General features: G+C 40.2%; 34 protein-coding genes. 9 read left to right on the plus strand and 25 right to left on the minus strand.

Going from position 1 to position 45,698, the window contains the following annotated elements; genetic code table 11:
- Positions 1 to 1,237: 1,237 nt before the first annotated feature.
- Genes B4Z47_RS10230 through spt form a run of 5 tightly spaced genes read right to left on the minus strand, consistent with a single transcriptional unit; the run spans position 1,238 to position 5,662 of the window.
- Positions 1,238 to 1,636, minus strand: coding sequence for a GtrA family protein (locus B4Z47_RS10230; protein ID WP_112374843.1), 399 nt, complete (start codon positions 1,634 to 1,636; stop codon positions 1,238 to 1,240).
- 2 nt (positions 1,637 to 1,638) lie between these two features.
- On the minus strand, positions 1,639 to 2,331 hold the full coding sequence (locus B4Z47_RS10235) for a CDP-alcohol phosphatidyltransferase family protein (protein ID WP_112374844.1): 693 nt from the start codon (positions 2,329 to 2,331) through the stop codon (positions 1,639 to 1,641).
- A gap of 9 nt (positions 2,332 to 2,340) precedes the next feature.
- On the minus strand, positions 2,341 to 3,333 hold the full coding sequence (locus B4Z47_RS10240; protein ID WP_070561221.1) for an NAD-dependent epimerase/dehydratase family protein: 993 nt from the start codon (positions 3,331 to 3,333) through the stop codon (positions 2,341 to 2,343).
- Entirely contained in the window at positions 3,330 to 4,451 is a 1,122-nt protein-coding gene (locus B4Z47_RS10245) for a hypothetical protein (protein WP_088162962.1), read from the minus strand. The genes B4Z47_RS10240 and B4Z47_RS10245 overlap by 4 nt, the downstream gene beginning before the upstream one ends.
- Positions 4,452 to 4,462: 11 nt before the next feature.
- The gene (gene spt / locus B4Z47_RS10250) at positions 4,463 to 5,662 is read right to left on the minus strand and encodes a serine palmitoyltransferase (RefSeq protein ID WP_046672730.1); all 1,200 of its coding nucleotides are present in this window, start codon (positions 5,660 to 5,662) and stop codon (positions 4,463 to 4,465) included.
- Between the two features lie 411 nt (positions 5,663 to 6,073).
- Here spt and smpB point away from each other — a divergent pair, with 411 nt between their 5' ends.
- Positions 6,074 to 6,529: an SsrA-binding protein SmpB gene (smpB, locus tag B4Z47_RS10255; protein WP_046672731.1), complete on the plus strand. Its 456-nt coding sequence runs from the start codon at positions 6,074 to 6,076 to the stop codon at positions 6,527 to 6,529.
- A gap of 1 nt (position 6,530) precedes the next feature.
- Here smpB and B4Z47_RS10260 read toward each other — a convergent pair whose 3' ends face one another.
- Positions 6,531 to 7,433 carry an AraC family transcriptional regulator gene (locus B4Z47_RS10260; RefSeq protein ID WP_046672732.1) on the minus strand — a complete coding sequence of 301 codons (903 nt, stop codon included), beginning with the start codon at positions 7,431 to 7,433 and terminating at the stop codon, positions 6,531 to 6,533.
- Positions 7,434 to 7,608: 175 nt separating this feature from the next.
- On the opposite strand from B4Z47_RS10260, the gene B4Z47_RS10265 reads away from it, so the two are divergent.
- Positions 7,609 to 9,111 carry an aldehyde dehydrogenase family protein gene (locus tag B4Z47_RS10265; protein ID WP_286727303.1) on the plus strand — a complete coding sequence of 501 codons (1,503 nt, stop codon included), beginning with the start codon at positions 7,609 to 7,611 and terminating at the stop codon, positions 9,109 to 9,111.
- Between the two features lie 120 nt (positions 9,112 to 9,231).
- Positions 9,232 to 9,606, plus strand: coding sequence for a DUF779 domain-containing protein (locus B4Z47_RS10270; protein ID WP_112374846.1), 375 nt, complete (start codon positions 9,232 to 9,234; stop codon positions 9,604 to 9,606).
- 90 nt (positions 9,607 to 9,696) lie between these two features.
- Here B4Z47_RS10270 and B4Z47_RS10275 read toward each other — a convergent pair whose 3' ends face one another.
- The 5 genes from B4Z47_RS10275 to B4Z47_RS10295 all read right to left on the minus strand — a co-directional run bounded on the left by B4Z47_RS10275 (position 9,697) and on the right by B4Z47_RS10295 (position 16,127).
- On the minus strand, positions 9,697 to 10,098 hold the full coding sequence (locus tag B4Z47_RS10275) for an acyl-CoA thioesterase (RefSeq protein ID WP_070561224.1): 402 nt from the start codon (positions 10,096 to 10,098) through the stop codon (positions 9,697 to 9,699).
- 68 nt (positions 10,099 to 10,166) lie between these two features.
- The gene (locus B4Z47_RS10280; RefSeq protein WP_286727304.1) at positions 10,167 to 11,990 is read right to left on the minus strand and encodes a MutS-related protein; all 1,824 of its coding nucleotides are present in this window, start codon (positions 11,988 to 11,990) and stop codon (positions 10,167 to 10,169) included.
- A 131-nt stretch (positions 11,991 to 12,121) separates the two neighbouring features.
- Positions 12,122 to 12,778 carry a protein-L-isoaspartate(D-aspartate) O-methyltransferase gene (locus B4Z47_RS10285; protein WP_046672736.1) on the minus strand — a complete coding sequence of 219 codons (657 nt, stop codon included), beginning with the start codon at positions 12,776 to 12,778 and terminating at the stop codon, positions 12,122 to 12,124.
- A 235-nt stretch (positions 12,779 to 13,013) separates the two neighbouring features.
- Positions 13,014 to 15,497 (minus strand): replication restart helicase PriA, encoded by a 2,484-nt coding sequence (priA, locus tag B4Z47_RS10290; RefSeq protein WP_286727305.1) that lies wholly within the window; start codon positions 15,495 to 15,497, stop codon positions 13,014 to 13,016.
- A gap of 240 nt (positions 15,498 to 15,737) precedes the next feature.
- The gene (locus tag B4Z47_RS10295; protein WP_046672738.1) at positions 15,738 to 16,127 is read right to left on the minus strand and encodes a DUF423 domain-containing protein; all 390 of its coding nucleotides are present in this window, start codon (positions 16,125 to 16,127) and stop codon (positions 15,738 to 15,740) included.
- Positions 16,128 to 16,539: 412 nt separating this feature from the next.
- On the opposite strand from B4Z47_RS10295, the gene B4Z47_RS10300 reads away from it, so the two are divergent.
- The 3 genes from B4Z47_RS10300 to B4Z47_RS10310 all read left to right on the plus strand — a co-directional run bounded on the left by B4Z47_RS10300 (position 16,540) and on the right by B4Z47_RS10310 (position 21,354).
- Entirely contained in the window at positions 16,540 to 19,179 is a 2,640-nt protein-coding gene (locus B4Z47_RS10300) for a hypothetical protein (RefSeq protein WP_145329432.1), read from the plus strand.
- Between the two features lie 118 nt (positions 19,180 to 19,297).
- Positions 19,298 to 20,308 carry a DHH family phosphoesterase gene (locus B4Z47_RS10305; RefSeq protein ID WP_286727311.1) on the plus strand — a complete coding sequence of 337 codons (1,011 nt, stop codon included), beginning with the start codon at positions 19,298 to 19,300 and terminating at the stop codon, positions 20,306 to 20,308.
- A gap of 23 nt (positions 20,309 to 20,331) precedes the next feature.
- A complete protein-coding gene (locus tag B4Z47_RS10310) occupies positions 20,332 to 21,354 on the plus strand; it encodes an FKBP-type peptidyl-prolyl cis-trans isomerase (protein WP_046672741.1) in 1,023 nt (340 codons plus the stop codon).
- A gap of 79 nt (positions 21,355 to 21,433) precedes the next feature.
- On the opposite strand, the gene B4Z47_RS10315 is transcribed toward B4Z47_RS10310, so the two are convergent.
- The 3 genes from B4Z47_RS10315 to B4Z47_RS10325 are packed head-to-tail and all read right to left on the minus strand — an operon-like array spanning position 21,434 to position 24,970.
- Positions 21,434 to 22,606 carry an ABC transporter permease gene (locus tag B4Z47_RS10315; RefSeq protein WP_112374853.1) on the minus strand — a complete coding sequence of 391 codons (1,173 nt, stop codon included), beginning with the start codon at positions 22,604 to 22,606 and terminating at the stop codon, positions 21,434 to 21,436.
- 11 nt (positions 22,607 to 22,617) lie between these two features.
- Positions 22,618 to 23,574 (minus strand): HlyD family secretion protein, encoded by a 957-nt coding sequence (locus B4Z47_RS10320; RefSeq protein WP_112374854.1) that lies wholly within the window; start codon positions 23,572 to 23,574, stop codon positions 22,618 to 22,620.
- Between the two features lies 1 nt (position 23,575).
- Complete coding sequence (locus B4Z47_RS10325) at positions 23,576 to 24,970, minus strand: TolC family protein (protein WP_286727306.1); 1,395 nt, start codon at positions 24,968 to 24,970, stop codon at positions 23,576 to 23,578.
- 363 nt (positions 24,971 to 25,333) lie between these two features.
- On the opposite strand from B4Z47_RS10325, the gene B4Z47_RS10330 reads away from it, so the two are divergent.
- Together B4Z47_RS10330 and B4Z47_RS10335 are read left to right on the plus strand one after the other, a co-directional pair.
- Complete coding sequence (locus B4Z47_RS10330) at positions 25,334 to 26,101, plus strand: TatD family hydrolase (protein WP_286727307.1); 768 nt, start codon at positions 25,334 to 25,336, stop codon at positions 26,099 to 26,101.
- 12 nt (positions 26,102 to 26,113) lie between these two features.
- Positions 26,114 to 27,133 carry an asparaginase gene (locus B4Z47_RS10335; protein WP_046672745.1) on the plus strand — a complete coding sequence of 340 codons (1,020 nt, stop codon included), beginning with the start codon at positions 26,114 to 26,116 and terminating at the stop codon, positions 27,131 to 27,133.
- 113 nt (positions 27,134 to 27,246) lie between these two features.
- On the opposite strand, the gene B4Z47_RS10340 is transcribed toward B4Z47_RS10335, so the two are convergent.
- The 11 genes from B4Z47_RS10340 to B4Z47_RS10390 form a co-directional block, all read right to left on the minus strand.
- Complete coding sequence (locus tag B4Z47_RS10340; protein ID WP_286727308.1) at positions 27,247 to 28,551, minus strand: bifunctional folylpolyglutamate synthase/dihydrofolate synthase; 1,305 nt, start codon at positions 28,549 to 28,551, stop codon at positions 27,247 to 27,249.
- An 11-nt stretch (positions 28,552 to 28,562) separates the two neighbouring features.
- Positions 28,563 to 29,390 carry an energy transducer TonB gene (locus B4Z47_RS10345; RefSeq protein WP_286727309.1) on the minus strand — a complete coding sequence of 276 codons (828 nt, stop codon included), beginning with the start codon at positions 29,388 to 29,390 and terminating at the stop codon, positions 28,563 to 28,565.
- Positions 29,391 to 29,448: 58 nt separating this feature from the next.
- Positions 29,449 to 29,859 (minus strand): ExbD/TolR family protein, encoded by a 411-nt coding sequence (locus tag B4Z47_RS10350; protein WP_046672748.1) that lies wholly within the window; start codon positions 29,857 to 29,859, stop codon positions 29,449 to 29,451.
- Positions 29,859 to 30,566 carry a MotA/TolQ/ExbB proton channel family protein gene (locus B4Z47_RS10355; protein WP_112374858.1) on the minus strand — a complete coding sequence of 236 codons (708 nt, stop codon included), beginning with the start codon at positions 30,564 to 30,566 and terminating at the stop codon, positions 29,859 to 29,861. The genes B4Z47_RS10350 and B4Z47_RS10355 overlap by 1 nt, the downstream gene beginning before the upstream one ends.
- Before the next feature lie 31 nt (positions 30,567 to 30,597).
- Entirely contained in the window at positions 30,598 to 32,040 is a 1,443-nt protein-coding gene (locus B4Z47_RS10360) for an SPOR domain-containing protein (protein ID WP_112374859.1), read from the minus strand.
- Positions 32,041 to 32,081: 41 nt separating this feature from the next.
- On the minus strand, positions 32,082 to 33,824 hold the full coding sequence (locus B4Z47_RS10365; RefSeq protein ID WP_046672750.1) for a TonB-dependent receptor: 1,743 nt from the start codon (positions 33,822 to 33,824) through the stop codon (positions 32,082 to 32,084).
- A gap of 6 nt (positions 33,825 to 33,830) precedes the next feature.
- A complete protein-coding gene (locus B4Z47_RS10370; RefSeq protein ID WP_115046620.1) occupies positions 33,831 to 36,869 on the minus strand; it encodes a tetratricopeptide repeat protein in 3,039 nt (1,012 codons plus the stop codon).
- Between the two features lie 381 nt (positions 36,870 to 37,250).
- Positions 37,251 to 38,189, minus strand: coding sequence for an aspartate carbamoyltransferase catalytic subunit (locus B4Z47_RS10375; RefSeq protein ID WP_046672752.1), 939 nt, complete (start codon positions 38,187 to 38,189; stop codon positions 37,251 to 37,253).
- Between the two features lie 182 nt (positions 38,190 to 38,371).
- Positions 38,372 to 38,935, minus strand: a complete 564-nt coding sequence (gene pyrR, locus B4Z47_RS10380) for a bifunctional pyr operon transcriptional regulator/uracil phosphoribosyltransferase PyrR (RefSeq protein WP_112374861.1) — start codon at positions 38,933 to 38,935, stop codon at positions 38,372 to 38,374.
- A gap of 246 nt (positions 38,936 to 39,181) precedes the next feature.
- The gene (locus B4Z47_RS10385) at positions 39,182 to 40,582 is read right to left on the minus strand and encodes an APC family permease (protein ID WP_286727310.1); all 1,401 of its coding nucleotides are present in this window, start codon (positions 40,580 to 40,582) and stop codon (positions 39,182 to 39,184) included.
- Between the two features lie 148 nt (positions 40,583 to 40,730).
- Complete coding sequence (locus B4Z47_RS10390) at positions 40,731 to 43,745, minus strand: DUF2723 domain-containing protein (protein WP_112374862.1); 3,015 nt, start codon at positions 43,743 to 43,745, stop codon at positions 40,731 to 40,733.
- An 810-nt stretch (positions 43,746 to 44,555) separates the two neighbouring features.
- Here B4Z47_RS10390 and B4Z47_RS10395 point away from each other — a divergent pair.
- Entirely contained in the window at positions 44,556 to 45,512 is a 957-nt protein-coding gene (locus B4Z47_RS10395; RefSeq protein ID WP_046672755.1) for a ribose-phosphate pyrophosphokinase, read from the plus strand.
- Positions 45,513 to 45,698 lie beyond the last annotated feature (186 nt).

The following is a 45,698-nucleotide window of genomic DNA, read 5'->3' on the forward strand; positions in this document are numbered from 1 at the left end:
GATTCTTTTTGTAAAACAGGTGGGCGGAAGGCTGGGAACGCCGGACCCGGCACAGGATAGGGACGGGAACCGGGATCTAACCTGGACATTGCGGGGGAAACATGGATGATCCTGAAAATTGGATCGCACCACGGACATCCGCGGAACCGGGACTTGATACAGGCTCTGCAGCGGAAACATGGATGGACATTGTATTGTTCGATCTGCCTAAGCTCGGGATCACTATGGTAGCCCGCTCGGCTCAATGCCAGTTAAAGACGGTGCGCACAGGCGCAGCCGACAGAGGGCGAGCCAGCCATAGCCGATGGACGGGAACGGGCGGATACTGGTAGGACCGGAATACCTCCTTTTATAGCGATACTTTCTCACCCTTTTACTTAGGTTTAGTTTAGGTTTTAGTTAGGTTTTGTTTAGGTATAATATAGGTTATAGCTAAACAAAACCTAACCTATTGCTAAGCTAAATATAAACAAAAGCTAAACTAAGGAATAAAGAATACTCAACTCTTCCCTAGTTAGCGCTAACTAGGTTTCCGCTTGGGGATAGGACTCCGGCTACACCGCAGCCCCAGCGGGAACCTCCCAGCCCTCCTTCCCCCCGGCTTCGTACCATGGTCGGGGCAGATTTGCCCTGCAACCGTGTTCTGTCCGTGTTGAGTCCGTGTTGTCTCCGACTCTAAGCCCGCACTCACCCCGCTGCCAAAACGGGCAAATGACGCTCCGAACGCGGCCATGTCCCCCGGATGTCCCTAAAAAAGGGCAACGCCAATCGGAACCGCAGCCGAAAAACTCCCAGCAACGCTACAACACGAAAACAACTCGGAAAAACACGGTATAAATACAGAAACAACAACAATTCAAGGGTTCAACATCAGACTGGGGAATACCCCAATTTAACGATGGAGCGGAGCAGCATTTGCTTCGGAATACCAACTCAAATGACAAACTAGCTTAGAAACGGATAAACATATAAGGATCCATATTATCATATAGCCGACACAAAAAATGTAAGGCCAACGACCAAAGTCTCATTTGGCACAGCACCGGACAATAACATAGATTCACAGAAATACAACAGGGATGGGCTGTCAAACAACCTTCTTTTGATTTAGAGCGATAACTAAACTAATATCCTGCTAAACCGAAAAATGGTAGCAAGAGATTACGCGAAATCGAAAGAAACAGAAAAAGAAATGGAACTGAAAACAGCTAAAGCTGATTCGTAAAAAATAAGGAAATTACGATTTCTCTTCAGCTTTAAAAACCCAAAAACGCTGAAGCGTATAGTTGAAACCCAAAGAAACAAGCAACTCAACAACCAGTTTCGAAAACAAAAAGTTTACATGATATACATCGACCAGAAAATGAATTCCGGTAGACTTCAATGTGATACTACCACAAACGACGATCACAAATTTCCATAACTGACTGCCGACAGACTTTTGCGTGCTACCGAAGGACCAGTATCGATTGATCAAAAAATTAACAACAGCACCAAGGCTACCACTAATTACATTGGAAAAAGGAGCACTGATATGAAGTAGCTTATAGCAAGCAGAGTATACTCCAAAATCAAACAATCCGCCTAAAAAGGCGGAGAGTTGGGCTTTTAAAAAAGTAATAACTTTTGAAGACATCGTTAAATAGCCTCCTCCTGTTGTTTTTTCAGTTTATCCGCTTTATCTTTTTCATCGCCTAATTTAAGAAGTAGGCGTGTATCATTTGTATTAATTATAAAAAGTGCGATACAAATTAACAGTACACACCAATTAATAGACCCAGGCATTAAAACTTCAAATAACATAACCAATGAAATAATCACCCGAATTTCAGTAGGCCCCAAAATTCCGGCGTCTATCGTATACTTATCGGTAATTCTATACCTGAGCTGAGAAATAATCATTGCCCAGCCATACAATGCGACCAATGTAAATCCCAGATACTTAAAATCACCCACGGTATACAGCACATACCCCAATCCTATAAAAACCGTACTAATCCAATCCATTACAATATCCAACGCGAAACCGTACCAGCGACGGGATTTATTACGGTAGAATGCGATACGACCATCTAATGAATCACCAAACCACTGCACAAAGAAACCAGGGATCCCTAGAAGCAAATAGCGAATATCAACATATTCAGCCAAGATAAAACTCCCCAATATCATTAAGGAGCCTAAAAATCCAATTGCCGTAAGTCCATCCGAGGTAATCCAATTTGGAATTCGAGGTACGACGTACGAAATAAGTTTTTGTTCGGGTTCACTTAAGATATTTGTTCTCTTTCTATCCTGAAAAAGTTTTTTATTTATTTTTAACTCACTCATTATCTGCGATTATAGCCATTTATTTTCTTTATACCAAGCCAATGCCTCCATTAAGCCTTTCTTCAAATCATATTTAGGTTGGTATTGTAGCTGACGTTGAGCCGCCGAGATATCACAGCCCCAGTTTTCAGCTGTAAGTTCATTCAGTCGCTCCGGATATAGCACAGGTATTGCTTTAGATTTTTTATACAATCGTTCAAAAATAACCGCGATAGTCTTCACGACACCAAAAGGAATATGCATACGAATCATTTTCTTTTGGCTAAACTCTTTGAAAAATCTAGCCAACTCATAACGGCCATACACCTGCCCATCACTGAGGTTATACACCTGCTTTCCTCCTTGATCAAAACGACAGGCATGAATGATCGCCTGCACCAGGTCAGCAACATAAATAAAGCTAAGCTTTTGAGGAGAGCGGCCAACATAGGCATCCAGGCCGCCATTCATTGTTTTAAAAACAATAAAAATATCTTTTTCACGAGGGCCGTATACTGCAGTGGGGCGCAAAATCGTTAGTGGCTGATCTCTAAAATCATCCAAGGCGAGCTCCGCTTTCCGTTTACTACGACCATAGGCCGTAACAGGGCGATAGGGATTGCTCTCATCGATAAGGTTAGCATCGTAGCTAACAGGACCGATTGCCGCAAGACTACTAACGAAAACAAATCTTTTGATGGGAGTTTTTAAATAAAAACAAGCAGATGCCAAGTTTTTTGTATAACCAACGTTGACCTTTTCGAGATCTTCTTCGTGCTTGGCACGAGTCATTGCCGCAGCATGAACAACATAGGTATAGTTTTCCGCTTCCAGTAATTCGCTGATAGACTCTTCATCAGAGAAATCCGGATAAACAAATTTATCTACAACGGAGCGAATTTCTGAAACATCACTTGACTTCCTCACCGCGGCATGAACTTCCATCCCCGCCTCTTTCGCTGCTCTTGTCAAATGATAGCCTACAAAACCACTCGCTCCGGTGATTAATACTTTTTCTATCATAATGATTTTTGATACAAACGATAACGTTTGTACAATTCTCCATTCATTTGTTCTATAGCGTGGTTCATCATGTAATTATGCTCCAACATCCACGAACATTCGGCCCCTTTGATATTAGAATCTTTTGATTCTTTTATAATTCGGCCATACAGACATGCTTCAATACCAAGTTTACGGTAGTCTTCCAATACCCCTAACATGAGTACACGAAGCAAGTTGATTTTTTTCTTTCCAAATAACAATTTAAAAATACCCGTAGGAAGTAGACGTCCTCGCTTCACTTTGATAAGGATTTGATTGATATCAGGTATCCCTAGACCAAAGCCAACAAGCTCACCATCTTTCTCCGCAACGATAGCAAAACGTGGATCGAGAATCATTTTTAGATCTTTGGCCGTATAATTAAATTCGTCCTCTGTCATCGGAACAAAACCCGAATTTTTATCCCATGCTCTATTATAAATATCACGAACTTTTGCTGCCTCGTTTTTAAAATCCTTCACATTGAATTGACGCAATGTAATGCCAGATCTTTTCAAACGCTCTTCCAGTCTATCCAAAAGCATGACTGAACGTTTATCCGCCGACTTTTCCATGACCAAGTAAGCTCTCAAATCCACTTTATGTCCATAACCCGAATTGGTAATCAAGTCGATGTAATACGGTGAATTGTAGGGCATCATGGCTACTGGAGGCTTATCAAAACCGTCAACCAATAAACCAACGGTATCATTGGTTGATAAATTGATCGGCCCAACGATCGTATCCCCTCCTTTAGCTTTAACCCATTTCTCTGCAGTCTCAAATAACGCGTTTGCGACTTCTTGATCATCTATACAATCGAAAAAACCCCACTGCCCTTCATTCACATGATTGAAAGCATTATGGTTATTGTTCCAGATGGCACATATACGACCGACAATCTTATCGTTACGATAAGCTAGAAAAGGTTGTGCTTGGGAATGTTTATAAAAGGGATGCTTGTCAGGGGAAAGCAAATCGTTTTGTTCAAGAAATAAGGCAGGTACATAATTAGGATTTCCCTCATAGAGACTATGAGGGAAATCTATAAAGAGCCGTCTTTGTTTCTTTGTTTCAACGGGTATAATCTGAATCATACGATTAGATTTTATATTAATGTTTCAACTTCAGCTTGTTTGAATACTTTAACCATCTTCTCAATAGCCTCGTCGATTTGGTCATAAGTATGTGTCGCCATCAATGAAAAACGAATCAAAGACTCTTCTGCAGGAACTGCTGGAGAAACAACTGGATTAACAAATACACCATCATCTTGGAGCATTTTAGTTACCCAGAACGTTTTTTCATTGCTACGAATAAAGATTGGTAAAATAGGACTTTCCGTAGCACCTAGATCAAACCCATGATCCAGTAATTGTGCTTTGGCATAATCTGTGTTTTTCCATAATTTTTCAATATGCTCAGGCTCATTTTGAATAATTTCCAAAGCTTTCAATGTTGAAGCAACCGAAGCTGGAGTCATTGAAGCACTGAACATCACAGAGCGCGCATTGTGTTTTAAGAAATCGATCACATCTGCATCACCTGCGACAAATCCACCTAAAGATGCTAACGATTTACTAAATGTACCCATAATCAAGTCTACATCATCATTAAGCCCAAAATGAGAAGCTGTACCAGCTCCTTTGTGCCCAATAACACCTAAACTGTGTGCATCGTCGACCATTACTGCAGCATCAAACTCATTGGCAATCGACGTAAGTTCAGGCAAATTAACAATATCCCCCTCCATACTAAAGATACCATCCGTACAAATTAACTTCGCACTATCCTCAGGTAGGCGTGATAACTTAGCACGTAAGTCCTCCATATTATTGTGTCCGTATTTGATTACTTTGGAAAAAGACAAACGGCTACCATCAATAATTGATGCGTGGTCACGCTCATCCAACAAAATATAATCATTACGTCCCATTAGACATGACAAAGGCCCTAGATTTGATTGGAATCCTGTACTAAACAGAATAGCGGCTTCTTTACCTACATAAGCAGATAATTTTTCTTCCAGTTCCACGTGAATATCCAACGTACCGTTTAAGAAACGAGATCCAGCACATCCAGTACCATACTTTTCCAAAGCATCTTGCGCTGCTTTTATAATACGTGTATCAGTCGTTAACCCTAAATAAGAGTTAGAACCAAACATCAACACACGTCTACCATCGATTTTTACTTCGGTATCTTGTTTTGATTGAATAGGTCTAAAATAGGCATATAAGCCCTTAGCTTTCAACTCCTCAACAATCTTAAATTGCGATATTTTCTCGCCTAACTTTCCTTTACTCATGCGATAAAAATGTATTTCTAAAACTATTTCTAACTTTTAGATGTTATTGTAACAAACAAAATTATCGAATTGGACTTTTATATAAAAAACTCGGTCTCCGACTAAAAATCTGCTATATCCACAATGTAAGTTGAAATGCTACGTTGTATATATTCACAATAATTCCAAAAAACGTTGCAAACATACGAAAACATAATCTGACTTTCACTTAAATTTAGTCATATTTTTAACACATCGCCCAAAACAGTTAATTTTATTTTAATACTCCGCTAACATCCGCCCCACACAATTCTACTTTAAAATAAGACAATTTTAATAATTATATTTGCGAACTTTAAATTATCCTATAATTAGTTACATTTAGGTTCATTGCAATAGCAATGGTATAGACTTACTAATATACAACAATATATGGCTTTATCTTCAGATATCAATATAAAAAATAAAAAAGCTTCTTTTGAATACCACTTACTGGACAAGTACATTGCAGGAATTCGATTATTGGGTACAGAAATAAAATCCATACGCGAAGGAAAGGCAAATATTAACGATAGTTTCTGTAGTTTTTTTGAGGACGGATTATACATCCGTAACATGCACATTGCCGAATATTCCATGGGATCTTTCTATAACCATGAAGCAAAACGCGACCGTCAACTGCTATTGACAAAAAGAGAATTAAAAAAACTGAAAGAGAAAGGGGAAGAACGTGGTTTTACCATTGTACCCCTACGCATCTTTATCAGTGCCCGGGGGTTTGCCAAAGTTGAAATTGCCTTGGCACAGGGTAAAAAAGATTTTGACAAACGAGAAAACATCAAAGAAAGAGATGTTAAACGTGAGCTTGATCGCGTGATGAAATTTTAGGTTAACGCGCCAGGACAAATGCGCCTGGCGTCATGCCTACCCTGCTTTTAAAAAGCCGAACAAAGTAGTTGACATCATTAAATCCTGCCCCATAGCACGACTCCTTTACATTACGGGTGAGTAAAAGCATCTTTTTTGCCTTCTCGATACGCTGTTGGATCACATACTCCATTGGACTAAGTCCAAGTTCACGGTTAAACATCCGCGTAAGGCTCGCTTTGCTCATGTGAGCAGTCCGCTCCAATAGACCAATTGAAATTTTCTCGGTAATATGTTTCTGAATAAATTCCTGCACGTGTAACAGTACTTTGTTGGGCGACTTCCCAATTTTTAATGCCATCATCGACTGTGACTGAAGTAGCCGAATCGTAAGCTCTTTAAAGGTCAGATCTGCAAGCACATCTTTCAACGGATTTTCACTAATAATGATCTGAAACAACTTGTTCACCAGATCGGCAAGCTCAGTCGAATTGTACAGGTGAAAAAACTCCGGATCAAGCCGCCATTGATTGACATGTTCTTTTGGATAAAACTCATTTAGATAATCTAAGACTGCTGCTATCTTCTCTCTATGAATTGTTAAAGCGGTACACTGCGTGGGCTGGTCGAGGGTCGCTTCTGGAAAATCAATATGCATAGCCACCGATGCAGGTAACACCATCATCTGACCGGGCAGATAGTCAAAAGCCTTTACATTCTCCAAATGCATGATTTTTTTACCCTGGATCATATTAATCATAACCAAATCATCAAAACATAAAGGTACATGCTGCGATATCCGATATGTTTCGTAGATATTAAGCTCCAAGCTATCTAACGTAAATGCGCGTCGGTTCTCCACTAATGTGCTGAGCTCCCCCTTCCGCGAAAATGGCAATGTATGAATCAGCGTCCTATTTTCCATAGTGCAACAATTAAATATAATTGGCAGTCAATCAAATATAATAAATAAAATAAACTATGAGCGAAAGTTATGTGCCACAATTGTGCTATGTTTTGGATCAATTCTGCTACACCATTGAATAATTGCTGGCTAACTTTGATAAGAAGGGATTAAAAATAATTAATAAATAAACCATATGAGCGCAATCAAAAGACCATCGTTCAAAGAACGATATGACAACTACATTGGTGGTAAATTTGTCGCACCAATTCAAGGAAAATACTTCGATAATATTTCGCCGGTAGATGGAAAAGTGTTTACTCAAGTTGCCCATTCAACAAAAGAAGATCTGGATCTCGCTGTCGACACCGCCGCTAAAGCTTTTGAAACTTGGGGACAAACCTCGGCTACAGAACGAAGTATTATCCTCAATAAAATTGCTGACCGCATTGAAGCTAATTTAGCATATATCGCAGCCGTTGAAACGATAGACAACGGAAAAGCGGTACGTGAAACATTAAATGCCGATATCCCATTGGCAATCGACCATTTCAGGTATTTTGCTGGTGTAATCCGCGCTGAAGAGGGGGCCATAAGCGAATTGGACAGCAATACAGTGTCACTGATTGTACACGAACCAATCGGAGTTGTTGCACAGATTATTCCATGGAATTTCCCGATTCTAATGGCCGTATGGAAACTAGCTCCGGCCCTTGCCGCAGGGAACACCGTCGTATTAAAACCTGCTGAAAGTACACCCACATCCATTCTTGTCCTTATGGAGATTATCGGTGATCTGATTCCTGCCGGAGTAGTCAATATCGTTAACGGTTTCGGCGCAGAACTTGGTCGTTCTTTGGTCACAAACCCAAAGGTTTCCAAAGCAGCATTCACTGGTTCCACAGCAACTGGACGTTTGGTTATGCAATATGCGACTGAAAATATCATTCCGGTAACCCTAGAATTGGGTGGGAAATCGCCCAATATTTTCTTTAGTTCGGTTATGGATGCAGACGATGCATTTTTGGACAAAGCAGTGGAAGGAGCCGTATTATTCGCACTCAATCAGGGCGAAATTTGTACCTGTCCTTCTCGTTTACTGATCCAGGAGGACATTTATGAAAAATTTATCGCTAAAGTAGTCGATCGGGTTAATCAGATCAAAGTGGGCGATCCATTAGACCCAACAACAATGATGGGTGCTCAGGCATCGAAGATCCAAAAGGACAAAATTATGTCCTATATTAAACTTGGCAAAGAAGAAGGGGCCGAAGTATTGACCGGCGGTGATGAAAACAATGTCGGTGCTGGTTTTGAAGAAGGCTACTACATCAAACCTACCCTATTCAAAGGCGATAATAGCATGCGTATTTTCCAGGAAGAAATCTTCGGCCCCGTGTTGGCAGTCACCACGTTCAAGGATGAACAAGAAGCAATTGCTATCGCCAACGATACCATGTATGGTCTCGGAGCAGGTGTATGGACCCGAGATGCACATCAGCTTTATCAGATCCCACGTGCCATACAAGCAGGACGTGTTTGGGTAAATCAGTATCACTCCTACCCAGCGGGTGCCCCATTTGGCGGATACAAACAATCAGGAATTGGACGGGAAAACCATAAAATGATGCTTGCCCATTACAGACAGGCCAAAAATATGTTGATTTCCTACAGTAAAGAAAAACTTGGTTTCTTTTAACTGAAGCGTACCGGGTATTCTTTTCGAACAGCTAGATACCCGAGTTTAGGGGGAGCAAATGCTGCCCCTTCAGCTGAATTTCCTATTCGTCAACGCTAAAACACATAAACGAATTTCACCATGATCAATAGACTAGACATCACTGAAAAAGCCAGGGAGCTCATTCATGAACTTGAAGCGAAGCATGGTAAATTAATGTTTTATCAGGCCGGAGGTTGCTGCGAGGGTACACAGCCACAGTGTTTTGAGGAAGGAGGTTATTTTCCTAGGACAAATGACGCCATGATCGGATTAGCCGAAGGATATGAGTTTTGGGTGGATCGGGATCTCTTTGAATATTGGAAACATGCGCATTTCACACTCGATGTGCTGGATGGATTTGGTCCGGGGGGATTCTCATTGGAAACCCCACTGGGTAAAACTTTCAAAGTTCATTATCGTTTATTTACAGCCGAAGAACTTAACGACCTCCGCCCCATCAAGAGAAACGAATGACAAAAAGGGTCGCATTGCAATCTGCGACCCATTTCCATGTTATAATTTTAAAAAATCTCCCTTGAGTTTCCGCATTCGGAAGCTAAAATTTTATTCAATATCCAAGCCTTCAAGGACTGGAATTGGCTGTCTGTTTTCATCAAGGGCAACAAATGTAAAAACACCCTCAATGGCCAATTCTCTTCCTTCCTTGTACATATGTTCCAAAAATATGTCGACCTTCACCTTCAAGCTGGTCCGGCCTACATTTTGAACCCGCGCGACCGCTTCAATAATACTTCCGGAAGGAATTGCCTTATTGAAGTCAATACGGTCTGTCGATACAGTCACCAACGTTTTGCGGCAAAATCGTGTCGCAGCCATAAACGATACTTCGTCCATAATGGACATCGCCTTGCCGCCGAATAAAGTATCGTGATGATTTGTCAAAAACGGAAACACGGTCGTGCAAACATGTGTTTCTGATAAATCAATACGTTCTTGTAAAGTCATTTATTGTATTATTTAGTGGATTTAAGAGGAGACAAATGTAAACCAATCTAGCTCCAGTTCCGTCATTTTTATTCCATATTTTCGTCAATATCCACGCCTATACCTTTCAATAAAAGCGACGCATTGAATATCTTACATTCCCCTATCTTCAGCTTATAATCAAACAGCATCTGCCCCGCATCAACACGAATGTCAAAATGATAATTTTTGATATCTCCCGGGAATTCCTCTTGTAAACTGGACAGTTGTAAGTCGTGTGTAGCCACCATACCCTTACCGTCCAATCGAACCAGTTTCTTTATGATTGCACGGGAGCCAAGATATTTGTCGACTGAATTTGTTCCACGAAGCATCTCATCGATTAGAAAAAAGCTATCGCTATGTACTGAAACTGTATCCAATATAAATTTCATCCGATTCAGTTCTGCTTTAAATGTCGACGTACTTTCATTCAGGTTATCCTTGATGCGCATATAGGATATTAGTTTGTAAATCGGGAGCTGAAAAGAAGTCGCTGCAACCGCAGCTCCGGCATAAGCCAAAATTGCATTAATACCTACTGTCCGCAGAAATGTACTCTTTCCAGCCATGTTTGAACCTGTTACCAAAGCAACACGATGATCTATACTACTGTAATCATTGGCTACGACCTGATTGCTTGGAATCAATGGATGATATACCCCTTGCGCGTCAATCTTATTTTCCAGTGGGTTTTCCAAAATTACTGGATAAATGTACGACGAATGGTTTCTCTTCCAAATGGCAAGGCTAGTTACAGCCTCAACCTTAGCTAAGGTATCGAATGAATTTAGAATCTCGTGTTCGTACTTATTCTTCCAGTCAACAATAGCCAATACTTGTCTAAAATCCCAAAGGAGAAATAGGTTTAGAAATAGCCCAACAAAGACATTATTCCGTGCGTCCAAGTTGTTAATAAGACCAGCGAGTTTTTTAAAGGCAAAGGAAATGGATGCTGTTCCCCGGTTTTGTTTTAGCTCTCCGGCGATCTCCTGCATAGCAATAGACTTCCATGCGTGGTCTTCGATCGATTGAATCGCATCTGCATATGATCCCAGCACGCCACCAATTTTGTCTATTCGCGACGAGAACATACTCACACTTCCTGCTTTGGCCAATGCCCAAAGAATATGAAATAGTCCTATCAAGGTTGCCACTCCAGCCAATTTTGGCACGAAAAAGCTGCCCGCTAAAACGACCAAAAATAAAACAGGGCCTGCTTTGATATAAAATCGCATAAAAGCATTTCCGAATTGAAAATTTCGGTCTTGAAAGTAATTTGTCAAAAATGCCTTGATATCCAATTTATGGTTCAGATTGGCCAAGAGCTTTGCCTGAAAATCCCATATCCATTCGGATTCATTTTCGAGTTCCTGTGATGCTTCTTGATTGCGTTGAATTTGATTGCTTTGGAGAGGCGCATCAAGCCAAGAAGCCAAAAGATCAATCCCCTGTTTGGTCGTTGCCCGATTTATCTGCGCGAATAAGGAGTATGTGCCAAAGATATCCATATCGGAGCTATAAGGATGAGCTCCGTTTTCGAAATGCTCACCATGGTCATACATGTTTAGTTTCCCTTCTGCTAGGGCCTGTTCATTTGCCAAAACTTTCAGATAAGCTTCAAAATAGTTCTTCTGAAGCTCTAACTGGCTCTGCTTCCGCACCAGATAGGCAAATAGGAACAATAGTCCAAAAAAGCAGAAAAAAACCAGCGGAAGGCTTTCCAGTTGAAAGGTATAAAATAACAACGCTCCGCCACCGAGTATCACAAATAGCCGCGACAAGCTGAGCGTGTTGACTTGTTTATTTAATTTGACCACAGTTGAAGCGGTTTCGCGATGCTTCTGGTCATATTGTATTGCAGTTGGCGTCATAAGGTGAATATTTATTCTTTCACGTTCATTTCAATTTAATCATGGCTATTTTGCATCTGCTCATGAAACAAGGGCTCGATTGTCACTCGCAGACCTTGGGGGAGGCCATCGGAACTGGTTGAATGGATCTCCTACCAAGCTTGATCACCCACCAAAGGCACAAAACGAAACGTATCCAATTCGATACGGTCAAAATCATTTTCACCTACCCGAATGATCGTCATCATCTTTTGCGATTTTTCGTCTCCTACAGGGATCACAAAAATTCCGCCCATTTTCAGCTGCTTCAACATAACCTCTGGCACGAAAGGCGCACCTGCAGTGACAATAATCTTGTCATAAGGGGCGTGCTCTTCGATTCCCTTGGAGCCATCACCTAAAAAGAAATTTGGTTTATAGCCCATGTAGGGCAACACTTGAATGGTTCGTTGATATAGGTTTTCCTGACGTTCGATAGTATACACTTCTGCGCCAAGTTCCAACAAGATACAGGTTTGGTACCCCGATCCCGTACCAATTTCCAGTACTTTATCTCCTTTTTTCACGTGGAGCAGTTCAGATTGATAGGCGACGGTATACGGCTGCGAAATTGTTTGTCCGTCACCTATTGGAAAAGCAATATCCCGATAGGCCTGATTCCAGAATGTTTCATCAAAAAAATAGTGACGTGGTACCTTGCCAATGGCATCTAATACTTTCTGGTCCGCAATGCCCCGGCTTTTTAGATGTTCAACCAATTTCTTACGAGCACCTTTCTCCCGATAATTATCAATAAACTTGTACGCCATGATGTTTCAAATTTACCTTTTAAAAGGCACATTAAACAGAATTAATCACAAATAATTCAATACCAACACTGTACGTATTTTCAAGTTAATTTGCTTTATTTTCCGAATCATCTTTCCCTTAGGCTCAACCTCCGTTGACCTCTTGAATTTGGCCGCGAAGAAAACGATAAGCGCATGTGATTTAAGTTTACCAAGAACGCTCGTTTTTACAAGTTAATGCGGGCAATAGCTGTCACTAATAGGGATCTACATCGACCTGAACGCGCACACCAGCATTGGTTTTATCGATTTCAAAATCGAGGAGCACCGAACGGATCAATTCCTTGACCTTTGCAATACTAATATTTGTTCGCTCAATCTTCAAGGTAATGGTCTGGATAAAATTATTCCGCACACGAGAAACTAAAGGCGGCTCCGGTCCCAATACCCTTGCACCCAACTGTTGCCGCAGCGCCGAGGCAAAACGATTGGCCGAATCATAGCATTTCTGAAAATCCGTATGTTTAATATCAATCCGAATAAGCCGGTAGAAAGGAGGATAAAGATAGTTTTTTCGTTCTGTAATTTCCGTCATAAACATCCCTTCATAATCGTTATTGACCACCTGTTCTAACACCCGATGATTCGTGGTGTAGCTCTGAATGATCACTTTTCCGCCTGCTTCACGCCGACCTGCACGTCCTGCTACCTGGGAAAATAACGAAAAAGATCGTTCATACGAACGGAAATCCGGAAAGTTAATGATCGTATCTGCATTGACAACACCGATGAGGCTTACTCTTCCGAAATCGAGCCCCTTAGCAACCATTTGCGTCCCAATAAGAACATCAAATTCATGCTCATCAAAAGCCGTGATAATTTTATCGAAACCGTATTTACCTTTTGTGGAATCCAGATCCAACCGACCGATGCGAATTTCGGGCATCAGGATTTCAAGTTCTTCCTCTACCCTTTCTGTACCGAATCCTTTACTTTCGATATGCGGCATTCCACAGGCCGGACAAACACGAAGTGGAGGCTCCACATGACCACAATAATGGCAATGCATCATATTAGAGCTCTTGTGATAGGTTAAGCTGACATCACAATTGACACATTTTGCAACGAATCCACAGGTATTACATTGGATCATTGTCGTGTGCCCACGTCTATTTTGAAATAATATAACCTGCTCTTTATTTTTTACGGCTTCTTCAATTGCTTTTAACAAGGTGCCAGAAAAATAGGAAAACATATTTTCTTTTCTTCCCTCTTCGGGAATATTCACCAACTCAATACTTGGCAATTGTGCGTTGCCATAACGCTCAAGCAGTTGCACAAAACCATACTTCTTAGCCTTGGCATTGTAATAACTTTCCAAAGAAGGCGTCGCTGATCCCAATAGCACTTTGGTCTGATGTAGAAACCCGAGGTAAATAGCCGTATCTCGGGCATGGTAACGTGGAGCTGGATCAAACTGTTTATAGGAGCTTTCGTGCTCTTCATCAACGATGATAATCCCTAAATCCTGAAAGGGCAGAAAAACTGAAGAACGGGCCCCAATCACGACCTGAAATTCATTTTTCATTACTTTATGCCATACCTCGGCACGTTCATTATCATTAAACTTGGAGTGGTACACCCCCAATTTATCGCCGAAATGCAGCTTTAAGCGCGCCGTAATCTGTGCTGTCAGCGCTATCTCAGGCAGTAGATAAAGGGCTGATTTTCCCGCTGCGATTGCTTGTTCGATAAGCCGTATATAAATCTGTGTTTTTCCCGAAGCAGTAACACCATGTAACAGGGTAACTTCCTTCTCTTCAAACGACTCTTGTATTTCGGCATAGGCCCTTTGCTGATTTTCATTAAATTGAAAATTGGCATCCAGTTCGATATCTTCCCCCTGGAACCGGGATACAACCTTTTCCTTTATTTCAAAAACACCTTTGTCAATCAAAGCCGTAATAGCACCGTTACCACAGCCCGAGGCCTCAGCCAACATGGGCCGCGTGATTTCCTCGGTTTTTTTGACCAGCTGCATAAATGCCAATACCGCATCTTGTTGTTTTGGCGCACGGTTTAAGCTATCCAACAATTCTCTTTTTGCATCTTCATTTCTAAAGTCGGGAGCAAAACGTAAAAATGCTTTGGTCTTGGGTTTATATCTTTCTGTAATCTCTTCAGAAATCAAAACAATTCCTTTGTCAAATAATTGCTTCAATATGGGGAAGACTGTTTTTTGTCCCAACAATTTCACAATATCATTGACTTTAAGTTCTTCCGCAACCTCCAAAGCCTCTATAATCAGATACTCTTTATCTGAAAGTGTAGAACGGTCAAATTCTTCCCCAATCGATGAAACGACTTTGGTCTCACTGGCCAGCTTCAATGCCGAGGGCAGCGCAGCCTGCATGACTTCGCCCAAACTACACATGTAATAATCGGCTAGCCAGTCCCACAGTTTAAACTGAGCTAAATTGACAATGGGTTTTTCATCAATGATGTCCAAAATATACTTTGCTTCATAGTGCTTTGGTGCTTCCTGGCTAATGGACTTGACAACCGCAGAATAGATCTTATTCCGTCCAAATTGCACGATGACACGTACACCGACCTGCACACGATCGTTCCAGTCAACCGGAATACGATACGTATATGTTCTTGCTAATGCTAGTGGTAGGACCACATCAACAAACAGCGTATCTCTTTCACTAAAAATCGTAGATTGTGGATTGGACATAAATTCAAATTATGGTATAAAAGTACAAAAAAACCTTCAGGAATAGCGGTCAAACGACTCCGGCAATACATAAAACCGTCTACAATCATACGGCGCCAAAGCGACATCGGAGTGTGAAAGCCAAGCGATCACTGGTCAATCCATTGTAACCTAAAAAAGCCTTCCTGAATTTATTCAAGAAGGCTCTGTTATGATTAAATACGAATATGATTTCGTATCGACATAGGCAATTAAATAGGATTACGATTTATTTTTTAGCGCTGCTATAAATAGCGCAACCCAGCCAACGATCAAAGACAATCCTCCCAAAGGCGTGATAGGTCCTAAAATAGACGGATTGCCAAAGCCGGTTATTTCTCGCACACTTAAGACATACAACGACCCTGAGAAAAAAAGTATACCAATGAGGAAAGCAATAAATGATACTTTAATCGAGTACGTCTTTGCTCGCGAAAAAGTAGATAAAAATAACAGGGCGAAGGTATGATAGAAATGATACTGATTTGCAGTTTTCCAAGTTTCAATATGATATGTACTTACCTTTCCTTCTAGACCATGAGCACCAAAGGCGCCTAATATTACAGCTAATGCTCCCAACAACGAAGCGGCTAAAATGATTTTCTTATTCATTATGTTAAAGTGAATGCTGAAAATGAGTTTCTAGCGATAAATGTATTAAAAACAGAGCAAAATAAGGAATTTTTTGTTAAATTTATATTACAAAGGCGCATTATAGGAACGATTTTCTATCTCTTCCCATATATTTTTATTAGGTTTGTTTTACGTATGAATCATCATGAGCATCGTGCAGCTCACCGAAATCTTGAACGAGGTGCAAGATTTGTATATCCTTGATAAACATCTGCCGCATGATGGCTTCATCACCATTAAAAAAACAAGTTTAGTGTACTTATTCTGCTGACAAGAAAATGAGTACCTCATAAATAGTTGTTCTGCTAAAACTGGATTTTTAATCGCATCGACCAGCGTGGTACTGACGATTTATTCGAGTTCTTATCAGGCATTGAAAAAAATAAAAAGGATGAAAAAAACAATCATCATCACTGTTATATTATTCATCGCGGTCATCGCGGCCACGATCTATCTTTTTGGAGACTTCAATAAAAACAATAAACAAGATTCTAAAGCTTTACAATATCTTCCTGAAAGTACATTAGCTATTGCCTCCTTTGCCAATGATCAGACTGTAGATACGATCTTCAATGACTATGAGCTCTTTAAAGCCATTATAGGTCAACGCAATTTCGGCAACCTGGAGCGTCTTAAAGACGAATTATTACGTAATGAACAGTTTGCACCTCTTGTAGCGGGGCAGCAAATATTACTCTCTTTTCACCAGGAAAAAGATCAGATTACGCCATTATATAGCGTTCAGGTTGGTCAAAGCATTGATAATAACTCGCTGGCAACATTACTTGGAAACGTCGGTAAAAACTACAAAATACAACCTTTTGACACCTTAGGCCAACGATTTTATGGGCTTAATCAAGGCACTAAGGATAGTACACTTTATTGTGCCTATTCTCACGAAATCATTTTCGCTAGCTATTCCAAACAGGTACTCTCCCAGATTTTTGATAAACAGGTTAAGAAAATAAGTACCAAACAAATCGAGTTCTTTGTAAACCATAACAATAAAAACACGCCACTTAGTCTCTATTTTTTCAATGAACAATTGGCGCAAATTGCTCGAATATTGATGAAATCCAAATTTGGCACTTATCTCAACTTAATCGATTCGCTGAAGGGCCAAACGTCCTGGAATATGAATTTCAAAAAGGATGCTTTTATTTTTAAGGGTGAAACAGATCTCTCGGCGAGCAAAAATAGTTACCTACAATTATTTGCCACGCAGACGGCTCAAGTGCAAGCTCTAGGGAATTATCTGCCTAAAAATGCTGCATCTTATATAGACTTTAGTATTTCAGATCCCCATAGTTTTCGCAGTGGACTGAAAGCCTTGTTGGTACAGCAAAAAGAAGATGCTCGATTGGCTAAAAGTATAAAGAACTTTGAAGAAGACAGCAAAGTATCATTTGACAGTATCATCGCGCCAATTTTCAACGATGAATTTGCGCTTGCGGAATTAGATAATCAGGATGCAATAGGTTTGATCAGTATTTCGGATTCAACGCTATTTGCTGATAATCTCAAGAAATTCAGTTCGTCTGTAGGTGATTCAATCTATCAATTTAAATATTCGAATCTCTTACATGCGCTATTTGGAGAACCTTTCAAAAGCTTTACCCGCCCCTATTTTACCATTGTAGATAACATTATGGTGGTCGCTACACGGACGGGTATCTTGAGAGATTATCGGGAATCTTTCCGGGAAAAGCAATTTCTTTCCGGAACGGCTATTTTCAAAAATCATGCAGCATTGCAGAATAGCCGCAGCAATGTGACTTTCTATTTAGAACCTAAAGCTGGTAAAAGCAATATTCTAGATAACTTAAAAGCTGACTTTGCAAAGAACTTTAAAGATGAGGATGAATATGGCTTTCAAAATTTCTACTCCTGGTCTTACCAGTTGAGTGGCAATCAGGGCACATTTTCGTCCAGTTTATATGCCCTCTTTAAGAGTGATACGAGATTAGGCGGCAAACCAGAATGGACAGTCCAGCTGGAGAACCGAATGATCAATAAACCTTGGATTTTCGATCAAGATGGGAAGAACAAGTTTATCCTGATTCAAGAACAAGATCACACGGTACATGCATTTTCGCCGGATGGAAAAGAACTCTGGCAAAACCTCTTCCAAGGTGAAATTTTGGGCGAGCCAATTCAGTTACAGGATCTCAGTATTGTCGCCGTCACAAAAAACCGCTTATATCGCTTTATGCCCGATGGTAAAAACAGAACTGGCTTCTCCGTTGAACTTCCATACTCGGCAACTTACGGAGCTGCAATCGCCACCTTCAATAAAGAACAACGTATTTACATTCCGGCAACAGACCGCATTCTTGCGTATACCCTGGATGGCAAAAAAGTGGAGGGCTTTGAAAATAATAGCGTGGATGGTCGAATTTTATTCGATCTAAAAACAACCAGCCTGGGACAGACAAATTATATTATTGCCGGCACAAGCACTGCTTCCGTGTATTTCTTTGATCAAAATGGTAAGATCATCCGTAAAAAAACAATGGATACCGATGGGGAAAGTGTTAAAAATCCAATTGGTTTAGTTGCGGCGTCGGATGAAAAGAACTCCTTCATTTACTTGGCAAACAATAAAGGCAGCGTATTCAAAATTCCTTTCGAAGGCGAAACCAAAAAAATAAAACTAGGTGATTGGGGTAAAGATGCGTTCTTTAATTTTGAAGATATTAGCGGTGGTGCTGACAGAGATTTTGTTATTCTAGCCAACAACAAACTGAATGCCTACAGTTCAAGAGACTCGTCTTCCTACTTTGAATATAAATTCATCGAAGAGGCCAGTAACAGACCGTTGTTTTTTAAACGAATAGGTAAATCTGATATCATAGGTGTTGGAACCGACAACCGCATGATTTATGTTTTCGGATCTGATGGCTTGGTCCAGGAGGGATTTCCTGTAGAAGGTTTTTCAAAGTTCTATTATGGACCGATTAACTATGGCGACAATGCCAATTATTTAATCTGCATGAAGCGGGATTTCAAGATCTATGTTTATAAGTTTTAAAAACCTGAAAATCAATTTTTTAAAATCAACACCAAACGCTATAAGATGCTAAAAGATCTTTATAAAAAATTTGTCTAATCTAATTTTTTTATAGTAGGTTTGCAGACTTAATATGACTATGCTGAAATCGGAAGAATTAAAAGAATTATTAGCTGAACCAAAACGTATTGTAATTACAACGCACTACAAACCAGATGGGGACGCATTGGGTTCATCTTTAGGATTATATTTTTGGTTGACCACGAAAGGACACCACGTAAATCTCATTGTACCGTCAGACTTTCCAGCCTTTTTGGATTGGTTACCTGGCTTAGAAAATGTACAAATTTATACGCAGGATATTGACCTGCACAATCAACAGATTGACGCAGCTGAATTCATTTTCTGCTTAGATTTTAATGGCCTTGCCCGGATTCACGAAATGGGTGAACCTATTCGTCAAGCGAAAGGAATTAAATGCATGATTGATCACCATTTAGATCCGGAAGGGTTTGAAGACTACGCATTTTGGGATCCATCTGCTGCAGCGACGGCACAATTGATCTATCGGTTCTTAGTCCATGAGATGCAAGATCCAGATCATATCAGTGCTGACATGGCGACATGCCTATATACCGGTATTATGACCGATACGGGCTCTTTCCGCTTCCGTTCTACCACTGCTGAAATTCACCGCATCATTGCATCACTCATTGATTGCGGTGCACAAAACTGGGCTATCCACGAAGAGATTTACAATAGCTCGTCAGAAAGCCGCCTGAAATTCTTAGGGTTCTGTCTATTGAATCGTCTAGAGGTTATCCATGAATATAACACCGCCATTATCCATGTAACCAAAGCGGATCTCACTCAGTTTGAAGTGATCACCGGTGATACCGAAGGATTAGTCAATTATGCCCTTTCTATCAAAGGAATTCGATTGGCTGCTTTAATTATTGACAGAAATGAACAAATTAAACTATCTTTGCGTTCGATTGGAGAAGTTCCTTGCAATGAGATCTGTAAATTGTATTTCAATGGAGGGGGGCATCTTAACGCTTCAGGAGGTAATTCGAAAGAAAGCCTCGAAGCAGTGATTGCAAAATTCAAATCGGTTTTACCAAATTATAAAGAAATATTAACAAAATAAGATATCGTAACATACATTAGAAAATGAAGAAAGCAATTCTATTTTTCGCGGCTGCCGGTCTTTTGATGACGTCATGCCAAAAATTCAAAAAGGCTGAAGGTGGTCTTGAGTATAAAATCGTAGATGATAATGCAAAAGAAAAAGCAGTATCAGGCGATTTATTAGCACTTGACATGGTTGTGAAAACGGACAGAGATTCTACAATGCAAAGTACATATGACATGGGAGTCCCTCAAATCGTTCAATTATATCCAGATAGTATCATCGCAAAAAATCCAGGTGACCCTACTGGTTTATTCAAATACGTAGGTGAAGGCGATAGCTTGGTATTCAAAATCAACTTGGATTCTATGGCTGCTAAAACACACCAACCAAAACCAGAGTTTGCAGATAAATTCATTGTTTATTCGATCAAAGTCAAAAAACACTTCAAAAAAGGAAAATTGACAGACCAACAATTGGGCGAACAAGTTCAGAAATATTTTGAAGAAGAATTAAACAAACACAAAGCTGCTGAACCAGCTAAACTTGAAAAATATATCAAGGATAAAAACTTGAAAACAACAAAAACAGCTTCAGGTCTTCAATACGTAATCACGAAACCTGGAACAGGAACAAATGCAAAAGTAGGTGATTCTATTCATGTGAACTATGTAGGTTCATTAACTACAGGAAAAGTATTTGATACAAATCTTCCAGATGTAGCTAAAAAAGAGAAAGTTTTCAACCCTCAACGTCCTTATGAGGCATTAAAGTTCCAATTAGGTGTTGATGGTGTGATCCCAGGATGGACTGAAGCTTTCCAATTGTTTAACAAAGGTACAAAAGCAACTTTAGTCATTCCTTCATCTTTGGCTTATGGCGATCGCCCTTCAGGTGTTATCCCTCCATATGCTCCTTTAGTATTTGAAGTAGAAGTATTGGATATTAAACCTGGAAAAGTTCCTGCTCCTACAGCAACAACTCCAGGCATGGTAGCGCCTACTGGAACTACTGCTCCAGCGGCAACAGCTCCTGCAACGAAAGCTCCAGCAGCAAAAAAATAATTTGACTGTAAATTTCAGTTAACAAAAAAGCGGTTTCACCAAAATGAAACCGCTTTTTTGTTATTCCTGTTTTTATTGGTTATGCGTTAACCTTCTTATCTTCTTTTTTGATCTTCCGTATTTTTAGCCACAGTATTACTACGGCCAATATAAAACTGATGATCATAATGATGGTTAACGCGATCAGGGCCTTATCGGTATGGTAATTTTCAGCATGCTGAATAAACATTAACCTAAAAATTCGTAGATAATGGGTTGATGGGATTACATTTGCTATTGCCTGTACCCATCCTGGCATTAGACTCGACGGCCAGGTAAAGCCACTCAAGATAAATGCTGGCGTTGCAATGACCATAAGGACTTCTGTCGATTTCAATTGCGAAGGTAGGACAATGCTGACGAGTACACCGATAAAACATACGGCGAGCAGAAAGACGAAAGTACACAGGACAAAGCGCCCAAACTCGGCCTGTAAAGGCATACGGTAATACTGACCAAAACCCCAATATAAAACCAGAATACCAATAGACATCAAAACATAAGGTAATATCTTAACAAGAATAAGCCCAATTGGATTACCGATTTTACGTACAAGCTCTGGAAATGTATTACCTTCAAATTCGGAGGAAAAAGACAAAGCCAAGCCTAAGAGCAAGACCTGCTGCAGCACGGTAATAAGCACTCCCGGCAGCATAAAATACAGGTAATTTCCACTTCGGATATTTTGCTTAACAAAAGTTGTCTTAAAAGGTTCGTACTGCTGTGCAGCAATCTTTGCGGGAACACCACGTTTCATTTGAGCCTGAATCTGTATACCCGCTTTCAACGTCGAGGCACAAACATTAACAGCCATCATGGCTGTATTGGAGGTCAACGTATTGGCACCATCTACGAAAACAGTCATTTCGGGCAAACGTCCCTGTTGTACTCCAGATGCAAAACCCTTAGGAATATGCACAATCGTTGTTGCCTCATATTGCATGGCAATATCTTTTGAATCAAATAAGGACGGTAATACACGGGCAACGTCAATACTCTCATTATCGGAAAGCATATCAATAAATGAACTGCTTAAGGGGCTATTATCCTCATCAACCACAATGATCGGCATATGCGTTACCTTACCTTGTTGATAGACGTGCCCCACCAAAACACCGTACAATACAGGTGCCCCCAGAAAAAGCATCAATAGCACTTTATTATTGAAGAAGAGCTTAAACTCTCGTTGGATCAATTCTAAAAATTTTTTCACAGTCAAGCTCTTTAATTCGCATGGAGAACCACAAGCGTTTTTGTTAACAAATCTTTGCTACCGGCAGCATCTTCAGGGATAACCTTCAATTCAAATACAGCCTGTTGCGGATCGAAATCAGGATAAGCTGAGGCGATGCTTGCATACGAATTTAAGGCTTTAATACTAATCACCTTCGCTTTAACCTTTTTGTGATTCAAATAAGGAATTTCTACCTCCACGACCTCTCCTTTTTGAAGTCTCCCCATTTTATTTTCGGGCAATGTGAATCTAAAATAGGTCGATCGATCGAGGAAACCATTTATAATGGGATAACCAGCCATCGCCAATTCACCGACTTTCAGATTAATCGTCTCCACACTCATGTCCTGTGGAGCAATGACATATTTCTCCTGCGCAGCAACATTGACTTCAGAGATCGCTCCAAGTGCACGTTCTTTTTGCCCCAAGGCCATAATCTGCTGTTCCTGTCTAGCCCCACCCCTTGCTTCAGCTAATTCAGCCTGTGCTGCAAGATATTGATTTTTGGCTCCCTGATATTTGGCGTAGGTCTCGTCGTACTTTTGTTGTGGAATAAGACTGTCCTGCAGAAGGGCATCCAAGCGACCTATAGATTTTTTCGCAAATTCATATTGTTCCTTAAGTCCATCTACCTTCGCTTGCAATTGCACGAGTTGTCCTTTCGTAGCGCCCCGGACTGCCATGTTATATTGTGCATCAGCAGACTGTAGTGCCCCTTTTGCCTGTTCTTCTTTAGCATCCACTTCGGGAATACTCAAAATAGCCAAGGTATCACCCGCATGCACAAAGTCCCCTTCTTCAACCAGAAGCTTCGCAATTTTTCCCGGGACCTTTGTCACAACCGTCACCTGCTCACGCTCCACCTTACCTTCAATAGGCTTCTCCTTCACTTGATTTGTACAAGAAACAAAAATAAACAGCGATAATATCCCATATAAATTCTTCATGTTACTCATGTATAGTTTGTAATAATTTTCCTGATGTATGTAGTAATTCGACCGCAGCAGTACGTTGCTGCAATACATTGTTAAAATAACCCAAATTAACTTTGTACCAATCGTTTTCAGCAGCCAACAACTCCGTAACATCTATTAAGCCGGCTTGATACTGTTTAACAGCCATAGAAAGGTTATTTTCGGCAACTTTCAACTGCTGTTCTCCCACTTTCAACTTTTGGTTGCCAGTCGTATAGGTGACTGTATTCTTGCTCAATAATAGATTTAACTTTTCCTGCGTATCTTCCCGCTTGGTCGTATTGATATGTTGATCGAGTTTGACTTGCTTAATCTTATTGTGATGTTCCCCGCCGGTATAGAGATCCCATTTAACCCCTACGCCGACCATGACATTGGGACTTCCCTTGATGGAATTAAGTGGCAAATTGACTGTACCAAACAGGGGTTGGTCTTTCACCGTGAGTTTAGAATTGAAAACATTCAGATAGTTTGCAGATCCAAAGGCAAAGACAGCAGGAAGAGCTCCCCCCTTTTCTTTTTTATACAGATATTCATACGCTTTTGAAGAAGCATCTAGCGCTTTCAATTCGGATCTTTGTTCGACATCACGTGGTAGCTCTGACAAAAATATAGGTTTAAGTCGATAATGAATTCCACCAACCTCATGAAAAGACACGCCAGTTTCTTGTTCGATCTTTTGGCACAACAAATCCCGATTGCCAGAAAGTTCTACCTTTTTCTCTTCCAATTCCAGTAATGCCAATTTCAATTTATCTCGATCATAAGGTATTGCAAGTCCATTTTGAATCGCTTTATTCACCTTTTCCTGCTCTTTTTTTAATCGCTTTTCAGAATCTACAATTAATTTATCCACCTCATCCAACAACATTAATTGATCAAATGATGCTATAATATCCTTAGAGAGTGTCTCTCGACTGGCCGATTCTAAATATTGTTGTGCCGCAGCTTTCTCCTGCAATGCTTTTATTCCATTCGGAATCTGTAATCCGGAAAAGATAATCTGCTTTACAGACACTCCCGCATAAGCAGCTTGCCCATGCATACTAAATCCTGTTGCTCCTTCAAACAGGCCTAGGTTCAACAAAGGAATATTAACTGTAGGATTATCAATACTCCCGTTGCTATGTACATAACCGTATAGCCCGAGTGCGGAGACGTGCGGCAACCGATTTGCTTTAACACCATCAGCTTCCAGACGTGCTTTATCGACTTCGTAAGCCTTCAATTTCAATTCTTTATTTGTCTGAAAGGCTTTTTGAATAATGTCTTTTATCGATGGGTCAATCAATGATTGCGCATGTAGTTTGTTTATAAACATAACCGACGCCAAAGTCAACAAACCCAGGCATAACCTCTTATTCATCATATGATTCATTTATTCTTATAAAAATAGGACAACAACCGCCTCTTTTATCTATTTAACAGTAAATCTTACGGTATGTTTGACTTCTGACTCTTTTTATTACGACCTATCTTTCCAAGGGGCAATAATAATCGTTACTACTGTCCTCATGGCATGAAGGGGCGGTCCTCCTCCTAATGGCGTTTTCCAAGATACGAAAAAGGAATTCATCTCAATCGAAGGAATCCTGTATTAATTTTCATTTTTGCTAATTAATAAGTTATCTTTGGAGATCGAATTGAAATTTTGGTAATTAAGTCTACCACTTTATTCGATAATAATAAAAACAAGTTTTTACCCTAACCCACTGCTTCCTCGCAGAAAACTATGTTGCTTACAGATACACATACACACATTTATTACCATGCAGGAACCGAAAAACTGCAAGAACATCTACAACGTTGCTTTGATAATGGCATACAACGCCTTTTTTTGCCGAATGTGAATAGCGCTTCCATAAAACCTGTATTTCATACCGTAGCAGCTTATCCAGAACATTGTTTTCCCATGCTTGGATTACATCCCTGCGACGTAAAGGAAAACTATGTGGAAGAGTTAGAAACCATCCGAAAGAGCTTGGAAACAAACAAAGTCCATGCCATAGGTGAGATTGGGCTGGATCTTTATTGGGATAAAAGCACGCTTGAAATTCAAAAAGATGCCTTTCGAACTCAGGTTCAATGGGCTAAAGAATTAAATTTACCAATCGATATCCATTGTCGGGAAGCCTTTACTGAATTGTTCGAATTATTGGAAGAACTCCACGACGACAGACTGTTTGGCGTTCTGCACTGCTTTACGGGCAGCCTGGAGCAGGCCCATCAGGCGATCGATTTAGGGTTCGCCCTTGGTATTGGCGGGGTCGTTACCTTTAAAAAAGCGGGCTTAGATCAAGTCGTTAAAGAAATCGACTTGAAGCATATCGTTCTTGAGACCGATGCACCCTATCTGGCACCTGTCCCTTTCCGCGGTAAAGAAAATGAGAGCAGCTATTTGGTTTACGTCGCTCAAAAAGTAGCTGATCTGCATCAGATTTCCGTCGAGAAGGTCGCCGAAATTACAACAGAAAATTCAAAACGTATATTTGGTATATAATTTCAAAACTCAATGCATAATATCTTTATTATCTACACAGGTGGGACCATTGGAATGGTTAAAGATGAAACAGGAACATTCGTTCCTTTCGACTTTGAATTGATCAAACGAAATCTCCCTGATTTAAGTCGCTTAGACTATAAGCTGACCGTGCACTCTTTCGAACCTATTATCGATTCATCCAACATGAAGCCTGAAATATGGATTGAAATGGCACAAATTATTAAGGATAACTATGCGAATTACGACGGTTTTGTTATTCTACATGGTTCCGATACAATGGCTTTTACGGCCTCCGTACTGAGCTTTATGTTGGAAGGACTCCAAAAACCGGTCATTTTATCCGGCTCTCAGCTACCTATCGGTGAGATCCGAACGGACGCCAGGGAGAATATGATGACAGCGTTGGAAATCGCTTCGGCGAAGCAGGATGGCATCTCCATTATCCAAGAGGTATGTATTCTTTTCGACAATAAATTATTCCGCGGCAATCGCTCATTTAAATATAATTCGGCCAAATTTGAGGCCTTTAGATCGCCAAACTATCCCGTATTGGTTGAAGCAGGTATTCACCTCAAATACAATACAGATGCTTTATTAAATAATATTGATAAAGAATTTATCCTACATACCAAACTGGACAATCGCGTTGCGGTATTGAAATTATTCCCCGGAATTTCTGCACAAACGATCAAAGCCGTCTTAGACTCCGATGTCCGTTCCATTGTGATGGAAACATTTGGGTCAGGCAATACCACCACCGACACTTGGTTTCTGGATCTATTGAAAGAAGCAATTGAACAAGGTAAAAATATCCTCAACATTTCGCAATGTAAAGTAGGCTCTGTTGAATTAGGTCGCTATGAGACTTCACAAGGACTTAAATCCATCGGCGTGCTCAATGGCTACGACCTGACATTCGAAGCGGCAGTAACCAAATTAATGTATCTTCAAGGCGAGTTAGAAGATCAAAAAGAGGTCGCCTATTGGATTGAAAAGGATATCCGTGGTGAATTGACGATCAATGATTAATGACCAACGGTACAAAAGTATAAAAAGGGAGCTGCACGTCATGCAGCTCCCTTTTTATGATCAATTTCTATGAATTCCTCCCGCAGATTTATTTGCGAGAAAAGGTGATATTCCTATTCGTGCGTCAAACTAGCCAGCACTTCCGCAACAACAAAATTGCTTCCGCCAACAAAAATTAGGTTACCTTGCTGATACGCCTCTTTTGCTGCATCAAACGCGGCTTCCACGGATGGATAATCGAGTCCAACTAGACCAAATTCCAAAGCTTCTTTTCGCAACACATCCGCTGGCATTGCACGCGGCATATCCGGAGCGGAGAAATAATAGATTGCATCCTTCGGCAGATAAGGCAACATATGGGATAAATCCTTATCACGCATTGCCCCTATCACAAAGTGCAATTTATCATAAACCGTTGTCGCCAAATTTTTGAGCACTTCATGAATTCCGTCCTCGTTATGCCCTGTATCACAGATGATAAATGGATCCTTAGACAATTGTTGCCACCGCCCTTGAATTCCTGTACTTGTTTGCACGTTTTTCAGCGCCCGATGAATATGTTGATCACTGATCTCAAAGCCCAGTTGACGTAACTCATCCACAGCTAATAACACGCCGGCAAGATTTTTCACCTGATAAGAGCCTTTAAGATCGAGCTGATATGTTGCTTGATGACCGTTAGGATCAATAGCCTGCACTGTTAAATAATCTTGGTCGACTGCCAGCATCTTGGTCTCATACTTGTCAGAAGCGAATTGTATCGGCGCATGCTCCATCGCTGCTTTATCCACAAACACAGCAGCCGTTTCTTCGGCATATTCCGAAATAACGACAGGTGTATCTCTTTTGATAATTCCCGCCTTCTCCGCAGCAATTTCTGCCAGTGTATTACCAAGAAGATTCATGTGATCAAAACCGATATTGGTAATTACGGACAGCAAAGGCTGAATAATATTGGTGCTATCCAAACGCCCGCCAAGGCCGACTTCAATGACAGCGATATCAACCTTTTTCTTCTCGAAATAATCAAAAGCCATGGCTACAGTAATTTCGAAAAAGGATGGACTGACTTCTTCTATAAGCTCGCGATGGGTATTGACAAAATCGACAACAAATTCTTGCTCACATAACTTTCCATTGACACGAATACGTTCTCTGAAATCCAGTAAATGTGGTGAAGTATAGAGACCGGTCTTATAGCCTGCTTCGGCCAAAATAGCGGCCAACATATGGGAGGTAGATCCCTTTCCGTTTGTGCCAGCAATATGTAAAGTTTTGGATTTTCGCTGTGGGTCGTCCAACGCAGCGCAAAGTTTGATGGTATTGTCAAGGTCTTTTTTGAACGCAGAGGCGCCATCCCTTGTAAACATAGGCAATCGAGTATACAGATACTCGATTGCCTCATTATAAGCATTCATGTGAATGATTTTTATCTTAATCTAAAATTGAACACAATCCGTCCCGTCTGTGAGTCGGGAGCATTCGGCAATTGGTTTAGCCTAGCGCCACGTACAGCACGCTCACATTTCTCCAATAACGATGGATCGGTGATCGTCGTTCCTTTTACACCAGCACGCGCATAGGTGATAACCCCTTGCTTATTGACTCTAAACTCCACAGCAACCTTTCCTGCTTGCTGTCCATTGTCGTCGATACTTGGCCGTTGCGTAAAGCTTCGGTTTTCAATAGACAACATCATGTTACCGTTTCCAGATCCTCCTTCGCCATAATTACTTGCTAAAGGATCACCTAGTTTGGAACCCTGATTTCCAGGTGTTGTTCCTGTACCATCACCAGCTCCTTTACCATTGTTTTTATTCCCTTTAAAAAGTGCTTTAGCGTTTGCCTGCGGAGCCACTTCCTTCACTTCTTTGGTGGTTTCAGGCGCCTTTGATACTACCTTTTTTTCGGTTTTTGTTACCGCAGGAGCATCTTCCAGATCTTGCGTAGCGACTGCCTTCTCCGCAACTTGCTGCGTTGGAGTTGGGGTAGGTGTTTCGACAGGATCGATACGGTCTGGGCGCTCATTATTCGCATTGGGATCTACAGAAGGTTCCTCAACGCTCATATAGTCATCCCCCATACCTTCGGGTGATGTCCCATAATTAACGATCATTCCCCCCATTCCATATTCATCCGGAGCCTGTGCCTTAAAAACAACAAAAAAACCAATCAAGAGCAACGATGCCATGACTACAGTCGATATCCCCAGCGCTTTGGGGAAATTATTTTCTTCATGTTGAAGATGATATCTCATCGCATTAATCTCCTATATTAACATATGAACAATAAACTCTCAAAAAGTTTAATTATTCTTACTTATCTTTTTTGGGTTCTGTTGCCAATACCACTTTAATCTTCAATCGATTAGCTACATCCATAACAGAAATAACATTTTGAATAGGAACCGTATTATCGACATAGAGCATAATTGTCACTTCCTCGCCTGCAGCCATTTGGGATTGAATTGCAGCCTCCAATCCTTCAATTGGAACGGGTGTTTTATCAATAAAATAGCCCAAATCTTTTGTAATCGATACCGTGACGGTCTTTTTAGCAACAGATTGTTCTCCCGCACTTGACTTTGGCAACAATAGCTTCACCACTTGCGGATTAGAAACTGCAGAAGCCAACAGGAAGAATAACATCAGGAAAAACATGATATCATTCAGCGCTGAAGTATGTACTTCCGCAGATGGTTTATTTTTTCTACTTCGTAAGTTCATTATCTTCCGGGTTCATCCAATAAATCAATAAATTCTACTGCATCCGTTTCCATCCGTAAAATCAATCGTTCCACCATCATATTCAGGATATGGTAGCCTAAATAAGCTAAGATACCCACCGCAAGACCTGATGCAGACGATACCATTTTTACATATAGTCCCCCAGATACAGAAGCAATATCAATACCACCTGCTAATTCCACGTCGTGGAAAATCTTAATTACTCCAAAGATCGTACCTACGAAACCAAGCATAGGGGCAATACCAGCAATAATACCCAAAATATTGATGTTCTTTTCTAACTTGGCAACTTCCAATTTACCCACGTTTTCGATCGCTCCTTCAATATCTTTGATCGGTCTGCCGACACGCAATAAGCCTTTTTGCAACATGCGTCCCAAAGCTGAGTTACTTGAACGAACTACAGCTAACGCTGAATCCAAGTTCCCCGACAACACATTTGCCTTTACTTGCGACATTAAGCTGTTATCATATTTTGCAGCACGACGAATCGTCAAATAACGCTCAAAAAAGATAACCAATCCAATAAAGAACAACAGTAAGATTGGAACCATAATCCATCCCCCTTTGATCATCATATCGATCAAACTCATGTTTTCTGTAGGCGCAGCAGCAGGTAATGGTTGTTGTGCAGCTTGATTAAACGAATCCACAGCAACCCGTGCTGTATCTTGTACTAATGACATAATTATTAATAGTTTTATATAGTTTTAACTTTTATAAGATCTTTTCTACCCAAGCATCCTTAATTTTATTGAGTACCGACTTCTTCGCAAGCTGTGCTTCCTCATTTGTCATGTAGGTATTTAAGATAATTTTCTTTCTATCTTTTTTATTTTTCCCTTCAACTGCCCGTGCTGTTTTATAGCCCATCGCACGAAGACGTTGTGCCTCCTGCTCGGCGCTTGCCATAGTTTTTGCTGATCCAATGACCACCTGGTATCGCGGTTGAGCAACAGGAATGGACTCCTTAATCACAGGATTTGCTTCCAGAACCGGAGGTTTTGCTGCAGCATTGGTCGCTGGTACAGCAGCTGTCTTTTTAACAGAATCGGCTACATTACGCTTAACCAATGAATCGACTTGCTTTAAACTATCGGCTTGCGTATTGGACAAGGTATCAGCAGGTATGATCGGCTTTTGTTGAACAAGGGTATCTGCCGTCTTTACGACAGGTTTGGTCGACCCGAATAACGAATCCTTTAATGCAGGATTGGTGTAAACGACCGCAACAGCAACCATTGCCAGCACAATAATTCCAGTCATCCAATACCAGATCGCATTTGAATTACGCGGCTCTTCCTCATAGATATTTGGTGCATATGCCGAATTGGCGTTAGCCGACGCAATAGCACCGATTTCTTTTTTTGAAGTGATTTCTTCCTCTGGAGTAACCGATTGATTACTACCAGCTATCAAAGCTGCCTCCACAGGTTCAAGCTCCTCCGTTTCCTCTTTTGTTAATGGAGATTCTTCGGTTTCATCATCATTAAGATCATTTGCCAATTCAGTTTCCTGTACAGTCTCATTCAATACAGGATCCTTTACAACGGCCGGCTCGTGTGCTGTTTCAGTTTCCTCTTCAACCTCGATCGTTTCGTCTTGATCATCTGCCGTATCCGAAATAGACTCCCCGACAGGCTCTATGTTATGATCAGCTTCCACTACAGGATCTTCTTCAACAACAGGGTCATCTTCAACAGCTAAGTTCGTAAGTTCTTCTTCTTTCGCTTCTTCCAAAGAAGAAACGACTGTTTCAATCTCTGGTGCAACAAGATTTGTAACGGGCTGGAAATCGAATCCAGATAGATCCAAGGGTTTGAAGACTAAACTTGCACCATAACTAATCAATAAGCCAAGATCATCCAATTTGACCTGTCCAAATTGCCCCAAATCAGCCCGCAGGTTCTCAACAGTTTCCGACAAGATCTGTTGTGCCTGATTTAGGCCCAAGTTTTCCTGCTGTTGGATATAATGAACAATATTAAACCCATGTTGAGCAGAGTAGTCCAGCTCAACATAAGAAATTGGTGGCAAAAACACATTATTTTGTTTATCGAACTGAGCCGGAGAATGAATTCGTTTGAACACACCTATTCCGGGCACGTATACTTCCGCATAACGTTTTAATAAACTATTGATGTTTTTGCCTAGATTCATCGCGCACTATGTTTAAGATGCAAATTTATAATCTTAATTCGTTAAAACGAATAATTAAGACCACCAATTACATTAAAGCCCAATCTTGGGTAATACATATAACGTTCGTATTCTTTTCCAAAAATGTTATTTGCTTTGACGAAAATACCAAATTGTTTTTTGATTCGGTATTCTGCGCCCGCATTAAGATCAGCAAATGAACCTATTGTTGCCTTATGCCCACTGTTGGCAATACGACTGCCATCTGTGTTATAATCATAAATATATGCATAGGTATTGCCTTGTGTAGAAAGTTCAGCATCTACGAAAAATTTATCGGAAATATTGAAGCGTGCATTAGCTTGCATGCGGAATTTGGGCAAGCCCCATGCTTCTTCCTCATCACTCAATTTATAATCGTCTATATACACTTTTCCGCCTAGATTAACCAGCTGTGAAAGACGTACATTGATTTCTCCTTCCAATCCCATATGTTTAGCCTTATTGATCACGCCATCATAAACGACATCAAAAGCCCAAGGCACATAACCATTTTGACTATCGCCAAATGCACTATTTTTAAATAAAGGCAGTCCTTCAATCTGCTTGTAGAATACCTTTACTTTATAACCAAATGTTGCACCGGCATTTCCTTTTAAACCTGCATAAACATTCATTTTCTCAATCGAGTTGATCATTTTAGCGTTAGGAGCCAAATACGGATTTTCTTTAGCGAAACTACGGAAAGAAGCTTGTTTTACGCCACCATTAATCCCGGCAAACAAAGAGATGTATTCAGGTGCCAATGCAAAATCAGCCTCCACCGATGGGAAAATATTGAATCTTGAGCTATCGCCAAATTCAGAAGTTAAATTCGCACCCAAGGTTACGTTATAGTTGTCGCCCTTAAAACGAATATATGGATTGATAACCGCCAAATGATTTTTTACCTCAGCGCTATCTTTCACGTTATTCATTGTCACGCTTAAATTTGCCCCAACATTGAATGCACTTAAACGCTTATTCAAATAACCGGATAATGCGATCGAATTTTCTTTGGCTTTGTAGGCATCTTTAAACAAATAGCCATCAACTTTTGCGGAATAGCTTAATGCCTGCTCATTCTTCGGATCCACATTACTTGAGAGCTCTCCATTCAAATAGATATCTGTAAAGGTCTGTTTATCCGGAGTTGTATTCAACAAAGTTGTTCCCGATTGGTCAAAAGTCTGACCATAGAAATTCGTTCCATAACGATTGTATCCGATGGTACCTTTAACGGTTACGGCATCCAATACACGGCGACCAAAGATACCGATATCCTGTGTACTGAACTTCTGTCCATCAATATTACCCTTTTGGCTCAAATGCTTTGCAAATAAGCCAAATCGTGTGTTTTCAAACTGCTCAGAAGCTAAATAAGCCTCTCCCAATATACTGTTATAGTTACCGATACCAAATTTGACATAGTTGCTACTATGCTCAAAAGGTTGCGCAAAAGGAATCTCCTGTACATTCAATTGTTTCAACCCCGTATTGATATCCAATTTCTTGTCCAAAATATTGTTGTAGGACAATTTGGGTTGGTATTCCCGTTTGTTGGTCATATCCGGACTGCGGCGGATTTTTACAGCATCCGCAAGAATTGGTTTATAATCACGAACAACATCAAAAGAATCGATAGTGACCGGTTTTTCAGGATCATTCTTCTTGCCTGTTTCCTGTGCAAAAGAATTCAATCCCACGCCCATCAAAAGCGCTGCTAAAGTATATTTCTTCACGTTTCTATTTTGCAACTTCTTCATTGTATCCTATTTCTTTTTGTTGTTCAATTTATTTAGACGTTCTTTTGCTGCTGGCAAAATATCATCTTTCGCATCATAGTTATCCACAATCGATTCAAGTGTAGCTTTTGCTTGGAAAGTATCCCCCTTACCTGCATAAGCATCTGCCATAGTGATAAAACTTTTCGCTACCCAATATTCGTACGAAGAGAAATTATCAGATAGATCCATAGCTGTCTTAATACAAGCATCGTATTGTTTATTTTCCAATTGAAGCACTGCAACATTGTATTTTGCTTCTGCACCGAAGACGGTACGGCTCTTCAATGCTGCTAAACTGAATTCTTTCATGGCTTCAGTTTTCTTATTCTGCTTCACATAACATTTGCCGGCATACAAGAAGGCATTTGCGATCTCCTCTTCCGAAGACTTCTCGTAATTCTTGACAGCATTGGTATAATTTAAGGCTTCTTTATAATCCCCAATCTGAAAATAAGAGACCATTAAGTTATTGATTGCGAAACCATAGTTAGCCTTATACTCAGAAGTAAGCTCCAGTTTTTTCAACAACTGTGTCGCTTCGTTATATTTCTTTTGTTTCAAATATAAATTGGAAACCGAAATCAACGTGCGTTCTGTATAAGGAGACGTCCAGTCATTCAAGATAATATTGTAATCATGTAATGCATCTTCTGTATTACCCAGAGCTGCGTTACTTTCAGCACGAACAAAACGTGCATATTTCTCTTGATTTGGTTTCGGGAATTTGTCGAAATATGCATTTACAGCTTCCACCGCCCCTTGATAATTACCTCTGGAGAATAAAGTCGTCGCAGTCGAGAATGAGCGTGAATCTTGTTCAGATTTCGAAACGTCACCTAAATTTGTTCCCGTTGCATATTTGATATATCCTGTTGCATCGCCTTTGTCCAAATAGATGTTCTCAATGGAACGCATGGCCTGTCTTGCTTCATCTGTTGATGCATATTGGTCAACTACACGTTGGAAAGTTGCCAATGCAGCATCATTGTTATCTTGATTATATTGAACCAGACCAATCGTCACCAAAGCACGTGGCACATAACTACTGCGCGGATATTTTTCAACCATTGTTTGAAGGCCTGCAATTGCCTGATCACTTTCTCCCATCAAGAAACGTGTATAAGGAATCTCAAAAGCAATATCGTCGGCATAATTCGAACTCGGGAATTGCGCAATAACAGCATTCAATGTTGAAATTTTACCATTGTTATCCCCTTGTAATCCTTGAATAATACCACGTTGGAATAAAGCGTAATCCTGACTAGGAGCTTTAGAAGAGATTAACTTATTGTATTCTGTTAATGCTCTACCGTAGTTTTTCGAAGAGAAATAAGAATCACCTAAGCGTGCAATTGCATCATTACGTGTATTCATTTCAATTCCTTTCGAACCACCAGACGCTAAGAAACGCTCGAAGTAATTTGCCGCCGTGCTGTAGTTACCATTACGGAAAGCCGCATAGGCTAACGCATAATTGGCATAGCCATACACATCCGTTTTGCTAGCTCCCGGCAAGCGTAAGAATTTATTGAAATTTGTAACCGCTTCACCATATTTACGAACTTCGTACATGGCTTCCGCTTTCCAATAGGTGGCTAAAGCGTAAATTTCCTCGTCATAACGGAACTCTTCGGAGCGCATGAATAGGGAAATTGCATTTTCAAAAGCACGCTCGTTATAATATTCCAAACCTCTGTAGTAGGTTACCTTTTGATAAGCTGCGTTTGCTTCTTTTCCACGTTTAGGGATAGATTCCAAAATATCAACTGCTTCGCGGTAGTTTTTTGTACTCAACAATACTTCAGCAAGTAAAGTTTTCGCTTCCTCCAAACGTTTCGATTTTGGATACGTTTTCAAGTATTCTTGTGTAGAAGCCAAAGCCACTTGGTGGAATTCCAACTCATACGAAAGCTTAGCATAGTTGAACAAGCCCTCTTCTTGCATTGCCGGATCAAAATCCAATTTCGAAGCCCGGAAAAATGCATTACGCGCAGATTGCTTATTGCCTTTCTTCAAGAAAGCATCACCTAGGGTAATCATCGCAGACTGATAATAAGCGTCAGGCTCGGTCATTTTTTCCAATTCCGTGATCGCTTTATCGTAATCCTTCAATTTGTAAGCGATGTAACCGATTTGGTAGCTATCCTGATTATTCTGCGTCTTACCTTGATCTTGTGCCTGGAATTTATCGTAATACTCTTTTGATGTTTTTAAATCACCTTTGATAAAGTATGTTGCCGCTATAATACGGAACATCTCTGTTTCATTTTCTTGTTTTGTCCGCGACAAAATTGGCAATGCATAATCCAATACATCGTCGTAGCGTTTATCCAAGAAATACAAAGCAGTGATATAATAGGGGTAACTATTTTCGAATTGTTTGGATCCATTCAAACGCTCAAATTCATTCAACGCCGTTTTATACTCGGCGTCTAAGTAAGAAAGATACGCGTAATAATAGATGGAAGCTTCCTGAAATTCAGTTTTTTGATCTTTCAATCCTTCAAATAATGGTTTCGCCGTTTTATAGTCTTTAGTCATAAAGGAAGCGTATCCATATTTAAAGCGATATTCTACATTTTCTTTACCTGCTAAATTTTTGCTATCGATCTTATTAAACCACTCTAAGGCCTTAACATAATCTTTTTTAGCATAATAGGATTTACCGATTTGAAAATAAGCTGCTTTAGCATTTGCACTGACAGGGAAATCCTTAATGTATTTCAGAAAACGGTTTTCGGCATCAGATTCGCCCAATTCCAGTGCGCAAACTGCTTGATAATACCGTACGTTCTCTTTCAACAAAGACAATTCCTCTGTTTCGTCCAATTGCAAGTTGGATTTTGTCCGCAAAGCTTCAACACGGTCAAATTGGGCTGAAGCAGAACTAAATTTTCCGCGTTCATACAATTCCATTCCTGTTTTGTACGCCTTGTTGATTTGTTGCCATTCTGTCTGTTGCGCTAATGCTGGCGTCGCCATAACGGTTAATGCAACTCCCACCTGGTAAATCTTCTTATACATAATATGTGAAACCTTAATATGTTATTTATCTGCAAATGTAAATGAATCTCCCTCCAACCCGCGATAAATTTGCTTTAACCAGCGAATTTATCAAAAGCTTCTCAGCCATGAAAGGCTTTAAGATAGCCCCAAATTTATTGAAAATCAATTCAAATCTCCACTTTTTAGGGAGATAGTTTTATTCATTTTACTAAATTATACTTTAATTGAGCTATTTTACACAAAAGTTATTAACATCTGTAAATAATCCTGTATTATAACGGAAATTTTGCACAAAAAATATGCCCGACAAAAAATAAAGTCAGGCATACTATTGTAGCATTAGAAAACAGTGTTATTTAGTCTCACACGTGCATTAACGCAGGTTGAAACCAATTTCAACTATCCGCGTTGCCCTGCTAATAGATACAAGACAGCCATGCGCACAGCAACACCATTTTCAACCTGATCCAAAATAATTGAATGTTCGCTGTCCGCGACATCCGATGTGATTTCGACCCCTCGATTGATTGGTCCGGGGTGCATAATTGTGATTGGCTTCTCTAAAGAATCCAAAATCTCTTTATTCAATCCATATAGCATGGAATATTCTCTTAAGGAAGGGAAATAGGCAATATCCTGACGCTCCAATTGAATCCGTAACATATTTGCAACATCGCACCAGTTCAGCGCTTTTCTCAAATCATGCTCTACCTTTACACCCAATGAGGTAATATGTTTAGGAATTAATGTGGTCGGACCACAAACCATCACTTCAGCACCTTGCTTTTGAAGACATAAGATATTCGACAAGGCAACGCGTGAGTGTGTGATATCCCCAACAATAGCTACTTTACGACCAGCTACATCGCCATAGCGTTCACGAATTGAAAATGAATCAAGCAAAGCTTGTGTAGGGTGTTCATGTGCTCCGTCACCTGCATTGACAATCTGTGCATCAACATGTTTACTTAGAAATACCCCAGCCCCGGCATAGGGATGTCGCATTACAATCATATCAACCTTCATGGCCAGAATATTGTTCACCGTATCGATGAGTGTCTCCCCCTTACTTACGGAAGAGGAGGATGCTGCAAAATTCACGATATCCGCAGAAAGCCTCTTTTCAGCTAGTTCAAAAGACAAGCGTGTACGTGTAGAATTTTCAAAAAACACGTTGGCAATCGTAATATCCCGTAATGACGGAACCTTTTTAATTGGCCTATTTAATACCTCTTTGAAATTACTTGCTGTATCCAGGATCAATTGGATATCGTTCTCATTTAGATCTTTGATCCCCAATAAATGGCGGGTACTTAATTGTTCTGCTACAGATGACATTTTATAGTATATTCAAATATTTACTAATCATTTTTTTTCTGAAAGTGTCTGATCTTATTGGCCAGAAAGAACCTTCAGTTTGCTTTCATTGCTGTTGGCGTCTGCGAAGTCATGAAGGTTTTATTGAAAGTGCCTGTTTCCAAAGGTCAACAATAACCTTCAGTATCGTCATGACACCGCTATTAATCCCTAGCTGACGCCTTCTTTTCTGTAATCAAGATAATACTATCCTGATCCTCTGATTCTTTCCAGTTAACAATTACTTTTTGTGAATCAATAGAATCTACCTGTATTCCGATATAATCGGGCTGAATAGGGATCTGTCTAGAAAACCGGCGATCGACCAAAACAAGCAATTCTATTCTTCTTGCACGGCCAAATGCCTGCACAGCATCCATTGCCGCACGAATAGTACGTCCTGTCCATAAGACATCATCTATAAAGATCACCTCTTTACCTTCTACAATAAAATTGATATTTGTGCTATTTGCTAAGATTGGACCAGTATTCCCTTTCGTACGGAAGTCATCGCGATAAAAGGTAATATCCAAATCGCCAACTAAAATCTCTTTTCCGATCATTTGTTCAAGCTCTTTGACGATGCGTCTCGCTAAGAAAGTTCCTCGGGGTTGAATACCTATGACGACAGCATTTGAAAAATCACCGTGATTCTCAATCAATTGACGACATAGTCTTTGAATTGTGATTTGAAATTTTGGTCCGTCTAATAAAATCGACTGTTTCATTATGGGAATGTTTGAGCAAAGCTACACTTTTTTTAACAAAAACGAAGCCATGAAGGGCAATTAATTTCAATATTTGCATCCAACTGGCACAATAACAAAAAGTGATTTAAACAAAGATTATCTTCCTTTCCGGGAAATTTACAAAGCCATTATTCCAGCACATTACCAGATTTTGAAGTTATATACAATACGCATTGCCAACCATTTACAGCAAATTCCATAACATCGAAATGCTATAGGTAGCGACTATTCATCTAGCTCGGCACGTTTATTATTCCGTGCAAAAAAATACACTGGTACACCGATTAATACAAGTATAAAGCCTGGCCAGGTATATTGTGGCTTATAGATAATTAATAATACACAAAATACGGTACCTATCAACAGGTACAAGATTGGTGTAATCGGAAAGAGGAAGGTTTTGTAGGAACGTTCCAAATCCGGTCTCCGGATACGTTGAATAATAACGCCCAGCACTGTAATCATATAGAATATAACAATAACAAAAGATATCATATCCAGTAAATTGCCATATTGTCCGCTCAGGCAAAGTAAGGAAGCCCAGATTCCCTGAAGCCATAACGATCGTGCGGGCACATCATATTTGTTATTGGGAATCGCCTGCTTCAGAAACAATCCATCTTTTGCCATGGTCTGAAAAACACGCGCTCCGGACAGCGCAAGTCCATTAACACAGCCAAAGGTCGAGATCATAACCAGAATCGCCATCGCTATCGTGCCCGTATGTCCTAATATTTTTTCAGCCGCCGCTATGGCAACACGATCATTTGCCGCAAAAGCAATTTCCTCTCTATTTAATGCCGCTAGGTAAATGTAATTACAGCTTATATAGAGCAACATCACCAAGCTCGTCCCGATAACCAATGCCCGAACAACATTACGCTGTGGATTGACAATTTCCCCGGAAACAAACGTTACATTTTCCCAGGCTACACTGCTAAATACAGAACCTACCATGGCAGCAGCTAATGCACCCATCAGTACGCCGCCCGAGATCTGCGACCAGCCTGTACCTTTCAAATTTTGAAAAGAGTCCCAGCCATAAGCCATATTTTCTGAAAAATGATTTTCCTTAATCAAGAACAGACCGCCTAAAATCAGTAAAACCAGCGCAATGATTTTTGCTGAAGTAAAGAAAGATTGAACAGCTTTTCCACTCTTGATCCCTCTTGTATTGATAAAGGTCAGGAGAATAATAACACCCATAGCGACAATCTGTATCCAGGTAATCTTAAACTCTCCACGCTGAAATAGCGGCGCTGCATCATTTAACTGCGGAATAAGGTAGGCTGTAAACTTACCAAAGGCTACAGCTACAGCTGCTATCGTTCCCGTTTGAATAACTGTAAATAAACTCCAGCCATATAAAAAGCCAATTGGCTTCCCAAATATTTCTGTCAGATAGGTATATTGTCCCCCAGCCTTCGGATACATAGACGACAATTCGCCATAGCAGATTGCCGCCGCAACAGTTGCTAATGCGGTCAATAACCAAACTATCGCCAACCAATATCCGGATCCCAGCTGCCGCATCATATCACTCGATACAATAAAAATACCGCTTCCGATCATCGACCCCATGACCAGCATAACTGCATCCCACAATTTTAATTGACGTTTCATCATAACTTAAGGTTGGTTTTATATGGTGTTAAGCTAAGAAAAAATAATCAAAAAAAAGCCGCCCTTTCCTACATCGCATCAAAAAGTGTTTTTCCTTTCGAATACCTGTAGTAAAGGGCAGCTCCTTCGGTTAAAATGATGTCTCTAATTGTTACTCAACACCATACTGTTGTTTATACGATTTTTCTAAATCGGTCACTTGCTGTAGCAATTGTTTTTCCGAGGTAGAGGCCAAGATACTCTTATAGGCACCCAAAGCACGTAATGCTGTACCTATATTTGAATATTCCAGCTCAGGCTTCGTTTGTGCAATATCCTGATACCAACGCATGTTTTGGGTCATAAACTTCAGATTACGGTTTACGATTTCATTTGCACGCTTCGTTTCACCAGTTTCATACAACACATTGACAATTGGAATATAGCCTAAAATATCACGCATCAAATAAACACGTTTTGGCATTTTCTCAAAGGTTTCAACAGCGACTTTACGCGCCTCATCCTTATGACCTTCCATCATCAACTGTGTCGCTGTACCGCCCATTACCGTATTTGTAATCATGGTAATCATGCGGTAAGATTCAGGATCCAGGTAAGAAGCATGTGCCATATTACCCCATTGGTATTTCGTAGTAATGTCTTTATAAGCAGACTGTGTATCAACCAATGTACCTTCCGCCCCGGCAGGAGTTGCAATCGGCATTAAACGCAGTGCAAAGCCCTCTTGGACCAGATATTTATCTAAACCAAGGTAGTTATCATTTGGAACTGTTGCCGCAAAATAAATTGGACGTTTCCAATCGTTATTCAACAATACGTTTAAGATTGATAATTCTGCCCTAGAGATATAATTTCTATTGTAGGTCCAGCTCATGGTATCGACAATAGATTCTTGCCAAGCTTTAGGAACGACATTATTTTTCAGAACAGATTCTTTATTCACCGGAAGGCTAAAGTTTTTGGTTGGCAAGAAGTTTTCAAACTTACCACCTCTCAATTCCAATTTGTTCTTCTGGTCGTCAGACAATAAAATCTGCATGATCAAATCCAGATCCACATGTCCGGGAACCTTCATATCCTGATAATAAAGCACTTCTCGAACGCCTTTTTTGAATTTTTCGTCATCGATATTGATCGGTAAACCTTCGGCCTGATTCACTTTTTGCTTCATCTGGCGCATATACCAGTCCGAACTCAATAAACTTAAGTTCACCACGCGTACATCTGGACGATAATTTTCAACTTCCTGTACATACCACAAAGGATAGGTATCATTATCGCCGTAAGTAAATAAAATCGCATTCGGTGCACAAGATGCTAAATAGTTTTTCGCTAAATCACGTGCAGTTGTTTTCTCCGAACGATCGTGATCATCCCAGTTTTGGAAGCCCAGCAATACCGGAGCACCCAATAAACAAGCAACTGTAGCAGCACCGGCCGCTACTTTACCATCCACTTTTTTGCTTAAATAATCCGCGATAGCGAAAACCCCAAGCCCGATCCAGATGGCAAAGGCATAAAAAGAACCTGCATACGCATAGTCACGTTCCCGCGGTTGAAGCGGACTTTGATTTAAATATAAAACAATTGCTAATCCTGTAAAGAAAAACAACAACCCCACAATTCCCGCATCACGTTGTCTCTTTCCAAAATGCCAAAAGGCACCGATTAGACCGATGATCAAAGGCAAGAAATAATATTTGTTATTCGAAGGATCAGTCTTCAATGAATCTGGAATGGCATTTTGTCCACCGACATGCATTTGGTCTACAGGTTTAGCACCTGAAATCCAATTACCTTCTGTGAATGATCCTTGACCTTGTTGGTCATTCTGACGGCCTGCAAAATTCCATAAGAAATAACGTCCGTACATGTGTCCAATCTGATAACTGAAAAAGAATTTCAGGTTATCGCCAAAAGTCGGCGACTGTCCTTCCGGGATTTTTAAGTAATCACGATAATATTCAATATGTCCCTGATCTCGTGAACTGTAGACACGCGGAAAAAACATGGTTTTATCGTATTTATAATCCATGCCGTTCTCCACTTTTGTATACTTGTCCTTGTCTTTTCTGTACGTATACGTCGGCTCGGCATCAACTACCTGCGCATCAAATGTAGGTCCGTTTAAAAGAGGCTCACTTGCATATTGCTCACGACCAAGATAACTTACAAAAGAAAATGCATTATCTGGATCACTGTTATTTAACGTCGGATTTGCTTTTGCACGTACCATAATCATGGCAAAAGAGCTATAACCAAAAATGATAAATGCTGCACTGATCAAGATCAGATTTAGCATCGGTTTGACCTTTTTGATTGAATACCAGATACCATATACGAAAAGAGCCACCGCTAAAATCATGAATAAGTTAAATCCAGTACCGAAGCCCATTCCCAGACTATTCACAAAGAACAGGTCAAAATAGGCTGCCGCTTTAACGGTGTATTGAATGATACCCCATAAAATGAGCGCCAAAACAACGACACCGATCAAGAAAGCTTTGATGGCTCCTGATGACGTGACTGTTTTCGAACGTTTAAAATAGATCACCAAAGCTATTGCCGGGATCACCAAAAGGTTCAATAAGTGAACACCTATAGAAAGCCCCATCACGTAAGCGATAAAGATCAACCAACGATCTGAACCAGCTTCATCGGCGTGGTTTTCCCATTTTAGAATTCCCCAAAATACAACCGCCGTACATAAAGAAGACATGGCATATACTTCGGACTCTACCGCTGAGAACCAAAAGGTATCCGTAAATGCATAAGCCAATGCACCAACAGCGCCCGAGCCGAATATTTTGATTAAATCGGTTGATGTATATGATCCATCAACACCCTTTACAACGATTTTCTTTGCTAAAGCTGTAATTGTCCAAAATAAAAACAAAATGGTCAGACCACTACATACCGCCGATCCTACATTCATCCAGAACGCAATTCGTGTAACATCTCCACCGGCAAGGTTTGAGAATATATTTTGAATCATTAAGAATAAAGGTGCTCCTGGCTGGTGCACAATTTGAAGTTTAAAGGCTGAAGCGATAAACTCGCCACAGTCCCACCAGCTCGTCGATCGTTCGGCAGTCATGACATACGCTAATGTTGCTATTAGCGCACATATCCATCCTAAAAGATTGTTGATTTTAGTATAGTTCATAAAATGATAACTGTAAAAAGTATTATAATACGGCTCGAAAATAAGGATAAGTTAATAAGAAATGAACTTTATTCTGATTTTTTAACACATATTAATTGAAAAAATTTCATTACGCGATCTAATATTGGCGACAAAGAAAGCACGTCCAAGTATACTTGTACACTTTACAACGTGTTGATGGGATCTCCTTACCGAAAAAAAAGGTTAGCACACTGAATTTTCAGGAGCAAACAAAAATTATTTCTTTGAAAATCAGCCCTAATACACTTTTGAGTTCATTTTTATTTGCAGAAATAAGAATAGTCCGTATATTTGCATCATCAAATGTGAACGACATCATCACGATAGCAATCACTTTTGAATTGTTTGTCCGATAGTATAAGGGTAGTACAACAGTTTTTGGTTCTGTTTGTCTTGGTTCGAATCCAGGTCGGACAACAAACAATAGAAAAGGCTTGCAAATGCAAGCCTTTTCTGCGTTATATGCAAGGCTTATTATTTATAAAAGGGTTTAGATTTTTTTAAATTTACATTTTGATTTTTAAAACAAATCTCTATCTTTGCGTCGTCAAAAAGAGAAAAGCGGAAACGTTGACTTTTTAGAGACATTGTCCGATAGTATAAGGGTAGTACGACAGTTTTTGGTTCTGTTTGTCTTGGTTCGAATCCAGGTCGGACAACTTTTAAAGTTAAGGTATATGGATTGTGAAAACAATCCATTTTTTTTAATGTTTAACTTTAAAAAACAGTAAGGGAATAAAAATATTGAATAAACGACAATACAATAACCCAACATAAATATACAAAACCATGCCTTTGCAATTCAACACGGTTAAACTATTTGCAGGTTCTGGCACTACAGAACTAGCCGAAAAAATCGCACAATCTTACGGGAAACCACTAGGAGACAAAACATTATCGCGTTTTAGCGACGGTGAGATTCAACCATTCTACAATGAATCAGTTCGCGGAAGTGATGTATTCATCATCCAATCTACCAACCAACCTACCGACAATCTTTTTGAATTATTATTGATGACAGATGCAGCGAAGAGAGCTTCAGCGCATTATATCACAGCGGTAGTCCCTTACTTTGGTTTCGCAAGACAAGATCGAAAAGACAAACCAAGAGTTGCTATTGGCGCAAAAATGATCGCCAATCTGTTGACTGCAGCTGGTATCCACCGTATCATGACAATGGACCTACACGCAGCACAAATCCAAGGTTTTTTCGATATCCCTGTTGACCATTTGGATGGTTCTATCATTTTTGTCCCTTACATCAAATCGTTAAAACTTCCGAACCTAACGATTGCTTCCCCAGATATGGGTGGCTCATACAGAGCGCGTACCTTTGCTAAATTTTTCAATGCAGAAGTTATTATCTGTGACAAACGTCGTAAACGTGCAAACGAAATCGAATCGATGTCTATCATCGGTGACGTAACAGGTCAGGACGTTGTTTTGATCGATGACATCTGTGATACTGCTGGTACACTTTCAAAAGCAGCAGCACTTATCATGGAAAATGGTGCAAAATCCGTAAGAGCCGTTTGTACACATGCAGTGTTATCCGGAAAGGCATATGAAACAATTGAAAACTCGGTATTGTCAGAAATGATCGTAACAGATACCATTCAATTGGATCCAGAAAAAGCAAAACAATCGACTAAAATTAAAGTATTATCAACGGCTGATTTATTTGCAAAAGCAATCACCAGTGTAAATCAACACTCTTCAATCTCTGATTTATTTGAAGTAGAATAATCTTTGCGTTTTAGATCCTAGATATTGGACCTTGGTACAGAAAGCATTCAGCTCAGTGGCCAAGGTCTTTTTTTTTATAGCTTTTTTATCTCGTACACAAGTTAACAATTGATTTATCTCAATTCCTATATTAGCAGGGGATTTAAAGGGGGATTACAAGGGGATAACAGGGAAATAACAGGGGGT

This window comes from Sphingobacterium sp. UBA2610 (assembly GCF_002339225.1).
Lineage (GTDB): Bacteria > Bacteroidota > Bacteroidia > Sphingobacteriales > Sphingobacteriaceae > Sphingobacterium > Sphingobacterium multivorum.

What these genes read in the sequence shown, in the direction of transcription:
- B4Z47_RS10280 (WP_286727304.1), bottom strand. Translation starts at nt 11,990, where the DNA reads ATGACGCCAACTGCAATACAATATGACCAGAAGCATCGCGAAACCGCT.
- priA (WP_286727305.1), bottom strand. Translation starts at nt 15,497, where the DNA reads ATGTCCAATCCACAATCTACGATTTTTAGTGAAAGAGATACGCTGTTT.
- B4Z47_RS10365 (WP_046672750.1), bottom strand. Translation starts at nt 33,824, where the DNA reads ATGAAGAAGTTGCAAAATAGAAACGTGAAGAAATATACTTTAGCAGCG.
- B4Z47_RS10390 (WP_112374862.1), bottom strand. Translation starts at nt 43,745, where the DNA reads ATGAACTATACTAAAATCAACAATCTTTTAGGATGGATATGTGCGCTA.
- smpB (WP_046672731.1), top strand. Translation starts at nt 6,074, where the DNA reads ATGGCTTTATCTTCAGATATCAATATAAAAAATAAAAAAGCTTCTTTT.
- B4Z47_RS10235 (WP_112374844.1), bottom strand. Translation starts at nt 2,331, where the DNA reads ATGAGTGAGTTAAAAATAAATAAAAAACTTTTTCAGGATAGAAAGAGA.
- B4Z47_RS10375 (WP_046672752.1), bottom strand. Translation starts at nt 38,189, where the DNA reads ATGTCATCTGTAGCAGAACAATTAAGTACCCGCCATTTATTGGGGATC.
- B4Z47_RS10260 (WP_046672732.1), bottom strand. Translation starts at nt 7,433, where the DNA reads ATGGAAAATAGGACGCTGATTCATACATTGCCATTTTCGCGGAAGGGG.
- B4Z47_RS10270 (WP_112374846.1), top strand. Translation starts at nt 9,232, where the DNA reads ATGATCAATAGACTAGACATCACTGAAAAAGCCAGGGAGCTCATTCAT.
- B4Z47_RS10360 (WP_112374859.1), bottom strand. Translation starts at nt 32,040, where the DNA reads ATGAATCTAGGCAAAAACATCAATAGTTTATTAAAACGTTATGCGGAA.
- B4Z47_RS10295 (WP_046672738.1), bottom strand. Translation starts at nt 16,127, where the DNA reads ATGAATAAGAAAATCATTTTAGCCGCTTCGTTGTTGGGAGCATTAGCT.
- B4Z47_RS10355 (WP_112374858.1), bottom strand. Translation starts at nt 30,566, where the DNA reads ATGTCATTAGTACAAGATACAGCACGGGTTGCTGTGGATTCGTTTAAT.
- B4Z47_RS10350 (WP_046672748.1), bottom strand. Translation starts at nt 29,859, where the DNA reads ATGAACTTACGAAGTAGAAAAAATAAACCATCTGCGGAAGTACATACT.
- B4Z47_RS10285 (WP_046672736.1), bottom strand. Translation starts at nt 12,778, where the DNA reads ATGGCGTACAAGTTTATTGATAATTATCGGGAGAAAGGTGCTCGTAAG.
- B4Z47_RS10305 (WP_286727311.1), top strand. Translation starts at nt 19,298, where the DNA reads ATGCTGAAATCGGAAGAATTAAAAGAATTATTAGCTGAACCAAAACGT.
- B4Z47_RS10230 (WP_112374843.1), bottom strand. Translation starts at nt 1,636, where the DNA reads ATGTCTTCAAAAGTTATTACTTTTTTAAAAGCCCAACTCTCCGCCTTT.
- B4Z47_RS10240 (WP_070561221.1), bottom strand. Translation starts at nt 3,333, where the DNA reads ATGATAGAAAAAGTATTAATCACCGGAGCGAGTGGTTTTGTAGGCTAT.
- B4Z47_RS10325 (WP_286727306.1), bottom strand. Translation starts at nt 24,970, where the DNA reads ATGATGAATAAGAGGTTATGCCTGGGTTTGTTGACTTTGGCGTCGGTT.
- B4Z47_RS10265 (WP_286727303.1), top strand. Translation starts at nt 7,609, where the DNA reads ATGAGCGCAATCAAAAGACCATCGTTCAAAGAACGATATGACAACTAC.
- B4Z47_RS10275 (WP_070561224.1), bottom strand. Translation starts at nt 10,098, where the DNA reads ATGACTTTACAAGAACGTATTGATTTATCAGAAACACATGTTTGCACG.
- B4Z47_RS10330 (WP_286727307.1), top strand. Translation starts at nt 25,334, where the DNA reads ATGTTGCTTACAGATACACATACACACATTTATTACCATGCAGGAACC.
- B4Z47_RS10345 (WP_286727309.1), bottom strand. Translation starts at nt 29,390, where the DNA reads ATGAGATATCATCTTCAACATGAAGAAAATAATTTCCCCAAAGCGCTG.
- B4Z47_RS10320 (WP_112374854.1), bottom strand. Translation starts at nt 23,574, where the DNA reads ATGAAGAATTTATATGGGATATTATCGCTGTTTATTTTTGTTTCTTGT.
- B4Z47_RS10300 (WP_145329432.1), top strand. Translation starts at nt 16,540, where the DNA reads ATGAAAAAAACAATCATCATCACTGTTATATTATTCATCGCGGTCATC.
- B4Z47_RS10395 (WP_046672755.1), top strand. Translation starts at nt 44,556, where the DNA reads ATGCCTTTGCAATTCAACACGGTTAAACTATTTGCAGGTTCTGGCACT.
- B4Z47_RS10370 (WP_115046620.1), bottom strand. Translation starts at nt 36,869, where the DNA reads ATGTATAAGAAGATTTACCAGGTGGGAGTTGCATTAACCGTTATGGCG.
- spt (WP_046672730.1), bottom strand. Translation starts at nt 5,662, where the DNA reads ATGAGTAAAGGAAAGTTAGGCGAGAAAATATCGCAATTTAAGATTGTT.
- B4Z47_RS10310 (WP_046672741.1), top strand. Translation starts at nt 20,332, where the DNA reads ATGAAGAAAGCAATTCTATTTTTCGCGGCTGCCGGTCTTTTGATGACG.
- pyrR (WP_112374861.1), bottom strand. Translation starts at nt 38,935, where the DNA reads ATGAAACAGTCGATTTTATTAGACGGACCAAAATTTCAAATCACAATT.
- B4Z47_RS10340 (WP_286727308.1), bottom strand. Translation starts at nt 28,551, where the DNA reads ATGAATGCTTATAATGAGGCAATCGAGTATCTGTATACTCGATTGCCT.
- B4Z47_RS10245 (WP_088162962.1), bottom strand. Translation starts at nt 4,451, where the DNA reads ATGATTCAGATTATACCCGTTGAAACAAAGAAACAAAGACGGCTCTTT.
- B4Z47_RS10385 (WP_286727310.1), bottom strand. Translation starts at nt 40,582, where the DNA reads ATGATGAAACGTCAATTAAAATTGTGGGATGCAGTTATGCTGGTCATG.
- B4Z47_RS10335 (WP_046672745.1), top strand. Translation starts at nt 26,114, where the DNA reads ATGCATAATATCTTTATTATCTACACAGGTGGGACCATTGGAATGGTT.